53 protein-coding genes and 5 pseudogenes (1 of these 58 only partly in view) are annotated in these 55,029 nt (G+C 70.8%); 35 read left to right on the top strand and 23 right to left on the bottom strand.

Annotation, left to right across the window (positions count from 1 at the left end; translation table 11 throughout):
- The 3 genes from ACFVGS_RS08155 to ACFVGS_RS08165 all read right to left on the bottom strand — a co-directional run.
- Positions 1-257 (bottom strand): ATP-binding cassette domain-containing protein (locus ACFVGS_RS08155; protein WP_385691542.1); only part of this gene is annotated, 257 nt, incomplete at its 3' end.
- A gap of 156 nt (positions 258-413) precedes the next feature.
- Positions 414-1,259 carry a DUF4097 domain-containing protein gene (locus tag ACFVGS_RS08160; RefSeq protein ID WP_384423532.1) on the bottom strand — a complete coding sequence of 282 codons (846 nt, stop codon included), beginning with the start codon at positions 1,257-1,259 and terminating at the stop codon, positions 414-416.
- A gap of 95 nt (positions 1,260-1,354) precedes the next feature.
- The gene (locus ACFVGS_RS08165; RefSeq protein ID WP_384423534.1) at positions 1,355-1,873 is read right to left on the bottom strand and encodes a toxin-antitoxin system HicB family antitoxin; all 519 of its coding nucleotides are present in this window, start codon (positions 1,871-1,873) and stop codon (positions 1,355-1,357) included.
- Positions 1,874-2,281: 408 nt separating this feature from the next.
- On the opposite strand from ACFVGS_RS08165, the gene ACFVGS_RS08170 reads away from it, so the two are divergent.
- The 3 genes from ACFVGS_RS08170 (at position 2,282) to ACFVGS_RS08180 (ending at position 6,486) form a co-directional block, all read left to right on the top strand.
- A complete protein-coding gene (locus ACFVGS_RS08170; RefSeq protein ID WP_385691545.1) occupies positions 2,282-3,028 on the top strand; it encodes a hypothetical protein in 747 nt (248 codons plus the stop codon).
- Positions 3,025-4,119 carry a cytochrome P450 gene (locus ACFVGS_RS08175; protein WP_385691921.1) on the top strand — a complete coding sequence of 365 codons (1,095 nt, stop codon included), beginning with the start codon at positions 3,025-3,027 and terminating at the stop codon, positions 4,117-4,119. Before ACFVGS_RS08170 ends, ACFVGS_RS08175 begins: the two co-directional genes overlap by 4 nt.
- Before the next feature lie 126 nt (positions 4,120-4,245).
- Positions 4,246-6,486: an MMPL family transporter gene (locus tag ACFVGS_RS08180; RefSeq protein ID WP_385691547.1), complete on the top strand. Its 2,241-nt coding sequence runs from the start codon at positions 4,246-4,248 to the stop codon at positions 6,484-6,486.
- Between the two features lie 47 nt (positions 6,487-6,533).
- On the opposite strand, the gene ACFVGS_RS08185 is transcribed toward ACFVGS_RS08180, so the two are convergent.
- The gene (locus ACFVGS_RS08185) at positions 6,534-8,621 is read right to left on the bottom strand and encodes a SpoIIE family protein phosphatase (protein WP_384414457.1); all 2,088 of its coding nucleotides are present in this window, start codon (positions 8,619-8,621) and stop codon (positions 6,534-6,536) included.
- 211 nt (positions 8,622-8,832) lie between these two features.
- On the bottom strand, positions 8,833-9,678 hold the full coding sequence (locus tag ACFVGS_RS08190) for a class I SAM-dependent methyltransferase (RefSeq protein WP_385691550.1): 846 nt from the start codon (positions 9,676-9,678) through the stop codon (positions 8,833-8,835).
- A 139-nt stretch (positions 9,679-9,817) separates the two neighbouring features.
- On the opposite strand from ACFVGS_RS08190, the gene ACFVGS_RS08195 reads away from it, so the two are divergent.
- Complete coding sequence (locus tag ACFVGS_RS08195) at positions 9,818-10,402, top strand: TetR/AcrR family transcriptional regulator (protein ID WP_385691552.1); 585 nt, start codon at positions 9,818-9,820, stop codon at positions 10,400-10,402.
- Positions 10,403-10,478: 76 nt separating this feature from the next.
- Here the strand turns inward: ACFVGS_RS08195 and ACFVGS_RS08200 are convergent, their stop codons facing one another.
- Both ACFVGS_RS08200 and ACFVGS_RS08205 read right to left on the bottom strand, forming a co-directional pair.
- Entirely contained in the window at positions 10,479-10,958 is a 480-nt protein-coding gene (locus tag ACFVGS_RS08200) for a hypothetical protein (RefSeq protein WP_384414449.1), read from the bottom strand.
- A 205-nt stretch (positions 10,959-11,163) separates the two neighbouring features.
- Positions 11,164-11,469: a PadR family transcriptional regulator gene (locus ACFVGS_RS08205; protein WP_385691555.1), complete on the bottom strand. Its 306-nt coding sequence runs from the start codon at positions 11,467-11,469 to the stop codon at positions 11,164-11,166.
- A 106-nt stretch (positions 11,470-11,575) separates the two neighbouring features.
- Between ACFVGS_RS08205 and ACFVGS_RS08210 the strand changes: the two genes are divergently transcribed.
- A complete protein-coding gene (locus tag ACFVGS_RS08210; protein ID WP_385691558.1) occupies positions 11,576-12,241 on the top strand; it encodes a class I SAM-dependent methyltransferase in 666 nt (221 codons plus the stop codon).
- A gap of 210 nt (positions 12,242-12,451) precedes the next feature.
- Here ACFVGS_RS08210 and ACFVGS_RS08215 read toward each other — a convergent pair whose 3' ends face one another.
- Complete coding sequence (locus ACFVGS_RS08215) at positions 12,452-13,492, bottom strand: SDR family oxidoreductase (RefSeq protein WP_385691924.1); 1,041 nt, start codon at positions 13,490-13,492, stop codon at positions 12,452-12,454.
- A gap of 247 nt (positions 13,493-13,739) precedes the next feature.
- Between ACFVGS_RS08215 and ACFVGS_RS08220 the strand changes: the two genes are divergently transcribed.
- Complete coding sequence (locus tag ACFVGS_RS08220) at positions 13,740-14,381, top strand: hypothetical protein (RefSeq protein ID WP_384414431.1); 642 nt, start codon at positions 13,740-13,742, stop codon at positions 14,379-14,381.
- A gap of 14 nt (positions 14,382-14,395) precedes the next feature.
- The gene (locus ACFVGS_RS08225) at positions 14,396-14,941 is read left to right on the top strand and encodes a flavodoxin domain-containing protein (RefSeq protein ID WP_385691561.1); all 546 of its coding nucleotides are present in this window, start codon (positions 14,396-14,398) and stop codon (positions 14,939-14,941) included.
- A gap of 706 nt (positions 14,942-15,647) precedes the next feature.
- On the opposite strand, the gene ACFVGS_RS08230 is transcribed toward ACFVGS_RS08225, so the two are convergent.
- The gene (locus ACFVGS_RS08230) at positions 15,648-16,001 is read right to left on the bottom strand and encodes a universal stress protein (RefSeq protein WP_385691562.1); all 354 of its coding nucleotides are present in this window, start codon (positions 15,999-16,001) and stop codon (positions 15,648-15,650) included.
- Positions 16,002-16,180: 179 nt separating this feature from the next.
- On the opposite strand from ACFVGS_RS08230, the gene ACFVGS_RS08235 reads away from it, so the two are divergent.
- The 7 genes and pseudogenes from ACFVGS_RS08235 (at position 16,181) to ACFVGS_RS08265 (ending at position 23,237) form a co-directional block, all read left to right on the top strand.
- Complete coding sequence (locus ACFVGS_RS08235) at positions 16,181-16,804, top strand: CBS domain-containing protein (RefSeq protein ID WP_385691565.1); 624 nt, start codon at positions 16,181-16,183, stop codon at positions 16,802-16,804.
- A 21-nt stretch (positions 16,805-16,825) separates the two neighbouring features.
- Positions 16,826-17,815 (top strand): Acg family FMN-binding oxidoreductase, encoded by a 990-nt coding sequence (locus ACFVGS_RS08240; RefSeq protein WP_385691567.1) that lies wholly within the window; start codon positions 16,826-16,828, stop codon positions 17,813-17,815.
- A gap of 225 nt (positions 17,816-18,040) precedes the next feature.
- Positions 18,041-18,247, top strand: a complete 207-nt coding sequence (locus tag ACFVGS_RS08245) for a hypothetical protein (RefSeq protein WP_385691927.1) — start codon at positions 18,041-18,043, stop codon at positions 18,245-18,247.
- Positions 18,248-18,276: 29 nt separating this feature from the next.
- A complete protein-coding gene (locus ACFVGS_RS08250; protein WP_385691570.1) occupies positions 18,277-18,681 on the top strand; it encodes a cyclic nucleotide-binding domain-containing protein in 405 nt (134 codons plus the stop codon).
- Between the two features lie 10 nt (positions 18,682-18,691).
- Positions 18,692-19,334, top strand: a pseudogene (locus tag ACFVGS_RS08255) (CBS domain-containing protein).
- Positions 19,335-20,418: 1,084 nt separating this feature from the next.
- Positions 20,419-21,045: a transposase gene (locus ACFVGS_RS08260; protein WP_385691573.1), complete on the top strand. Its 627-nt coding sequence runs from the start codon at positions 20,419-20,421 to the stop codon at positions 21,043-21,045.
- Between the two features lie 65 nt (positions 21,046-21,110).
- Complete coding sequence (locus ACFVGS_RS08265) at positions 21,111-23,237, top strand: hypothetical protein (RefSeq protein ID WP_384414418.1); 2,127 nt, start codon at positions 21,111-21,113, stop codon at positions 23,235-23,237.
- 188 nt (positions 23,238-23,425) lie between these two features.
- Here ACFVGS_RS08265 and ACFVGS_RS08270 read toward each other — a convergent pair whose 3' ends face one another.
- The gene (locus tag ACFVGS_RS08270; RefSeq protein WP_385691576.1) at positions 23,426-23,725 is read right to left on the bottom strand and encodes a hypothetical protein; all 300 of its coding nucleotides are present in this window, start codon (positions 23,723-23,725) and stop codon (positions 23,426-23,428) included.
- 768 nt (positions 23,726-24,493) lie between these two features.
- Here ACFVGS_RS08270 and ACFVGS_RS08275 point away from each other — a divergent pair.
- The 8 genes from ACFVGS_RS08275 (at position 24,494) to ACFVGS_RS08310 (ending at position 31,051) form a co-directional block, all read left to right on the top strand.
- A complete protein-coding gene (locus ACFVGS_RS08275) occupies positions 24,494-24,712 on the top strand; it encodes a heavy-metal-associated domain-containing protein (protein ID WP_385691579.1) in 219 nt (72 codons plus the stop codon).
- A gap of 354 nt (positions 24,713-25,066) precedes the next feature.
- Complete coding sequence (locus tag ACFVGS_RS08280; protein WP_385691582.1) at positions 25,067-25,978, top strand: F510_1955 family glycosylhydrolase; 912 nt, start codon at positions 25,067-25,069, stop codon at positions 25,976-25,978.
- Between the two features lie 248 nt (positions 25,979-26,226).
- Positions 26,227-27,018 carry an SGNH/GDSL hydrolase family protein gene (locus ACFVGS_RS08285; RefSeq protein WP_385691585.1) on the top strand — a complete coding sequence of 264 codons (792 nt, stop codon included), beginning with the start codon at positions 26,227-26,229 and terminating at the stop codon, positions 27,016-27,018.
- Between the two features lie 795 nt (positions 27,019-27,813).
- The gene (locus tag ACFVGS_RS08290; RefSeq protein WP_384414475.1) at positions 27,814-28,236 is read left to right on the top strand and encodes a phage holin family protein; all 423 of its coding nucleotides are present in this window, start codon (positions 27,814-27,816) and stop codon (positions 28,234-28,236) included.
- On the top strand, positions 28,233-28,709 hold the full coding sequence (locus ACFVGS_RS08295; RefSeq protein ID WP_385691588.1) for a DUF3618 domain-containing protein: 477 nt from the start codon (positions 28,233-28,235) through the stop codon (positions 28,707-28,709). Before ACFVGS_RS08290 ends, ACFVGS_RS08295 begins: the two co-directional genes overlap by 4 nt.
- A 6-nt stretch (positions 28,710-28,715) precedes the next feature.
- Positions 28,716-28,982 (top strand): DUF4235 domain-containing protein, encoded by a 267-nt coding sequence (locus ACFVGS_RS08300; protein WP_384414402.1) that lies wholly within the window; start codon positions 28,716-28,718, stop codon positions 28,980-28,982.
- A gap of 550 nt (positions 28,983-29,532) precedes the next feature.
- Positions 29,533-30,165, top strand: coding sequence for a hypothetical protein (locus ACFVGS_RS08305; RefSeq protein ID WP_385691591.1), 633 nt, complete (start codon positions 29,533-29,535; stop codon positions 30,163-30,165).
- A gap of 478 nt (positions 30,166-30,643) precedes the next feature.
- Entirely contained in the window at positions 30,644-31,051 is a 408-nt protein-coding gene (locus tag ACFVGS_RS08310) for an ATP-binding protein (RefSeq protein WP_385691594.1), read from the top strand.
- 681 nt (positions 31,052-31,732) lie between these two features.
- Here the strand turns inward: ACFVGS_RS08310 and ACFVGS_RS08315 are convergent.
- The 3 genes from ACFVGS_RS08315 to ACFVGS_RS08325 form a co-directional block, all read right to left on the bottom strand.
- A complete protein-coding gene (locus tag ACFVGS_RS08315; RefSeq protein WP_385691597.1) occupies positions 31,733-32,137 on the bottom strand; it encodes a DUF305 domain-containing protein in 405 nt (134 codons plus the stop codon).
- Between the two features lie 729 nt (positions 32,138-32,866).
- Positions 32,867-34,015: a cation:proton antiporter gene (locus ACFVGS_RS08320; RefSeq protein ID WP_385691600.1), complete on the bottom strand. Its 1,149-nt coding sequence runs from the start codon at positions 34,013-34,015 to the stop codon at positions 32,867-32,869.
- A gap of 272 nt (positions 34,016-34,287) precedes the next feature.
- Positions 34,288-34,578, bottom strand: coding sequence for a Na+/H+ antiporter NhaA (locus tag ACFVGS_RS08325; RefSeq protein WP_385691603.1), 291 nt, complete (start codon positions 34,576-34,578; stop codon positions 34,288-34,290).
- Positions 34,579-34,720: 142 nt separating this feature from the next.
- Here ACFVGS_RS08325 and ACFVGS_RS08330 point away from each other — a divergent pair, with 142 nt between their 5' ends.
- From ACFVGS_RS08330 to ACFVGS_RS08345, 4 genes are all read left to right on the top strand, one after another.
- Positions 34,721-35,782 (top strand): PucR family transcriptional regulator, encoded by a 1,062-nt coding sequence (locus tag ACFVGS_RS08330; RefSeq protein WP_385691606.1) that lies wholly within the window; start codon positions 34,721-34,723, stop codon positions 35,780-35,782.
- A gap of 360 nt (positions 35,783-36,142) precedes the next feature.
- Positions 36,143-36,649: a hypothetical protein gene (locus ACFVGS_RS08335; RefSeq protein WP_385691609.1), complete on the top strand. Its 507-nt coding sequence runs from the start codon at positions 36,143-36,145 to the stop codon at positions 36,647-36,649.
- A 62-nt stretch (positions 36,650-36,711) separates the two neighbouring features.
- The gene (locus ACFVGS_RS08340; protein WP_384414385.1) at positions 36,712-38,244 is read left to right on the top strand and encodes an SPFH domain-containing protein; all 1,533 of its coding nucleotides are present in this window, start codon (positions 36,712-36,714) and stop codon (positions 38,242-38,244) included.
- A gap of 232 nt (positions 38,245-38,476) precedes the next feature.
- On the top strand, positions 38,477-40,321 hold the full coding sequence (locus ACFVGS_RS08345; protein ID WP_385691930.1) for an NAD-binding protein: 1,845 nt from the start codon (positions 38,477-38,479) through the stop codon (positions 40,319-40,321).
- Between the two features lie 473 nt (positions 40,322-40,794).
- On the opposite strand, the gene ACFVGS_RS08350 is transcribed toward ACFVGS_RS08345, so the two are convergent.
- Entirely contained in the window at positions 40,795-41,517 is a 723-nt protein-coding gene (locus ACFVGS_RS08350) for a helix-turn-helix domain-containing protein (protein WP_385691612.1), read from the bottom strand.
- Positions 41,517-41,831, bottom strand: a complete 315-nt coding sequence (locus tag ACFVGS_RS08355; protein ID WP_385691615.1) for a universal stress protein — start codon at positions 41,829-41,831, stop codon at positions 41,517-41,519. The genes ACFVGS_RS08350 and ACFVGS_RS08355 overlap by 1 nt, the downstream gene beginning before the upstream one ends.
- A 1,071-nt stretch (positions 41,832-42,902) precedes the next feature.
- Here ACFVGS_RS08355 and ACFVGS_RS08360 point away from each other — a divergent pair.
- The 3 genes from ACFVGS_RS08360 (at position 42,903) to ACFVGS_RS08370 (ending at position 44,565) form a co-directional block, all read left to right on the top strand.
- Positions 42,903-43,163 (top strand): hypothetical protein, encoded by a 261-nt coding sequence (locus ACFVGS_RS08360; protein ID WP_385691618.1) that lies wholly within the window; start codon positions 42,903-42,905, stop codon positions 43,161-43,163.
- Positions 43,164-43,187: 24 nt separating this feature from the next.
- Positions 43,188-43,814 carry a CBS domain-containing protein gene (locus ACFVGS_RS08365; protein WP_385691620.1) on the top strand — a complete coding sequence of 209 codons (627 nt, stop codon included), beginning with the start codon at positions 43,188-43,190 and terminating at the stop codon, positions 43,812-43,814.
- Between the two features lie 64 nt (positions 43,815-43,878).
- Positions 43,879-44,565, top strand: coding sequence for a response regulator (locus ACFVGS_RS08370; RefSeq protein WP_385691623.1), 687 nt, complete (start codon positions 43,879-43,881; stop codon positions 44,563-44,565).
- 1 nt (position 44,566) lies between these two features.
- Here the strand turns inward: ACFVGS_RS08370 and ACFVGS_RS08375 are convergent, their stop codons facing one another.
- Positions 44,567-46,303 (bottom strand): GAF domain-containing sensor histidine kinase, encoded by a 1,737-nt coding sequence (locus ACFVGS_RS08375; protein ID WP_384414466.1) that lies wholly within the window; start codon positions 46,301-46,303, stop codon positions 44,567-44,569.
- Positions 46,304-46,616: 313 nt separating this feature from the next.
- On the opposite strand from ACFVGS_RS08375, the gene ACFVGS_RS08380 reads away from it, so the two are divergent.
- From ACFVGS_RS08380 to ACFVGS_RS08395, 4 genes and pseudogenes are all read left to right on the top strand, one after another.
- Positions 46,617-48,044, top strand: a complete 1,428-nt coding sequence (locus tag ACFVGS_RS08380; protein WP_385691625.1) for an MBL fold metallo-hydrolase RNA specificity domain-containing protein — start codon at positions 46,617-46,619, stop codon at positions 48,042-48,044.
- Positions 48,045-48,256: 212 nt separating this feature from the next.
- Positions 48,257-48,913, top strand: a complete 657-nt coding sequence (locus ACFVGS_RS08385) for a CBS domain-containing protein (protein ID WP_385691629.1) — start codon at positions 48,257-48,259, stop codon at positions 48,911-48,913.
- Positions 48,910-49,524, top strand: a complete 615-nt coding sequence (locus ACFVGS_RS08390) for a CBS domain-containing protein (RefSeq protein ID WP_385691631.1) — start codon at positions 48,910-48,912, stop codon at positions 49,522-49,524. Before ACFVGS_RS08385 ends, ACFVGS_RS08390 begins: the two co-directional genes overlap by 4 nt.
- A pseudogene (locus ACFVGS_RS08395) lies at positions 49,440-49,880 on the top strand (DUF4389 domain-containing protein); the annotation flags it as partial. The gene ACFVGS_RS08390 and the pseudogene ACFVGS_RS08395, both read left to right, overlap by 85 nt.
- On the opposite strand, the pseudogene ACFVGS_RS08400 reads toward ACFVGS_RS08395, so the two are convergent.
- A pseudogene (locus ACFVGS_RS08400) lies at positions 49,879-49,976 on the bottom strand (IS5/IS1182 family transposase); the annotation flags it as partial. The pseudogenes ACFVGS_RS08395 and ACFVGS_RS08400 overlap by 2 nt on opposite strands.
- Before the next feature lie 193 nt (positions 49,977-50,169).
- On the opposite strand from ACFVGS_RS08400, the gene ACFVGS_RS08405 reads away from it, so the two are divergent.
- Both ACFVGS_RS08405 and ACFVGS_RS08410 read left to right on the top strand, forming a co-directional pair.
- Positions 50,170-51,480: an MFS transporter gene (locus tag ACFVGS_RS08405; protein WP_385691933.1), complete on the top strand. Its 1,311-nt coding sequence runs from the start codon at positions 50,170-50,172 to the stop codon at positions 51,478-51,480.
- Between the two features lie 196 nt (positions 51,481-51,676).
- Positions 51,677-52,071: pseudogene (locus ACFVGS_RS08410) on the top strand (transposase); the annotation flags it as partial.
- A gap of 96 nt (positions 52,072-52,167) precedes the next feature.
- On the opposite strand, the pseudogene ACFVGS_RS08415 reads toward ACFVGS_RS08410, so the two are convergent.
- The 6 genes and pseudogenes from ACFVGS_RS08415 to ACFVGS_RS08440 all read right to left on the bottom strand — a co-directional run.
- Positions 52,168-52,425, bottom strand: a pseudogene (locus ACFVGS_RS08415) (cation-transporting P-type ATPase); the annotation flags it as partial.
- Positions 52,403-52,954 carry a hypothetical protein gene (locus ACFVGS_RS08420; RefSeq protein ID WP_385691634.1) on the bottom strand — a complete coding sequence of 184 codons (552 nt, stop codon included), beginning with the start codon at positions 52,952-52,954 and terminating at the stop codon, positions 52,403-52,405. The gene ACFVGS_RS08420 and the pseudogene ACFVGS_RS08415, both read right to left, overlap by 23 nt.
- A 225-nt stretch (positions 52,955-53,179) precedes the next feature.
- On the bottom strand, positions 53,180-53,635 hold the full coding sequence (locus ACFVGS_RS08425; RefSeq protein WP_384414360.1) for an Hsp20/alpha crystallin family protein: 456 nt from the start codon (positions 53,633-53,635) through the stop codon (positions 53,180-53,182).
- Positions 53,636-53,850: 215 nt separating this feature from the next.
- Positions 53,851-54,264 carry a CBS domain-containing protein gene (locus ACFVGS_RS08430; protein ID WP_384414357.1) on the bottom strand — a complete coding sequence of 138 codons (414 nt, stop codon included), beginning with the start codon at positions 54,262-54,264 and terminating at the stop codon, positions 53,851-53,853.
- Positions 54,265-54,319: 55 nt separating this feature from the next.
- Entirely contained in the window at positions 54,320-54,502 is a 183-nt protein-coding gene (locus tag ACFVGS_RS08435; protein ID WP_384414353.1) for a hypothetical protein, read from the bottom strand.
- A gap of 331 nt (positions 54,503-54,833) precedes the next feature.
- Positions 54,834-55,029, bottom strand: the end of a protein-coding gene (locus ACFVGS_RS08440) for a universal stress protein (protein WP_385691637.1). Its footprint extends 815 nt past the window's final position; 196 of the gene's 1,011 nt are visible here — the last part of the coding sequence; its start codon lies off the right edge, out of view; it ends in the stop codon at positions 54,834-54,836.

Raw genomic sequence — 55,029 nt, forward strand, 5'->3', positions numbered from 1 at the left:
AGTTCGTGACCGCCGACGGCGATCCGGCCGCTGCCGGGCCCGGGTGCGACGAGGGTGGAGAGGATCTTGACGGCGGTGGTCTTGCCGGCGCCGTTCGGGCCGAGCAGGGAGAAGATCGTGCCTTCCGGGACGGCGAGGTCGATGCCGTCGAGCACGAGCTTGTCGCCGTAGGACTTGCGCAGCCCGACGGTGGAGATCGCGACGGACGACGGTGAACCAGTCCCCCGCCTGGGCGTGGGCATGACAGATGTGGGCATGGGCCCTCCCGTTCGGGGGCTCAAGTTGCTGAGCTCTTACTGAAGTTGCCGAGGTCTTACTGAAGTGGCTGAGGTCTTACTGAAGTCGCCGGAGTCGCCGGAGTCGCGTCACCGAGGCATGGCCCGAGTCGAGGAGTTCGGGCCCCTCGACGCCAGTCAGGCCCTGGCGCGGAGGACGTCGACGTTGCCGTACTTGGTGCGCGCACGGATCTTGACGGTCTCCTCGGCCCCTTCCGGTGCCTCGGAGGCGGTGAGGGTGTTGCGTACCTGACCGGAGCCGGAACTGACGTCGAGCCAGGCGGCGGTGCCCTCGCGGACGCCGACCTCGATGGCGCCGTAGGAGGTCTCCAGCTGGACGGTGCCGCGGGCCACCTCGGCCACCCGCAGGGTGCCGTGGGCGGTGGTGGCGGTGACCGAGTCCTCGGCGCGCCGGATGTCGATGTCGCCGTTGGCGCCGCTCACCCGCAGCTCGCCGGTCGCGGCGCCGACGGTCGTGCTGCCGTGCGAGTTCTTCAGGACGGCCGGGCCGTCGACGAGGCCGACGCGCACGCTGCCGGAGCTGGTGGTGATCTCGGCCGCGCCTTCGACGCGGTCCACGGTGATCGAGCCGTGGGAGGCCCTCAGGTGCAGCGGGCCGGTGGTGTCGAGGCGCGCGTCGCCGGACGAGGTCTTCACGCGGACCTCGCCGAGCCGGCCCTCACCGAGGACCTGGGCCCAGGCACCGGTCATGTCGACGTCCGAGCCCGCGGGCAGTTCGACCGTCACGTCGACGGTGCCGGGACGGCGCAGCGAGTTGCGCAGCTTCGGCGTCCTGACGGTCAGCGCGCCGTTCGCGTACTGGACCTCCGTCTGCTCGACGGTCCGCACGTCCCGGTCCTTCTTCGGGTCGCGGGGCCGTACCTCGACGACGGTGTCGACGCGGTCGCTCGCGGTGAAACGGATGGAACCGGCCTCGACGTGGGCGGTGACCGAGATCGGTGCGGGAGTGTCGAAAGAAGGCATGGCTGTCCCGTCCTCTTGGGTCTTCAGGGCGTCCCCGCTGGTGGGACGTGGTGTGGGTGAAGGATGAAGGGTGACGTGGGGCGGGCGGAGTGCGGCTAGCGCACCCAGCCGGTGATGCTCTGTCCGATGGTCTGGGTGGTCTCGGCGGGTCGCGGCCTCGCGCCGCCGTGGACGGCGGCCGACACGGCCCGCACGAGCCACGCGTTGACCGAGAGGCCCTCTGCCGCGGCGGCCTCTTCGGCGCGGGTCTTCAGGTGCGCCGGCAGACGCAGGTTGACGCGGGCGGTGCCGCCCTCGTCGCCTTCGGCCGGGGCCGGGGCCCTGAACGGCTCGACGGGTGCGGCGTGTTCCACGGGGGCGCCGCGGTCGACGGGCGGCAGCGTCACCACGAAATCGGGGTCGAGCCCGCGCAGCCGCACGTCGACGGAGCCGGGCGCGATCTCGCGAGTGATCTCGTCCATGGCGGCGGAGAGCACGTTGAGCATGGTCAGCCGGGTCGCCGACTCCAGAGGAGCGGTGAGCCTCTCGGCCAGCTCGCGGGCGTCTTCCCCGCCGGCTTCGGCGGCCACCGCGAGTTCACGGCGGAGAGTGTCGACATACGGCGTGAGGTCCATGACGCAATAGTGGCACCACTATGGCGCCACTCGCAAGCCCACGTGGCGCCTTGGCTGGCACGGCCAGGGGTGCAACCCCTCCGGCCTGCAAGGATCCACGGCAATCGAGCCGAGTCGGCATGGGCGTCACGAGCAGCCCGGGCCCAAGGCGGGCATCACCTGGCACTTCCTGGGGCCACACGCCCGCCGACAGCGCCGATACAGCACTGATTCAGGGCTGATACAGCGCCGGGGCAACGACGGAAAACGCCACCACGACGCCACGGGTGCTGACACCATGACGCCAACCCGCTCCCCGGTGGCGCCATTAATGTGCCATGATGGCGCCACGGACGACGCGCCCCTCGGTCTTCCGCGTCGTGGGGTGCGCGCCGAGCTGGTTGGCCATGGGATCAAGGGGGTCGGATCATGGAGACGGCACGGAGCCGGCGGCGGGCCGCACCCGGCGCCCTCGCTTCCTTCGCCCGCTTCACGCTCTGCGGCGGCGGCATCGGAGTCGCCTCCAGCTTCGCCGTGGCAGCGCTCGGCTCCTGGATCCCCTGGGTTCTGGCGAACGCCCTGGTCACCGTGGTCTCGACGCTCCTCGCGACGGAGCTGCACGCCCGCTTCAGCTTCGGCGCCGGCGGGCGGGCGACCTGGCGGCAGCATGCGCAGTCGGCCGGGTCCGCGGCAGCCGCGTACGCGGTGACCTGCGCGGCGATGGTCGCCCTGCGGCAGCTGGTGGAGGCGCCCGATGCGGCGCTCGAACAGGGGGTCTACCTGTCGGCCTCCGCACTCGCCGGTGTCGCGCGGTTCGCCGTGCTGCGCCTGGTCGTCTTCGCCCGGAACCGCTCGGAGGCCAGGGCGCCCGACGCCCCTGCCGCGTCCGCCGATCCGTTCCGCCGCGAGCTCCCCGCCGCCGCGCGCACCTGCGCGCACCACACGAAGCCGGTCTCGTCCGCCCCCAGCCACCTCACCCAGCGGTATGTCCGGCTCCCCCTCGCGAGCCCACCGCACATCGCTCTCCACCGGAGGACACCATGCAGCACGAACCGACGCCCCGACCCGACACGACCGAGCCCGTCACCCTCCCGACAGAGCGCGCCGCCGGCTGCCCCTTCGACCCGCCCGCCGGCCTGGCGGAGCTGCGCGACGCGAGTCCGCTGGTCCGGATGACGTACCCGGACGGGCACGTCGGATGGCTCGCCACCGGTCACTCCACCGTCCGCTCCGTCATGGGCGACCGCCGCTTCAGCTCCCGGTACGAGCTGATGCACCACCCCTTCCCCGGCGGCCCGGAAGGCCCGCTGCCGCCCGCACCCGTCGGCGACATGACCGGGATGGACGCCCCCGGCCACACCCGCTTCCGACGGCTCCTCGCGGGCAAGTTCACCGTACGCCGCATGCGTCAACTCACCGAGCGGGTACGGGAGATCACCGCCGAGCACCTGGACGCCCTGGAGCGGCGCGGACCCGGCGCCGACCTGGTCGAGACGTTCGCCCGGCCCATCCCCGCGTTGATGATCTGCGAACTGCTCGGCGTGCCCTACGCCGACCGCGACCGCTTCCAGGACCACGCCCACACGCTGATGTCACAGGACGTGGAGCCCGAGGAGCGGTACGCCGCGATGGTCGGGCTCCAGGAGTACATGGCAGGACTGGTCGCGGCCAAGCGCGCCGTGCCCTCCGACGACCTGCTCGGCGACCTCGCCCAGGAATCCGACCTCACGGAGGAGGAGCTGGTGGGCCTCGGGGGCTTCCTGCTCGCCGCGGGGCTGGACACCACCGCCAACATGATCGCCCACGGAACGTTCGCCCTGCTCGTCCATCCCGGCCAGGCCGAGGCCCTGCGCGCGGACCCGGCGCTCGCGCCGCAGGCCGTCGAGGAGCTGATGCGCTATCTGACGATCGCGCACACCACCGTGAAGACCGCGCTGGAGGACGTCGAACTGGACGGGCGGACGATCAGGGCCGGCGAGACCGTCACCCTGTCCCTCGAGGCCGCCAACCGCGACCCGGAGCGCTTCCCCGGACCCGACGTCCTCGACCTGCACCGCAGGGCCACCGGACACCTCGGCTTCGGTCACGGCATCCACCAGTGCCTCGGCCAGCAGCTGGCCCGCGTCGAACTGACCGTGGCTCTCCCGGCGTTGCTCGACCGGTTCCCGACCTTGCGCCTCGCGGTTCCGGCCGAAGAGGTGCCGCTGCGGACGGACATGAACATCTACGGGGTCCACCGCCTGCCGGTCGCCTGGGACGAGGACTGACCCCACCACACCCGCCGCGCACCGTCCGTCGCCGACGCGACGCCTCCGCGTGCCGTCGGCGGCGCGACCGCTGCTGCCCGCAACCCGCCCCACCACGACACTCACACCCGACAGGAGACCACCACCGTGGCCACCTTGCTCTCCCGACTCGGCCGCTTCGCCTTCCGACGGCGGGGCCTCGTCCTCCTCCTCTGGCTCCTTGCCCTCGTCGGCGCGGGTTTCGCGGCCTCCACGGCCGCCGCCCCGCCCGCCGACACCTTCTCGATGCCCGGAACGGAGTCGCAGCGGGCGTTCGACCTCCTCCAGCGGAAGTTCCCGGATGCTCGCGCCGACGGCGCCGCCGCCCGTGTCGTCATCCGCGCTCCCGGCGGCGAGCAGGTCACCTCCGCCGCCCGTAAGGCGCAGGTGGAGCGGCTCGTCGCCGACCTCGCCAAGGCACCTCAAGTGGTCGCCGTGGCCGACCCGTTCGCGGCGAACGCCGTGAGCGGCGACCGTACGACGGCGTACGCCTACGTCACGTACGAAGCCAAGGCCACCGCGCTGACCGACGCCGCGCACGACGGTCTGACGGACGCGATGCGGCAGGCCCGGAAGGCGGGCCTGGTCGTCGAGGCCGGCGGAGACGCCGTCAGGATCGAGACGGCGATGAGCGGCACGGGCGAGAAGCTCGGCATCCTCGTCTCGGCCGTCGTCCTCCTGCTGACCTTCGGTTCCCTTGTCGCCGCCGGAATGCCGCTGCTGACGGCCCTGATCGGCGTCGGCATCGGGATCAGCGGCATCACCGCGCTCGGCAGCACGCTCGGCCTGTCGTCCACCACGACGACGCTCGCGATGATGATCGGCCTCGCCGTCGGCATCGACTACGCCCTGTTCATCGTGTCCCGCTACCGTTCCGAGATCGCCGACGGGCGTGAGCGCGCGGAGGCCGCCGCGCGGGCCGTGGGCACGGCGGGTTCGGCCGTCGTCTTCGCCGGACTCACCGTGATCATCGCCCTGGCGGGGCTCGCCGTGGTGAACGTCCCGATGCTCACGAAGATGGGCCTCACCGCGGCCGGCACGGTCGCCGTCGCCGTCCTCGTGGCCGTCACGTTCGTGCCTGCGCTCCTCGGCTTCGCACCCGTCAGGGTGCTGGCCCGCCGCGATCGCCGGCAGTACCTCGGCAAGCCGCTGTCGAGGCGTCAGCAGCGCAGGGCCGACAAGCGCGCCGCCCGCCGCAGGCCCAACCTCGGCGCCCGCTGGGCCGCGCTCGTGCTGCGCCACCCCGTCGCCGTCCTGCTGCTCGGCGTGGTGGGCCTGGGCGCGGTCGCCGTGCCCGCCGCGAGCCTGGAACTGGGCCTGCCCGGCGAGGGCTCCATGGCCACGCACACCACCCAGCGCAAGGCGTACGACCTGCTGGCGGAGTCCTTCGGCCCCGGCTTCAACGGGCCTCTGACGATCACCGTCCGGGCCGAGGACGCGCGGGGCGCGGCCACCGCGGTCGGCGAGGAGCTCGCCACGCGCCCGGGCGTCGCCGCAGTCTCCCCCGCCACCCCCAACAAGGCGGGCGACACCGCGATCCTCACCGTGATACCCAGGACCGGTCCGACCGACGAGCGCACCGAGGAACTGGTCCGCTCGCTGCGCGCCCTCGCGCCCCGCCTGGAGTCCGGCACGGGTGCGACGGAGATCCTGGTCGCCGGGCAGACCGCGATGTTCATCGACTTCTCGCAGACCCTCGACGACGCCCTCGTGCCCTATCTGGCGCTGGTGGTCGGCCTCGCGTTCCTGCTGCTCATGGTCGTCTTCCGGTCGCTGCTCGTCCCGCTGAAGGCGGCCCTCGGCTTCCTGCTGTCGGTGACCGCCGCGCTGGGCGCCGTCGTCGCCGTCTTCCAGTGGGGCTGGCTCGCCGACGTGCTCGGCATCGAGCAGCCCGGCCCGGTGATGAGCACGATGCCGATCTTCATGATCGGCGTGGTCTTCGGTCTGGCGATGGACTACGAGGTCTTCCTGGTGTCCCGGATGCGCGAGGCGTACGTCCACGGCGCCCGGCCCGCCGAGGCGGTCGTCACCGGCTTCCGGTACGGCGGGCGGGTCGTGACCGCCGCGGCGATCATCATGACCAGCGTCTTCGGCGGCTTCGTCATGGAGTCCGACGACTTCGTCAAGATGATCGGCTTCGGCCTCGCCACGGCCGTCCTCTTCGACGCCTTCGTCGTCCGCATGGCCGTCGTCCCCGCCCTCTTCGCCCTCCTCGGCAGGTCCGCCTGGTGGCTGCCGAAGTGGCTCGACCGGCTCCTGCCGGACATCGACGTCGAGGGCGAGAAGCTCGCGCGTCCGGACGGCGAGTCCGACCGGCAGCGGGTGCGGCAGGGCCACCTCGTGGGCTGACCGCCCGGGACCCGCGGGACGCGACGGCCACGTCGCGTCCCGCGGGATCAGTCCGCCTGCTCCGCCTGCACGCGGGCGATGAGCAGGGCCACGTCGTCGCGATCGCCGGGCTGCCGCAGTTCGCGCAGCAGGAGGTCGCAGGTGTCCTCCAGATCGCAGTTGGGGCCGGCGAGCAGGGAGAGGAGGAGGGCGAAGCGCTCGTCGAGGGGCTGGTCGCGGGTCTCCACCAGGCCGTCCGTGTAGAGGACCAGCTGGTCCCCCGGGCTCAGGTCGAGACGGGTGGTGTGGAAGGGGACGCCGCCCACCCCGAGGGGGGCGCCGGTCGGCAGGTCGAGGAGTTCCGGCGCCCGCCCCGGTCGCATGAGGACCGGTGGCAGGTGTCCCGCCACCGAGATGCGGCACTGCCGGCCGTGCGGGTCGTAGACGGCGTAGACGCAGGTGGTGAAGGTGTGGTCCATGCCGGCGGTCGCCTGGTCGAGGTGGTGCAGGACCTGGGACGGATCCAGGTCCAGCTGGGCCAGGGTGCGGGTGGCGGTGCGGAGCTGGCCCATGGTCGCCGCCGCCTCGATGCCGCTGCCCATGACGTCGCCGATGATCAGGGCGGTCTTGTCGGCCGGGAGGGCGATGACGTCGAACCAGTCGCCGCCGATCTCACTCGTCGCGCCCGCCGGCTCGTAGCGGTGGGCGATGCCGAGCCCGGGCCGCCGTGAGGGCCGGTTCGGCAGCAGGTTGCGCTGGAGCGTGAGGGCGGCGTGGCGCTGGCTCTGGTACCAGCGGGCGTTGTCGATGCACACGGCGGCGCGGGCGGCGAGCTCCCCGGCCAGGGTGACGTCGTCCTCGTCGAACGGCGACGGGTTCCGGGCCCGCATCAGGCCGAGGGCGCCGATCACCTCGCCGCGGGCGATCAGCGGCAGCGCGAGGTACGAGTGGATGCCGGCAGCGGCGAGAACGGCGGCGGATTCGTCGTCCCGGGCGATGCGGCGCAGGTCCTCGTCGGTCACCGTCGCCCTCAGGACGGGGCGGCCGGTGTTCACGCAGCGGGTGACCAGCCGGTCCGCGGCGTACTCGGCGAGGTCACCGACGCGGTCCGGGGCCTCGACGGCCTCGCTCGGGTACGCCGAGACCACCGCGAGCGCCCGGAAGCGCGCCGGGCCGGCCGGCACCCCCGAGGTGCGCAGGCCCTGGAGGACGCTGTCCAGGACGTCCACCGTGACCAGGTCGGCCGTCTCCGGCACGCACACGTCGGCCAGTTCCCGCGCCGTCTGCTTCAGGTCGAGGGTGGTGCCGATCCGTACGGACGCGTCGGCGACCAGTGCCAGCCGGCGCCGTGACCGGGCGGCGTCGGCGGCCGCCCGGTGCTGTCCGGTGACGTCCACCACCGAGGTGGCCAGGCCCAGGACCCGTCCGGACGGATCCTCCAGCCGGTAGAAGGAGACGGACCAGGCGTGCTCCTGGCCCGGATCGACGGGGGTTTCCCCGACCACGAACCGGTCGAGGGCGGGGACTCCCGTGGCCAGGACCTCGCGCATCACCGTCGTGACGGCCTGGCCGCCCAGGAACGGTGGCGTCTTACCCTCCGCCGAGCCGGCGGGGTCCTGCCCGGGGCGGCGGTTCATGCCTTCCAGCGCCGGGTTGACCAGCACGAACCGCAGGGCGGTGTCCATGACGCCCAGGCCGATCGGCGACTGGGAGATCAGCCGCAGGGACAGCGCCAGGTCGCGCTCCACGCGCCGCAGCGTGACCTGGTCGGTGGCGATCCCCAGCGCGTAGCGGCCGCCCCTGCCGTCGTCCAGCCGCATGTTGCGGAACTCCACCATCCGCGTGGTGCCGTCCTTGTGCCTGACGGGGAAGCCGCCCGCCCAGCGCCGCCCGCTCTCCATCACACGGGTGAACAGCTCGATGACGAGATCGAGGTGCTGTTCGTCGACCAGCAGACGGCCCGCGAACCGTCCCAGCGCCTCGTCGGCGGAGTAGCCGAACAGCTCCTGGGCCTGCGGGCTCCACAGCGCGATCCGTCCGCTGTCGTCCAGCACCACCGCGGCCAGGCTGAGCACGTCCAGCAGCCCGCCAGGGGTCGCCGGCGGCTCACCACCCGTCCCGCCGACCTCGTCCCGGAACGCATCGGACGTACTCACCCGGGCACCCCTTCCGCCCACCGCTTCGAGCGCAGCCCCTCACTGGCGGACCGCAGGCTCGGAACTCCGCTCGCCTCCCGCCTCCCCCATCGTCTCTCCGAACCCGCCGTCGGTCGCCCCGCCGGGCGTCCGGCGGCGCGCCGGCGGAGGGGAGCGGGCCAGGGCCTGTCCGGCGGATCAGGCGCACACGGCCCTCCTCCGCCGGACAGCCCTACGGGCGTTCCGCCGTGACCAGCCAGGACGCGCTGCGCAGCAGGACCGTGCCGTCCGCCGCCTCGTGGTCGCGCAGGTGGTCCGTGAGCGCGCGGCGGGCACGCTCCTGTGCGGCCGTGTCGACCTGGTCCATCGCATGGCGGCCGGGACCGGTGCCCAGCAGGAACTCCGCCGCGTCATCGGCTCCGGCGCCCCACGCGCCGTACGCCTCGACGGGGTCGACGGCCAGGCCGGTGAACCCGGCGGACGCGAGGACGGCACGGATCCGGTCGGGGAACGACAGGGAGAACATGCCGGGCAGCCCGGGCGTCCCGAAGTCGCCGACCGGCAGGATGCCGCGCAGTGCCGTCATGGCGACGACCCAGCCGTTGTGCGCGGGCTCGGCGGGGCAGACGAACGCCAGACGTCCGCCGGGGCGCAGCGCCCGGCCGATGTTGCCGAAGGCCGCTTCGGGGTCGGAGAAGAACATCACCCCGTAGCGGCTGATCGCCGCGTCGAACCCGGCCGCCTCGAAGGGGTACGCCTGCGCGTCCCCCTGCTCGAACGTCACGTTGGCGACGCCCTCGGCCGCCGCCCGGTCCCGTGCCTCGCCCAGCATGGGCCCGGACAGGTCCAGTCCCAGGGCGCTTCCTCGCGGTGCGCGGCGGGCGGCGAGGCGGGTGGTCTGCCCGGCACCGCAGCCGATGTCGAGCGTCCGGTGGCCGTCGGTGATGCCGGCGGCGTCGAGCAGCGGCTCGTTGAAGCCCTCGTTCACGGCGTTCCACCGGTCCTGGGTGCGGGCCCAGTGAGCGCCTTCACGGCCGTTCCAGGCGCGTGCCTGCTCGGCGTTGACGATGTCCGGCATGAATGCCTCCAGAGGTACGTGACAACTGAGAATGGGCGTGCGCCCAAACTGTATGGGCGTGCGCCCAAACTGGCAATGCGCTTACGATCCGAGGGTCCGCGCCGATGACGGCGCCCCGCGCCGGGAGGAAGAAGGGCCGATGTCACCCCGTGGAGTGGCGACTCCGGACGTGCGCGAGCGGCTGTTCGCCGCCGCCGAACGGATCGTGGAGAGGGACGGACCGGGCGCGCTCACGAGCCGGTCGATCACCACGGAGGCGGGCTGCGCCAAGGGCTTGCTGCACGCCCACTTCGCGGGACTCGACGAGTTCGTCGCCGAACTCTGCATCGACCGTTTCGCGCTGACGGCCGCGAAGGCACGGTCACTGGTGGGGCTGGCCGGGCAGGGCACGGTGGCGGGGAACCTCGACGCCGTCGTCCTCGCGCTCTTCGACCGCGGCGGTCCGGCCCTCTCGGGTCTCGCCATGGCACGCCCCACCGCGGCGGTGCGCGTACGCGACGCCATGGAGACCGGCGCCGCCGGCTTCGCCGCGATCGAGGAGGCCGTCGCCGACTACCTCAAGGCCGAGCGCGAGCTCGGCCGGGTGGCGGACGGCGTCGACCCGGACACCGTGGCCCTCGCCGTCGTCGGCACCGCCCACCACCTGCTGATGACCTCCTGGCCGGGCAGTCCCGACCCGCGGCCCGCGATGAACCGCCTGGTGACGGCGCTGGTGGGAGCCTGAGGGCTGCCTTCGTGAAGCCGGGTGCCGCGACCTGCGCCGCGGGGCGACCCCGCCCCGTCACCGGCACCGAACGGGCTCAGGCGTAGCTGGCCGCCGTGGTCGACCGGCGATGGCGGTGGTGCGGCGCGGAGGTCTCGTAGGGCGGCCGGTGGACGATCCGGAAGCCGTGGCTCTCCCGCGCGAGCTCCCGGCCCTCGCCGTCCGCGAACCGCCCGGTCACCTCGTACGTTCCGCAGTGCGCCCGCCCGACGGGCATCCGCACGGCCGGCAGCTGGAGCTCGTACGGCCCGCCCGCGCGGAACCCGCCGAGCACGTGCCGGGTGGCGGCGACGACGTCGCCGCCCCGTCGCCGCTCTTCGTCGAAGGTCAGCCCGCGGAGCTCCTCGCCCACGCGGAAGGAGAGGGAGAGGCTGACGACCGCACCCTCCGGGACGTCGACCGGTCCCCGGTCCGGATCCGGGTCGAGCGGCAGCGCGAGCCGGTCGAACTCGTCGGAGACGAGGGTCACGTCCAACAACTCGAAGATCACCATGTCGGACTCACGACCTCTCGCCACCCGCCGGTTCCTCCACCGTACGCCCCGGCACGGCCCGTGCCGCACTTCGCTCCGAGAAGGTGCGTATGTCAGATCTGCGTGACCTTCGCCGCCGCAAGGCCGATACTGCCGAAGGGATCTCCCGCCGGCTCCCCCGCACAGGCCTGTCCGCGAGCTTCACGAGGAGACACCCTCGAGGATGTTGATCAAAGTCTCCAGCGGCTGATCAGGGCGCGCCGTCGCCCAGGACCTCGCGGGCCAGCTCCGCCAGGGCCCTGCGGTCCTCCGCCAGGGCCTGCTTCCCAGCCTCGGTCGCCTTGTAGACGCGCCGGGTGCGGCCGTCGACGACCTGCTGCTCCGAGGTCAGCAGCCCGTCGGCCTCCAACCGGTGCAGCGTCGGATACAGCGTTCCGGGACTGATCTGGTAGCCGTGGGAGGCCAGCTCCTCGGTCATCCACGCCCCGTGGATCTCCTCCTCGGCCGCGTGATGCAGGATGTGCAGCCGCACCGCGCCCCGCTGGAACTTCCGCACCCTGGCCCACCTCCGGCAGTGGCGAAACCGATATCGGCTCCCGATCCTGGCCGTCTAAGCTGACCCGGTAGCCCGCGTCGGCCGGTGAAGGAGCAAGCGGAGAACCATGGCGGACAGCGAGCAGGACCTGGCCGAGGTGCAGCGGGCGCACTGGCAGGGCACCTACAGGGCCCACCCCGGCATGTACGGCGAGCAGCCCTCCGAACCCGCCACCTACGCGGCCGATGTGTTCCGTACGGCGGGGGCCCGCGATGTGCTGGAGCTCGGCGCCGGGCACGGCCGCGATGCCCTGTACCTCGCCCGCGAGGGGTTCAGCGTGCAGGCCACCGACTTCTCCGCCACCGGCCTGGAGCAGCTACGGAAAGCCGCCCGCGCCCAGGGCGTTGATGACCAGGTGGCCACCGCGGTGCACGACGTACGCGACCGGCTGCCCCTGGCGGACGACTCGGTGGACGCGGTCTTCGCGCACATGCTGCTGTGCATGGCCCTGTCCACGAAGGAGATCCACGCCCTGGTCGGCGAGATCCGCCGCGTTCTGCGGCCCGGCGGCGTCTTCGTCTACACCGTGCGGCACACCGGCGACGCTCACTACGGCGCCGGCACCGCCCACGGCGACGACATCTACGAGCACGGCGGCTTTGCCGTCCACTTCTTCGACCGCCATCTGGTCGACGCCCTCGCCTCCGACTGGGCCCTGGACGAGGTGCACGCCTTCGAGGAGGGCGACCTGCCCCGCCGGCTGTGGCGCGTCACTCAGACCTTGCCCCGATGAGCACCGCACCGATACCGCACCTCGCCGTCGACGGGACGGACCTGCTCTGCGTCACCCTCCTGCTGAGCCTGCGCAAGGAAGAACCTTCCTGCCACCCACCCAGCCATCGCCGCCCTCGTCTCCGACCGCAACATCACCCCCTGAAGACGCACTGAACAGGGAGGGAGACATGTCCCACCCGCTATCACCGCACCAACTCGTAACCAGGAGTCACACCGACCGATCTACAGTCCCGGTGTCGTCGGTGCCGGGAACGTACTGCAGGCCGCCGTTGCTGTGCAGCAACTGCCCGTTGATCCAGCCGCCCTCGGAAGAGCAGAGGAAAGCCACGAGATGGGCGCACTCGCGTGGTGTGCCCAGTCGGCCCAGTGGGGTGGCCCGCGCAAGTGTCTGCCGGGCCTGGTCCGTCATCCAACCGGTGTCGACGGGGCCGGGGTTGACGGCGTTGGCTGTGACGCCGAGCACCTCCAGTTCCCGGGCGGCGGCCAGGGTGATCCGGTCCAGGGCACCCTTGCTCGCTCCGTACGGCAGGTTCCCGACGGTGTGGTCGCTGGTGAGGGCGATGATGCGGCCACTGCCGTACGGTCCGGGAAAGTGCTTGGCGTAGGCCCGGATGAGGAGCCAGCTCGCCCGGACGTTGACGGCGAAGTGCCGGTCGAAGCTTTCGAGGCTGGTGTCCAGAAGGCCGGAGGCAACCGACTCGGCGTGGGCCAGGACCAGGGCGGTCACGGGCCGGCCGAGCGCGGCCCCGGCTCCGTTGAGCACGGCGGCAGCGGCGTCGGGGTCCGTGAGGTCGGCCTCGAGTGCTGCGGCCCGGGCGCCGACCTCAGCGAGTCGGGCGGACAGTTCCTCCGGGGTGCCGTGGTCCGGTCCCCAGGGCATCCTCGCGTCGTACGGGGTCCAGTAGGTGAAAGCGATGTCCCGACTCGGCGCCCCCTTTTTCCTGGCTCCGGCGGCGTGCTGGTAGGCCCGGCAGACGGTGGAGTCCACCGAGACCGTCCAACCGATGTCGGCATCAGCGTCGACCGCTGCCAGAACTGCGGCAAGGATGCGTTCCCAGGTTCCATCCACGGCCCACCTGATCAACCGTTTGTGAGCAGTCTGGAACGAGCCGAGCTCGTCCGGCAGGTCCCGCCAGGGCGAGCAGGTGCGGTACTTCCACGCGATGGCCTCCAAGGTTCGGCGGTGGTCGGCCCATCGCCGGCCGCGGACCGGATCGGCCGGCATCAGCGGCTCGATCCGGTCCCACATCGCATCAGTGATCACTAATCAAACGAACACATCCGATCAACTGACCAACCGATCAAAGAGACACGCTCTAGTCCACCGCCACTTCCTACCCACCTGTCGAAAGACAGCCCGAGGCTCCGGAGTCCCAGCTCAGACGCCAGCCGCAAAGAGCGGGCGGAGACGTCGGCGATGAACTGGGGACCGTTCGACCCCAGCGAGATCGCTGTCCTGTGGACCAGACTGGTGGGGTCGGATGCGGGAGGTCTCCATGAATGCCCAGCCAAGCGTCACCGCGACAGCCGAGCCGCTCCTGCTCGACGCGGCTCTGCCCGAGTTCCGGTTCTCCCGCCTGGAGTGCGCCGTGATCGTCGCCGAGCCGGACGTCGTGTACCGCGCAGCCCGTGAACTGGACATGCTGTCCATACATTCGCCACTGTTCGACGCGGTCATGTGGGCGCGTGGCATGCCGGACCGAGTGCGCCGTCGCCCCGTGCCCACACCCCCTTCGATGCGCGTGTCCGACCTGTTCGACATCGCAGCAGCTGGCGATCGGGAGGACCTGGCTCAACCCTGGGTGGCCCTGGGAGAGCGCGCGGGGCGCGAGATCGTCTTCGGGGCGGTCGGCAAAGTGTGGAAGCCCACCATCGAGTGGCGCCGTGTCGACCCCGGTGACTACCCGGGCTTCGCGGAACCCGGCTGGGCGAAGATGGCCGCCGCCTTCGTCATCCACCCTTACGGCGCACGGCGGTCCCTCCTGACCTACGAAGCGCGTACCGCTTGCACCGACCCGGTGTCCACCACCCGTTTCGGCCGCTACTGGACGCTCGTCTCCCCGGGCGTCGGCATCGTGCTGCGCGGAGCGCTGCGGGCGATCGGAGCGGCTGCGGAAGCCGGAGAACGAAGCACATGAGGAGATGAGGCGTGATGCGTGCCGTGATCGTGTACGAGAGCCTGTTCGGCAACACGCGCGAGATCGCTGACGCGATCGGAGAGGGCGTGAAGGAAGCACACCCGGACGCCGATGTCGAGTGCATGGCAGTGGCCGACGCACTGCCGGAGCGCATCGGCCCCACCGACCTGCTGGTCGTCGGCGGGCCGACCCATATGCGGGGCATGACGACGGGGATGAGCCGGAAGATGGGGCTGAAGGCCGAGAAGCAAGAGGCCGAGAAGGAGGAGCGTACCTACACCCCTGAGGAGGGCGCCGAGGGCCCTGGCGTCCGCGACTGGTTCCACGACACGCTGCCGAAGGCCCACACCGGCACCCATGCCGCCGCGGCCTTCGACACCCGGGCAGACATGCGACTGGCGGGCGCCGCCGCCGGCGGCATCGCACGTCGGCTGCGCAGCCACGGCTACGAACTCGTCGCGGAACCGGAGGGATTCATCATCGAGGACACCGAAGGACCGCTGCGCGCAGGCGAACGGGATCGCGCGAGGGCATGGGGCGCGGCCCTTCAGGTCGCGTGACCCCCGGCGGTCGTGTTCACGAGGACGACCATCCGATGACGATCGCGTCAGGGTGGTCGCCGATCGCGAGGGTCAGTACGACGGCCCCGCGTCGCACCATGATCAGCGGGTCCGTCAGCCGGGCCAGGACCCGCTCGTGCGGCCGTACGGGCTTACTCGTCGTGCGGGCTTACTCGCGGTGCCCCCTCGTTGGGCCCTGTGTCGGCGGACCGGTGGCCGGCCTCCTCCTGGGTGAATCCCGTCGTCTCCCGCACCCGCACGGGCGCCCGCTCCGCTGCCGACCTCGGCATGGTCTGCCTGCGGGAACAGTGATCACCCGGCAGCCCTGCAGTGGGCACGGTGCGGCAGCCCGTGGACACGGAACCGATCCCCATCCCGGTGTACCCACCCCGGCTCCGACGCCCGACGGCCCACGACGACGGGCCGCGATGTCGCGTCGGGCCGCGGTGCGTGTCATGACGTGCTCCCGTGTCCGCGCCCTTGCCGGGGGATGAGCTCCACGGGGCAGTGGGCGTGCTGCAGCAGGCCGAGCGTGGTCCGTCCGATGGTAGGCCCGAGATAGCGGGGCGACCGTCGGGCTCCGACAACGAGCGGGTCGGCGTGGCGCGACGCCGCGACGAGAGCTCCGGGCACACTGTGGCTTTTCTGGCTGTCGGCGTGCACGGTCAGGTCCGGGAACTCCTCCCGGACCTGACCGAGATCTCCGTCAGGACGTGCACGTGATCGCGGGCGACCTCCTCGCCGCCGTTGCGCAGCACAGCCGTGGCACGCCGGACAACCCCGTACCCCAGATATGCATGAGTCGTGGAGGCGCCTTGCGCAGCAGGGCCTCGCGGGCCGCCGCACGGGGGCAGCCCCCGTCAGTCTCGTCCCGGACCGCTGCCAGGACGACGCCTACCTCGGCGGGGTCGGCGGCCCCGCCCACCACGACCACGGGCGTGGTCGCAACGGCCGCGACCTCGAAGCCGACCGAGCCGAGCAGCAGGGAGGAGAGTCCGCCGAGGCCGCGGTGTCCGACGACGACCCTGCCGAGGCCGGGACCGGCCGTGGTTCCGTCCATGGTTCCTCCTCACACGGTCCGAGGGACTTGATTCCACCGTGGCATCCGGTACGGAGGGGCAGTGACGTGCCCGTTCGGTCCTGTCCTGGGACCGTTCGGCCCTCGCCGACCTCAGGCGCGTGTTGGAGGCTGGTCACACGGGACAGCACACCCTCCGGACCCCAGCAGGAGGCGCGGCGATGAAGCACATGAAGATCGGCGGTCTCATGACCGGCGAGGTGGTCTCCGCCGTCCCCGCGACATCGTTCCGGGAGATCGCGAAACTGCTCGCCGAGCACGACATCAGCGGGATCCCCGTGGTGGACGACGACGACCGTGTCGTCGGTGTCGTCTCCGAGAGCGACCTCCTGGCCCGTCACGAGCTGACCGCAGGGGACCTGATGACCTCGCCGGCCGTCACGGTTCACGCCGAGGAGACGGTGGCCGACGCGGCGCGGCTGATGGTGCGTCGCGGAGTGGAGCGCCTTCCCGTGGTCGACGTGGAGGAGCGACTGGTGGGCATCGTGACCCGCCGTGACCTGCTCGGCGTCTACCTCCGCCCGGATGCGGAGGTAAGGCGCCGCTTCCGCGAGGACGTCCTCGCGGAAGCCATGGACCTGCCAGGAGACGCAGTGGACGTGCACGTCCTCGACGGCGTGGTGACGCTAGCCGGTCGGGTCCGGCGGCACAGCCAGGCCCAGATGCTCGTCGAACTCGCCGAGCGGGTCGACGGCGTGGTCGCGGTCGTGGACCGGCTGTCCTTCTACGAGGACGACACACGCCTCACGTCCTCTCTCCGGACACCGCACGACATCGCTTGGTGACCCACCCAGACAGGACGAACCGTGTCTACCACCCATCTGACCCGACCACTCGTGACGTCGCTGATCGAAGACGCCGTCACGGCTCCCTCGATGCACAACGCGCAGCCGTGGAAGTTCGTCGCCCGGACGGACACCGGCGTCATCGAGCTGCACGGCGATCCGTCGCGCGGCATGCCGCGCGAGGACCCGAACCACCGCGCCCTCCACCTCGGCTGCGGCGCCGCCCTGTTCGGGCTGCGGGTCGCCGCCGCCCACCGAGCCCTCCACCCGGTGGTGCAGCTGCTGCCCTCCCTCGCCGACCCCTGGCACCTCGCCGACGTACGGTTCGACGGTCCCGACGACGCCGACAGCGAACTGGACACGCTCCATCCAGCCCTTGCCCGGCGGCACACCAGCCGCTTCCCTTTCACCGAGGAGGAGATCCCCTCCGAGGTGATCGACGAGCTACGTGCCGCAGCTCTGCTGGAGGGCTGCCGGTTGGTCGTCCCCGGGGCCTGGCACACCGACACCGTCATGGATCTCGTCCACGCCTCCGAACTGTTCGAAGCGGCGGACGAGGCCGTCCGAGCGGAGATCGCCGCCTGGACCCGCACAGGCGCGGCAGGGGAAGGCCCTGCCACGGAGGGCATCCCCTCCTACGCCTTCGGTCCACGACAATACGACGTGACCGCCCCCGTCAGGGACTTCGGCGCTCCCGGACGGGTGCCCGGCCGGGTGTCGGCGCGCTTCGAGAAGAGGCCGCAGATCGCCCTGCTCGGCACGCTCGCGGACACTCCGAAGGAATGGCTGAAGGCCGGCCAGGCGATGCAACGCGTCCTTCTGCAGGCCACTCTCGACGGCCTTGCCACCTCCCTCATGTCCCAGCCGCTGGAATGGCCCGAGCTGCGTTCCGGCGCCCGCGATCCCGGGTCGACGATCGGCTTCGTCCACATGGTGATCCGCCTGGGCTACGGCCCGCAGGGGCAGACCACGCCGCGCCGGCCCGTATCCGAGGTGCTCACCTTCGCCTGAACCGCTTCTCGCGCGCAGAACCACTTCTCACGGTTGGAACCAGCGCTCCTGTCCGGGTTCGACGGTGATCGTTGGTCGGCGTCGCCGCGGCCGACACCCCGGCTCGGGACCTGATTCACGGGCGCGGGCGCTGAAGATGTCCGACAAGTACGTGCCCGTACGGGCCGAGGCCGCCGACGTCCTCACTTCTCGGCCCATGCTGACGCCGGACAGATCATCGACTGGCTGCGCGGCTCGCCTCCCCAGCACACCACCTACCACGTCCACGGCGAGCCGGCCGCTTCCGAGGTGCTGCGCGACCGCATCGACCACGAACTGGGCTGGACCGGCCGTCGTACCCCGCTACGGGGCCGTCCTGGTCTGCAGATGGGGACCATTCGGCCCCCTGGAGCGACCCGCACGGCCCTTCCCTACTGCGCCCGCCGCACGTGAGCCTGTGGGGGAAGGGCTGGAGGCACCTCATGAGCACCATGTGGATGCTGCTGTACGAGCTCGCTCCGGAGCCGCGGGACCAGCTCCTGCAGCAGGCCCGCCCAGTCCGGTTCCCCGCAAACACGCTCATCTTCCAGGAGCAGCAACACGCCGACCGCTTCTGGATCATCGAAGCCGGTCGGGTCGTCCTGGGCAGGCACGCTCCAGGTCGCAGCATCGCTCCCGTCGACACACTCGTGCCCGGCGACCTCCTGGGCTGTTCCTGGATGATCCCTCCTCATCGCTGGCGCTTCGACGCCACGACGACCACTGAGGTACACGCCCTCGAGTTCGACGGACAGGCCGTCAGTGAGCTCTGCGCACAGGACGCCTCCGTCAGTGAGGCGGTATCCGCAACCGTCGCGGCGGCGATGGCGCGCCGACTCCTCACGTAAGGAGTGGGCCATGGCTCCTCAGCCGTTCACCGTCTCCGACGTGATGACCAAGAAGGTGGTCGCCGTCCAGCGCGGCGCGGACTTCAAGGAGATCGTCTCCGCCATGGAGCGGTGGAAGGTGACGGCCGTACCGGTCGTCGAGGGCGAAGGTCGCGTCGTCGGCGTGGTCTCCGAGGCCGATCTGCTGCTGAAGGAGGAGTTCCATGACCATCGCATCGGTTTCGTGGAGCAGATGCGGCGGCTCGACGCCACTGCCAAGGCCGGGTCCCGGCGGGCCGCGGACCTGATGACCTCGCCCGCCGTCACCGTCACCCCGGAGGCATCTCTGCCGCGGGCCGCGCGCCCATCGCGTCAAGCGGCTGCCTGTCGTCGACGCGAGCGGCGTGATCCAGGGGATTGTGAGCCGCGCCGACCTCCTCAAGGTCTTCCTCCGCCCGGACGACGACCTCGCCGCCGAGGTGCGCTGTGACGTCATCGAGCACCTGTTCTCCCTCTCCCGCCACCAGGTCGATGTCCGTGTCGATGCCGGCGTCGTGACGCTGTCCGGCGAGGTCCACGACAACACGCGCATCCCGCTCGCGGAACGCCTGGCACGGGCAGTCGAAGGCGTGGTGGGCGTACGGTGCGAGCTCACCGCCCCGGGCCGGTCGTAGCCACGGCCGGCCGCTTCGGTGAACGCGCAGTGGACCAAGCAGGTCACCTCGCACTGGGGCGGCACCCGCAACGGGACCACCGTGCACTGGCCGAACCGCATCCGGGCCAGGGGCGCGCCCACGCCGAGTTCTGCCACCTCTTCGATGTGGCGCCGACGCTTCTCGAAGCCGCAGGGCTCCCCGAGCCACCTCGGTCCAACGGCGTGCACCAGTCGCCGATGGAGCGCGTCTCCGGGCTCTACAGCTCCGCCGACGCCCCTGAGCGGCATGCTCGCGGGCTCACTGGCGGACGAGCTGCCCGGCTGGACGCCGGCCCGGATCCCGGCTGGCGGCCTACACCCAGGAGCAGCTCTGGGAGCAGATGCGGGAGGAGGACCAGCTGGGCAGCACCTGGGGAGGCACCACGACCGACCCGCCGGGCGTCAGCCGCGCCCCGACTTCTCCAGCTACGGCTGGAACGAGACAGTCGCACCGCAGCTCACCACGCCGGCGCTGGTCATCCACGGCCCCGACGACGGGGTCGCGCCTCCGGTCAACTCGACCCTCATCTACAACAGCCTCGGTTCGTCCCAGAAACTGCTCGTCCAGGTCCGGTGCGGCAGCCACCTGCTCCACCTCGCCGGCTGCTCCGGCGACCGCTGCACACCGGAGTCGGGCACACCGTACGGAGGACGCCCCAACCGCCCCTGGCGCGGCCCGCACTCCACCTACCAGACGGCGCTCAGTGAGTGGATCAAGAGCGGCACTTTCGACGAAGCTTCAAGCGGCCACTTCGTGGTGAACGAAGCGGCGTGGCGAGCCCGTCCACCTGACCCGACCCACTCACGCGCTCGGCTTACCCTGCACCGCCGTACGATCGGCGGTGCGGGAACCTGGGAGCGCGTGCTGCAGCAGATTCAGGCCGCGGCCGATGCAGCGGGTGAGATGGACTGGGATATCTCCGTGGACTCCACGATCGTTCGCGCGCACCAGCACGCCGCGGGAGCTCGCAACAACCCACCACTAAGCCCGCTCAAAGGGGGCCACAACGGCAGAACACCAGGACGAAACGCCGTGGCAGAACCTGCACGGCCGCCTGGTAGAGGTGGCGCACCGGGGCCGTCCTGGCCGCTCTCGCGGCGGCTTCACCACAAAAGTCCATCTGAGCGTGGACGGCCGCTGCCGCCCGCTGCCCCTGCTCGTCACGCCAGGGCAGCGGGCGGACTGCACTCAATTCACATCGGTGCCGGAGAAGATCCGCTTCCCACGACACGGGCGCGGCAGGCAGCTCAAGAAGCCGCAGGGCGTCGCGGCCGACAAGGCGTACAGCAACGGTCCTTGCCGCCGGCACCTGCGACATCGAGGCATCCCGCACACCATTCCGGAGAAGGCAGACAGCCAGGCCGCCCGCCTACGCAAAGGCTCGCGCGGCGCACGGCCCCCAGGTTTCGACGAAGAGCGGTACAAGAAAGGCACGGGGGTATCCGGTTGTACCGCTCACTGGCCGCTACCCACGAGGCCGGCCAGTGCGTCGGCGGACTGGGAAGTGGGTCGGTACAAGCCTTGCAGGCTGACCGAGCGCTCCAAGCGACCTGTCGGCTCAGGCCTGCAAGTCCGCCGGGAGGTCGTGGGACGGAAATCGCGTGATGAACCGTCACATAGCCCGCCCATTTTCACGTACTGGCACCCTCGCCCTCCATCCCTTGATCGCAGCCCGTCGGCTCAGGTCTAACAGGCCCTCGACATCGGTGAGCACCGTGATGAAAATGGGAGGCCACGTCACGCGATGGGGGCAGCGTGTCACTGTTTCTCCGGCACGACGGCGGCCGACTGGCACCGGGCTGGTTGAGGTACCTGACGGCCGTGGGCGTGGGCGCCGTGGCCCTGGGGTTAGCCGCCATGTGGACGTCCGGTCCCCTGGCGACGGGTATCGGCGCGGCATGTACGACCTTGTACACCTTGCTCGCGGAACGTCTGCAACCACAGCGCACTGCCTCGTCTGCGGGTCTCCTGCTGCGGACGTCGTCAGGGCGTCTGCCCAGGGTCGAGCAGCTGAGCCGTCCCGAACTCGCCGGCGTCCATCCGGCTGAGGAGCACGCCGGTCATCGCAGTGCGCCGCCCTACGTGGAACGCGACGCCGAGCCGCTGCTGCGTCAGGCCCTGCTGGGCGGTGGCTTCGTCATCGTCGTGGGCGAGTCGACCGCCGGCAAGACGCGGCTGGCCTATGAGGTTGTGCGGTCGTCGTTTCCTCGGCACGTGTTCGTCCGCCCCTTGGACAGAGGTGGGCTCGCCGCGGCAGCGGAGGCTGTGCGGCGGTGCCGCCGCGCCGTGTTGTGGCTGGATGATCTGGAGAACTATCTGGGGGCCGACGGGGTGACCGCAGCTATGTTGAACGGTCTCTTGGAGCGCAGACCGGGCCGTGTCGCCGTGCTGGCGACGATGCGGTCGCAGGAGTTACGCCGCTACGACGCCCGCGAGGAGAGCAGGCTGACCGGATCGGACCGGGATGCCTGGCGGGTGCAGCGCGATGTGCTGGCCTCGGCCGTGAAGGTCCGTTTGGAGCGCCGTTGGTCGACTGCGGAGCAGCAGCGTGCGGCGGCTCACCGAGGAGATCCGCGGATCAAGCTCGCTCTGCACAGTTGTGATCGGTTCGGGCTCGCAGAGATCATGGCCGCCGGCCCCGAGCTGCTGGCGGCGTGGCGAAACGCTTGGGCGCCGGGTGCCAACCCGCGGGGAGCGGCCATCGTCGCCGCGGCGGTGGACTGCCGCCGCTCGGGGCTGCGCAGGCCGGCGAGCCGGGAATGGCTCAGGGACCTGCACCTCCCCTACCTTGCCGAACGCGGCGGGCCCGATCTCCAGCCCGAGCCCTTCGACGAGGCGATGCTGTGGGCCTGCAAGGCCGCCTATGCCACGAGCGGGCTGCTGATGGGGAACTACAGCCAGGGCTACACCGCCTTCGACTATCTCCTGACCGCTCCTAATCTGCCTGCCGTACCGGACCATTTGTGGGACTCGCTGCTCTCCCGGGCAGAGCCGGCCGACGCCTACGACATGGGGCTTGTGGCCCATCAGGCGGGGCGGCTGCCGCGAGCGGCCGCGGCTCTCGAGCGCGCCCGCGAGGGCGGCGCAGCGGGCGCCGACTTCATGCTCGCGATTGTGGTGGGCGACCGTGGACGGCCGCTGCAGGCCTCGGAAGCTCTTCACGCCATCGTTCTGCGCAGACGGTCGGACCTCGGCCCCGCGCACCCCGAGACGCTGGCTGCCGTGCATCAGTGGGCGTTCTTCATAGGTGAGGCGGGCGAACCAGACCGTGCCGCTGCCGCCTTCACCCGCCTCGTGGCCGACACCACCGCGGCTCTGGGGACCGATCATCCCGACACTCTGGCGGCCCGGCATCAGCAGGCGTACTTCGCAGGCGAAGCCGGTGACACCACCTCAGCCGTCCGCCACCTGCAGAGCCTCCTTCAGGATCGGATACGGCACGAGGGCACCGATCACCCTCAGGTACTGGCCGTACGGCGCAGCCTCATCTGGTTCTCCAGCCTCGCGGGTGACCTGGCGGACAGCGAACGACAACTGCGTCTGCTCTTAGTGGATGCCGAACGCGTCCTGGGCCCCCAGGACGCCCACACCCTCGCCATACGCAGCACCCAGGCGGCCTTCGCCGCTCGCGCGGGACGCACCGACGAAGCGATCGCCGGGTTCACCCGGCTCGTGACCGAACGCAGCCGACTCCTGGGCCATGAGCACCCCCATGTCATACACAGTCGCATCCAGCGTGCTCAGGCGCTGCTGGCCGCCGATCATGAAGCCGAGGCGGCCGAAGAACTGTCCCGCATCCTTGACGACGCGCAGCTTGTCCTCGAGCCCACGCACCGCCATATCGCCCTCGCCCGCACCCTGCTGGCCCGGCTACAACGTTGACCTGCCCTTGGGACGGCAAAATTCGGCAAATCTCAACCCGTCGTGGGAGCCGACCTTCATCCCGTCTCGCTCGGCGATGGTCGGCCGGACGATACAGCCCGTCTCGCCTCCTGGGCTGTGGCAGTCCGGTGTGAACCGTCCGGACGAGAGCTGACCGCGGTCGCTGTCTCGGCTGTCGCACCGCCGGGTCAGGCGGACTTTCGGCGCCGGGGAGGCACAGTGGTCTTCTTCGCCGCCGTCTTCTTCGCCGCCGTCTTCTTCGCGGTCGTCTTCTTGGCGGCCACGGTCTTCTTCGTTGGCGCGGGCATCTCGTGCACGGTGGCCAGCCCGGCGCCGGTTTCACCGCGGGCCTCCTTCGCCTTCGCCACGGACGCCTGGAGTGCGGCCATGAGGTCGACTGCCGGCGCCGCCTCGGCCTCGCCGCCCGGGGCCAGCGCTGGGGCGCGGTGTTCGGCCTTCGCCTCGATCACCTCATACAGCGCCCACATGGGCCGCCCAGTCGCCTATCTGCCGGGGCTGAGGGGTGGACCAAGACCGGCCGCCGTACTGGACACGGCCGGCGCCCCCCGTCACAGTGGAGCGGGTACGGCCCCTACATCCGTCGTCTCCGAAGCCGACCTCGACACCTGGTGGGCTTCCCGTACGGCGCCGACACCGACTCGACCGCGCCGCGGAAGGAGCGAAGTCGTTCTGCGGCGGCTCCTGGACGGACGATGAGCGACTGACAGTGGCGTCATCGCGCCATCGCGTCTTTACGCAACCTATGGCGCTTGGCCGAGGGTTCGACGCTGCACCAGGATGACGCTCGCGACGCGGCCCCGGCGGCACGGGAGCCACGTCCGAACGGCAAGGGCCGGGCGTTGCCCTGGAGGCGCACGGTACGACGAGCGAAACCCCATCCCCCGCGCGCTCGTCGCAATCTGCGGCGCTCGCCCGGTCCTGCCGTCCTATCGCGAAGAGCGCACGGACGCCGCGGCACCCGCAGATCCGCTGCCTTCGACCACCGCCGAAGCGGCAGCGGGCCAACCGCGCACACCCTTCTCAGGCGGCCCGAATTTGCGGCGACGGTGACGATCCCGCTCACGCCGAGGCTGTGATGTCCACTCACACGTTGGCGCGAGCGTTCGGCTCTACGGGCCGATCGCCCGGCACTCACCTGCTAACCGAACGCGTGCACTGCGGGCTCTCCCGACGGATCAGGTCAGGGCGAGGCAACCAAATACCCCCCCGAGGGTATGCAGGTTCGGGAGGGCCCAATGTCCGCGTACACCACCACCTACAAGGTCGACGGCGTCAACAGCGCCCACTGCAAGGGTGTCGTCACCAAGGCCCTTGGCGCGATCGAAGGGGTCGAGGCCGTCGACATCACGATCGGCACTGGTCTCGTCACCGTCCCCAGCGCCACCGCGATCGACGGCACCGTCGTCGAGGAGACGGTCGAGGACGCCGGTTACGACTACCGCGGCCGCGCCTGACCCAGCACCTCACCAGCGAACCCAGAGGGGCGGACCAACCAGATCCGCCCCTCTTGCGTGCTCGTCGGGCCATGGCAGACCAACGCCCGCTGGCCCAAGCGGCGTGCGCTGCCTGTCGGCGCTCATCAGCCGTTTTAGTAGCTCGCACAGCCCACCGCCCGTCGACCCGCGTTCGTCCGCCACCCCGCCCGGCATCCCGTACACGGCGCACGGTTCACTATCGGATGGCGGTCCGCTCCCCGCCGCGTGAACACCAGGCCGCCCGGCGGTCAGCCCTCGACCAGGCGTCACGTACAGCCGCCGAACAACCCGACGACCTACCCAGACACCACCAACAGCACGAGGTGAAGCACGATGTCCCCCTCCTCGCCTCCCTCCCGCAGGCAGCGCACCCGCGCTCTCCTCGTTGCGGTCTCCGTCGCCGCCGGAACCGTCCTGCTCGCCGCATGCGGCCAGGACATCGCCGCTGACGGTGCCGCCGCCCAGGCCAAGGAGCCGCAGCCCGCACTGCACAGCCACATCCACGGGCTCGGAATCGACCCGGGAGACGGCCGTCTCTACGTGGCCACCCACGAGGGGCTCTACACCCCGGACGGCAAGGGCAGCCCGCAGCTCGTGGGAGACAGCCGGGACGACTTCATGGGCTTCACCGTGGCCGGCGCCAAGACCTTCCTGGCCAGCGGCCACCCGGCCCCAGGCAGCGACCAGCCCGGCAACCACGGGTTGATCAAGAGCACCGATGCCGGAAAGTCCTGGAAGGCCGCTTCCCTCCAGGGCGAGGCGGACTTCCACGCCCTGGAGCAGTCGAAGGGCGTCATCTACGGGTACGACAGCACCGGCGGCGTGCTGCGGGTGAGCAAGGACGGCGCGACCTGGCAGGATCGTGCCCGCCTGCAGGCCCTCGACTTCGCGGTGAACCCAACCGATCCAAGCCGGCTCGTCGCCACCACGACGGAGGGCGTCGCGCGCAGCACCGACGCAGGCGCGAGCTTCGGTCGCGGCCAGGGGCCGGGCATGGAGTTCCTCTCCTGGGCGTCGCCGCATTCCCTGTTCGGCGTCGACTTCACCGGTGCCCTGAGCGTCAGCTCGGACGGCGGAACGAACTGGACGAAGACGGCCGTGGTGCCTGGCGGTCAGCCCCAGGCTCTGACCGCCGTCGACGAGCAGCACATCCTCGCCGCCACCCAGGACGGCGTCTACGAGTCCCGGGACGCAGGGAAGACCTTCACCAAGCGCCTGTCCGTGGCGAGTGGCGATCACCACTGATGAATGCCTCTTCCTGGCGTGATCACGCCATCGCGTGTTAGCGCAATCGAATGCGCTTGTCGAGCGCAACCCACCCGCGTCAGGATGCTTCTCGCGGCTCGGGATCCGGTGCCCCGGCCGGGTGACGCCTCGTGTTCGCACGTACGCCTGCGGCATATCCCCCGCCCGGCGTACCTCACGGTGCTCGCCCGGTCCTTCGGCTTGTCGAGTCGCGACAGGATCGGGTGTCCCCGGGAGGGCGAGGCAGAATGCCGGAGAGGCGGAGCACGGTTGGCGGTGACGGCGTTCCCATCAGCTCGTTCGTAGCCCTGGGGGACAGCTTCACCGAGGGGCTCGGCGACGAGACGCCCGACGGCGCTCTCCTGGGGTGGGCCGACCGCCTCGCCGATCTACTGGCCCGCCGCTCGCCGGCGCCCCTCCACTACGCCAATCTCGCCGTTCGGGGCCGGGTCATCGACGAGATCGTCAACGAGCAGGTGCCGCAGGTGGCCGGAGTGACCCCGGATCTGGTGAGTTTCTGCGCCGGCGGCAACGACATTTTACGGCTGGGCAGTTCCGTGGACCGCATCGCGGAGCGGTTCGAGGAGGCGATCGTCGAGCTCGGCGGCAGCGCGAAGACAGTGCTCGTGTTCACCGGGTTCGATCCCCGGAACACACCCGTACTGCGCCGGCTGCGCGGAAAGATCGCCACCTACACGGCACACATCCACGCCATCGCGGACCGGCAAGGCTGCCTGGTCGTCGACCTCTGGTCGATGAAGGCCCTCCAGCATCCCCGCGCGTGGAGCGATGACCGACTGCACCTGTCACCCGAAGGGCATCGGCAGGTCGCACTACGAGCCGCCGAGGTTCTGGGGCTGGGCCCGGTACGGAGCGCGCCCGCTCCCGACACACCGCAGGCGCGCGTACGGCAGCCCCAGAGACTCGAAGACCTTCGCTGGGCGAAGGAGCACTTCCTTCCCTGGCTCGGCCAGCACTTGCTCGGCAGAGCCTCCCACGAGCCCCTGGAGCCGAAGCGGCCGGAACTGCTGCCTTTGTAGCTCCGCAGTGCCCTGGTGTACTCGCGGTCAGCCCTCTTCCCAGTACGGCAAGGCCGAGAGCTCCACCATCCGCAAGTTCCAGCGGCCGTTCCGCCCGGTGAGGTGCACTGCCGCCAGAGGCGGCACATTGATCCGCCAGAACAGCGCTCGCGGCATGCCTAGCGCAACCGTCGCGCGCACCATCGACTGGTCAGCGACGGCAAGCACCGCCCGGCATCAGCAGGCAAGCCGTCGAGCCAGACGGCGACCCGGTCGCAGACCTGCGACACGGACTCGCCGCCATGCGGTACCGCTTCCCGCGGCGGGGGCCAGTGGTCAGCAGGACCAGCGACGGCCACGACGACATGGCCATCCTCGCCCTCCGTACCCCCCACGAGTGAACGAGCGGATGGCCGGATGCCAGCCTGGTCTCTTTCTCTCTCGGGAGTGAAGTTCTGATTTGGTCGGCCGCCATGGTCGCCGTCGAACGTGTGCAAAGCGGTGCCCACTACACCACCGACGTCGGCCGCCGGCGCGGGCATCGGCCTGCCCAGCGCCTGGCTGACCCACCGCGCCCCGCGCCTGATCCTGCGTTCACTGGCTCTAGCCGCTCGACACCGAGCGCGTCAGCGGAGGTGGCGCGGCTCCTTGCCGACCGCCCTTCTTGCACGCGCTTGACGCCGCCGCGAACCGGCGGGCCGAGCGGTGTGCTGATCCGGTCCGTTCGGGGTACACGCGTGCCCAGTGGTGGGGTCACTGCGCGGCCTCGTGTTCATACGGATCAGGAACCCTACGGAGGTGATCGTCGTGTCGACCATGCAGCCGCCCCCTGCTGGCGGCCGTACCCCGCACCGCGCCGATGAGCCGGTGAGCGAGCTGGTGCAGCGTGCCTCGCAGCAGCTGACGGAGCTGGTGCGCGGTGAGCTGCGGCTGGCGCAGGCGGAGATGAAGGAGAAGGGCAAGCGCTACGGCAAGGGCGGCGGCCTGTTCGGCGGCGCCGGCATCGTGGGCTTCCTGATGCTGCAGGCGCTGGTGGCCACCGCCATTGCCGCCCTCGCGGTGGTGCTGCCGGTGTGGGCCGCGGCGCTGATCGTCACCGCGGTGCTGGGTGTGATCGCCGCGGTGATGGCCATGAGTGGAAAGAAGCAGGTCGACCAGGCTGCGCCGCCTACGCCCGAGGAGACGGTCGAGAGCGTGAAGGCCGACGTGGCAGAGATCAAGGAGAGTGCTCAGCGATGACCCAGCCACCCCACGACGAGCCCACCGCCTCCGGCACGGAGGAGCTGCGTGAGCAGGTCGAGCACACCCGCGAGGAGCTCGGGCAGACGGTCGAGGCACTGGCGGCCAAGACCGACGTCAAGGCCCGCGCCCAGGAGAAGGCCGCCGAAGTCAAGGACCAGGCCGCGGCCAAGGCCGGGGAGCTGAAGGAGCAGGCCGCTCTGAAGACGGAGGAGCTGAAGGCGAAGGCTGCCGGCCTGGCCCACCAGGCGCAGGACCGGCTGCCCGACCCGGTCAAGAGCAAGGCCGCCCAGGCTGCCGAGCAAGCCCGGGCGAAGGCGGCTCAGGCCGGTCAGCTGTGGCAGGAGAAGGCGCCTGAGCCGGTGCGACACACGACGTCCAAGGGAGTGCGCCTAGCGCGGGACAACCGCGGCATGCTGCTGGCCGCGGCGGGAGCGCTCGCGGTGTGGCTGGTCTGCCGCCGGAAGGGGTGAGCAACCGTGAAGGCATCGAAGATCGCCTACAAGCCCGTCGGTCTGGCGCTCGGGGCCGTCAGCGGTATGGCCGCGGGCGCGTTGTTCAAGCAGGCGTGGAAGATGCTCGGCCACGACGAGAACGCCCCCGACGCCACCGACGAAGACCGCTCCTGGCGCGAGGTGCTCCTCGCCGCCACCCTGCAAGGTGCGATCTTCGCCGCGGTCAAAGCAGCCGTCGACCGCGCCGGCGCCACCGCGACCCGCTCCCTGACCGGAACCTGGCCCGGCTGACAGGCGAAAGGGCGAGACGGGAGGGCCATGACGACGCGGATACTGGCCCTCCCGCCGATGGGCGACCCGCAACCGAAGGACGCCGACAGCCATGACCGGTCAGCGCGCAGCGGCCGCGCTACCGCCGCGGCAGTCGTCACCACGGTCCTGATCGCCCGGGCCGCCGTCATCCACCAGGGCAGCCGAGCACACCGCCCCGAGCCGTTCACCCGCCGCGCCGCCGCAGCGACCGGACCACACCGTCTTCACACCCGCGTGCCGACGACGCCTTTCGCCCCGTGCGGGAGGCGGAGCGGCATGTCCACCGCTGCTGGCAGCACCTGCGGTCGCGGGTGGACCCGCCGGAGTGACTCGCCCGGGACAGGCGAGATCGGACGTGTGCCGACTGATGGTCGCGCCGGTCAGCCACCCGCTCGCTGCCTGTGCTCGCAGACGCGGAGCTGTGCCGACGCACTCCGTCGACGGCAGCTGAGCCGACGACCAGGACGAGGGCTACGGCGTCCTGACACTCCTGGCGAGTTGCCTACGTCGTTCGTAGAGGGCTTCCGGAGTGGCATTGCGCACGAGCCCGATCCAGCTGACGCTCAAGACGGGCGTCGTCTCCGGCGCGCACCGCGTCGACGACGCCCGCGATTCGGCGGCCAACGCAGCGATGAGGCGCAGCGGGCGTCGCCACGTGGCCGGGACCATGGATGCGGCCCAGACGCGTCGCGGGCCTCTCATGTCCTACCTGCGAGAACACGCTGCGGCGTCCACACAACAGACTCCCGCGACTCCTGGGACGATGGATCTCATGGAGCCGCTTCCGATTCCTTGCCCAGCGGGCCGCATCCCCGACGCGAGCGGCTCGGGCGGGTTCCAGGCCGCGTACCGGGCGGCTCAGGAGCAGCGGGCGGTGTTCGTCGTGCTGGAGCGCGAGGGGCCCCGGTGGAGGATCAAGGCCGACACGCTCACCGCCCCCGAGCTCACCGTCGACCCGAGCGTGTACGAGGCGCTACGTGACGCAATCGTCCGGCTGATCGACGATCGAGAGATCCGCCCTGACTCTTACGCGGGCCCGGTCTACTTCGTGCTGCACGACGTCGGCAGCGAGTCGCGGGCGCGTGAGCTTGCCGCTGCGCTGCACGCAGCCCTCTACGGCGACCTCGAACCCCTGGCCCTTGCCGTCCCTTCCAGGTCGTGAGGCCGCGTGACCGCCGGATTCGGCCGGACATCGGCGCGGTACAGCTTGCCCACGAGGGTGCTCCCGCCTCACCCAGGTTCCTCGCGCAGCACTGTCCAAAGGTGTCTCCCGCGTCTGAAGGTCACGGTGCCGTCGGCTGCGGCTGGAACCGGTCAGGTGGGCCGCCCGCACGTGGACCACAACCTGGCCCGGCGAACTCGCCACCGACGACATCGGCCTCCCGCTGCAGGACTCCGTCGACGCGCTCGCCGACCAACACCCCAGCGACGGCCCTGACGACTTGGCCATCCTCGCCCTCCGCACCCCCGACGAGTGAACGAGCGATCGCCCTGCGTCTGCGAGTCCTGTTCCTCCGCCGGGATTGATGTCCGGCTTTGGGGGCATCCGAGGGTGTCAGCGCAGAGGGACATGCGGGATGGGGCGAGGTCGAGTGGCAGACGTGGACCGGACGACTCCCGACCACGGTCAGAGGAGGCCGGTGTTCGCCGTGGTGGAGAGCGGCGAGCACATAGCCCGGGCCCGTGCGCTGGCCCGCTCGTTCCTGACCGAGCTCCAGGCGAGGTGCGGGCTGCGGGAGCAGGTGCGGGGCTCGGTCGAGGTGAGCGAGCTGGTCACCAACGCCCGCAGGCACGCGCCGGGCCCCTGCCTGCTCACCCTCGCGCGCAGGCACGGCGGTATCGCCGTGGCAGTCTGGGATGGCGGTTCCTCGCTAACCACCATCGGCCCTCGGGACCCCTCGCGGATCGGCCGGCACGGACTGGAAGTGGTCACAGCCCTCAGCCGCAGCTTCGAAATCCACCGCGAAACCACCGGCAAGCGGATCACCGCCGTCGTTCCCCTCACCGATCACTCTGACGGCATCTCCGCCGCACACCGCACGACCTGACACAGCGCCACGCCGTTCGCCCATGTCCGGCCCCACGCCGCCTCCCGGCCCGTTACCGTGCCCCACACGAGCTCGCCCCGCGCCCACACACGCCCCGGGCGCGGGGCGCCGGGGGTCCCTGCCGCGTCGGTGCGGCAGGGACCCCGCCCCGACCATCCCATCGCCCACGGCCTGGCCTCCACGCCATGGCCAGCCAAGACACCGTGATCAAGATGGCGCCGGCCCGGACGTGCCGCCCCACGGGCTCAGTCGTGCATTGTCGTCTGTGTCCCATCCGGTGTCGCGGTCGTCGTCGCGAGGTCGTTCGCCTCATCCTCGGTCAGCTCGCACGCGTCATCCCTGACGCGCGGACGCCGAGTGGCGGGAGTCGAGCTCGATGACGAGGCCTGCAGAAGCGGCGTGCACGTCACCATGTCCGCGCGCCCATACCTGCCCTTGCCGTCGGGGACTACCGGCGGCCGCATCCCGATAGGCCCGGCATTCAGCACCGGAACGGTCCGGGCGAAGTCCAGGACCGCCGCCGTCAACGCCTTGGTGACCTGCGGACTCGGACCCTGATCCGGCCGCCGTCGGACCGCCGCAGAATCAGAGCTCTTGATCTTCTGGGCATGAGCGGGCTGATGCCGCGCCGACCAGTTGTCAGGGCATCTGCCGCGTAGCACTGTCGCCTCCGCGGCGGGGTCAGTTGGTGCCGAGCATCTCCCGCATCTGCGTGATCTCCGCCTTCTGGGCGGTGATGATGTCGTCGGCGAGTTCCTTGGCAGGGCCGTAGGTGCCTTCCTTCTTCTCGGTCTCGGCCATGGTGATGGCGCCTTCGTGGTGCTTGATCATCTGGGTCAGGAACATGGTGTCGAAGGCTTTGCCGGAGGCGCCTCGCATGTCGTTCATCTGCTGGTCGTTCATCATGCCGGGCATGGACGAGGCGTCGCCGTGGTCCATCCCGTCCATGCCGTCCATGCCCTGGGGGACCTCTTCGCCCCAGGCCGTCAGCCAGGCGGACATCGTGGCGATTTCCGGCTCCTGGGCCTTCTTGATCTCCTCGGCGAGGGTCTTGACGTCGCTGGAGGAGGCCCGGGTCTCGGCCATGTCGGCCATCATGACGGCTTGGCGGTGGTGCGGGATCATGCCCTGCGCGAAGTCGACGTCCGCCTGGTTGTGCTCGCCCGCTGGGACCGAGACGGACGTCGTGGGGCTTGGAGAGGTGGCGGCAGAGCCGTTGCCGTCGTCACCGCAGCGGCCAGGAAGAACGCGGAGGCGGCAAGGGCTGCGGCGGCCAGGGCGGTACGGCGGTGCAGGGAGCGGGTGGTCGTCATGCGGTGACTCCTCGGATCGCAGGGGATCAGGACCTACGTGTACGCGCTGGACAGCACCAGCTGGCGGGTGCCACGCCGCCGAGGGATGCGCTCGTCATGACGGCCGTCTGGTGCGGGCCGGGGTGATGGCGCGGCGGAAGTGCGGTGGTGGCGAGGGTGAGTCCGGCCAGCCAGGCCAGGGCGCTGAGCAGGAGGCGGGTTCCATGTCTGCCCTTGCCTCGTCCCAGGTGTTCGCGGCCCCGCACCGCCGCCGTGAACGAAAAAGAACATCGCCTGCCTCGACGCGCAGAACGCCCAGAAGGACTCCGAGGCCAAGGTCACCGCCGCCGAGGGAGCCCTCGATCGAGCCCGAGCCGACCGCGCCAAGGTCGGCCCCACGCGGCGGTGGGGCGGTCATGTCTGAGCAGTACGCCCTTTGGGATACGGCCCAGAAGCACGACCCGGCGGCGACTGCGGACGCTGCGGTGAAGTTTGCCGACGCCGTCGCCAAGGCAGTCACCGACTACAAGGTCGACGGCACACTCGCCGTCCTTACGCGGCCCGAGCCCTGCCGGGGCGCGGGCCCGGCACTTTCGTGCTTCCATCCGGCCGCATGCCGAACGGTTACCTCGGCGCCTTCGGGCCCGTCGTGATCATGACGGAGTTCGCGCGAGGAGGCCGCGACCAGCTTCTGCTTCCGGTCGATCCGCGTTCCCCACAGGGACAGCAGCAGCGACCCCGGCCGTACCAGCACGATCGCGAGGAGCACCGCCACGTAGCCACCGACGGAGAGGTCGCCGAAGAGCTGCGGGGTCAGGAGCGCACCGAAGACGAGGAGTGCCGCGAACTTGGCGATCTCGGCAAGCGACTCCCCGAGCGGCTCGAACGCCTTCCGGGACTCCGGCGACACGGCTGCCAGGACCGCGCCCGCGGAGAACGCCGCCAGGTACGGGTTGGCGTGCGTGAGGTGGCAGGCGGCGTAGAGGATGACGCCGGTCGTGAGCGGCAGCAGTGGCTGGAGCTTGGGCTCGGCGCCCAGAAGCCGGAACCGTACGAGTCCGTTGACGAGCAGCGGGAGCAGCACGCCGAAGGCCAGGCCGAGACCGAGCTCAAGGGCGATCTTCCCGAAGGACGCCTCGGCGTGGGCGGAGGTCGGCCCTGCGGCGGCGATGAGGATCAGTACGACGGGCAGGGCGAGGCCGTCGTTGATCCCGCTCTCGACGTTCAGCAGCTCGCGCAGCCGGGCCGGGACCTCCTTGCGGCCCACGATGGCGGAGGCGAAGACCGGGTCTGTCGGTGCCAGGACCGCGCCCACGAGGAACGAGGTCGTCCAGTCCAGCCCCACAAGGTAGTGGGTGATCAGCGCCATGCCGACGCAGGCGAGCGGCATGCCCAGGCCCAACGCTCGTGCCGGGTTACGCCAGTTGGCGCGCAGCTTCGCGAAGGAGACGTGCATGCCGTCGGTGAACAGCACGGCGAAGAGGGCCAGGTCCGCTGTGACCGACACGATCTCGCTGTCGGGCGAGGTGTGGATGAGCCCAAGGAACCCATCGCTGACCAGCGCCCCACCGAGCAGAAAGAGCAGCGACGTGGACAGTACGGTCCGGGCCGCGAGTCCGGACAGCAGGACGGCGACGAGCAGTGCGGCCCCGAAGACGGCAACGAGCACCATGGCAGGTATCCCCCGATCGGCACAGAGACGTGTCCTCTGTTCGCCGACCAGGCTTCCCGGCACTCCGCAACGGAACTTACAGGTTGCATATACGGCATTGACAGGTCCTTGACGCGCAACCGGTGACCGGGAACTCTGCCGAACGTCGGCAGTTTCGCCGGGCCGCCCATGCCCCACTGCCGGGCGGGCACCGCTAGGAGTCGGGCACGAGCGAGATCATCAGGACGACCGCCCACAGCACGATCCACACGATGTGGAACACGGCGGTGGCGTCACGGACGCCCTCTGTGATCACCGATTGCTGCCCGCGACGCTGGCCTGGCAGATGTCGGGGTGCCGTCGGCGTTGTCGTCGCGTTCCTCCGCCTCGTACAGGCGCTTGTAGGCGCCGTGGCGGCGGCGCAGGAGGAGAGCGGCGAGCGTGGCGGCGGTGACGGAACCGAGGAGGACGGCGGCCTTGACGTGCTCGGTCTCGGTGGGGTCGGCGAAGGAGAGTTGACCGAGCAGCAGGGCGACGGTGAAGCCGATGCTGCGAGGACGGCCAGGCCGAAGACGTCCGCCCAAGCGTCCGGCGCGGAGGAGTCTCACCAGACGGCTCTGAACTGCAGCAACACGCCTGTCACCCTGGCCCCTCGCGCCGTGGCACCCTTGATCGCCGCGCCAGGAACCCGTCAAGGCGCGACTGGACGTCCGGGGAGGGGCCGCCATGGAGCGCGAGACAGCCGAGGGATACCTGGAGGGGTACGCCGAGCTCCTGGCCGACCTCTGCGCCACCGGCAGACGGCCGACCCGCGAGGAACTGGAGAGGCTGCGCTCCCGGGGCGAGCGGGCCGCCGAGGCTGGGCACGGGCTCCGCCACCTCGTTCGCTCCCACCTCGCCGCCGCGCGCTGGGCCCAGGCCGGCCTCTCACGCGACGCCGATGCGGACCGTCTCCTGGCTGCCGTCGAGCTGTCGATAGACGCGTTCGCCGAGGGCCACGAACGAGCCCAGCGCATGGCCGTCCGCCAGGAGGAAGCGGCACGCCGGGAGTTCATCGACGACCTGCTGTACGGACGCAGCGACCTGGGTCGCCTGGCGGAGCGCGCCGAGCGCTTCGGGCTGCTGCTCTCCCGGGCGCACGCCGTGGCCGTGGCCCAGGGACCGGAACCGTACTCCGACGGCTACCCCGTCTCCCGCGGCATCGAGTCCTCGCTGCTGGCCCGCTTCGGTGCCCGCCGCATCCTGCTCACCACCAAGGACGGCCGGCTGATCTGTATCGCACCCGCCGACGAGCCGGACGTGCTCACGCACTTCGCCAAGCAGGCGTACGCCGCCACGGATGGCGGCCGGGTCGCGATCGGTCGTCCGCACCCCGGCGCCGGCGGAGTCGTCCACTCGTACGAGGAGGCCCTCAACGCCCTCGACCTCGCCGCCCGTATGGGTCTGGAAGGTCCGGTGCTGCACGCCTCGGATCTCCTGGTCTACCCGGTCCTCACCCGTGACCGGCAGGCCATGGCCGACCTCGTACACACGGTGCTCGGCCCCCTCCGCACAGCCCGGGGTGGTGCCCAGCCGCTCCTCGACACCCTTGCCGCGTACTTCGACGCCGGCTGCGTCACCACCGAGGCGGCCCGTCGCCTCTCCCTGAGCGTGCGCGCCGTCAGCTACCGGCTCGACCGCATCCACCGGATGACCGGCGCGGACCCGGCCGACCCGACCCAGCGCTACACGCTCCAGACCGCCGTCGTCGGAGCCCGCCTCCTCGGCTGGCCGGACCAGGAACTCTGAGCGGCGTCCAACCGGCCCAGACGGTCGTGCCGACAGGGGCAGTCCGAGGAGCCGCCATACCCGGATGCACAGAAGGATGTTGAACACGAGGAAGGCGAGCGCTGAACAGCGCCAAGAGCAGCAGCGTGACGGGCACGGCGGGACCTCGAGGGCGGGTGAATGGCCGTGCCGACCAGACTTCCCGGCTCACCGGCGCATGATCCTACGTGCGACGCCTCCACCGTGTCCGGCTCACGGCGTCACGACGACGGCATCAAGAGCGCGTAAAGGTTGCCGGGTACCGGCAGTGAATCGAAGCGGCAACCGATGGAACCATTCCTCCGACGGCAGACAGCGCATGGCGGCCGAAGGGACTGGGGCATGACGTGGTTTCTCGGTCTCGGCATCATCGGGCTTGCGCTGCTCGTCCTGTGCCTGGTTTTCGACGGGCTCCTTGACGGGGTACTGGACGGACTCGGCGGGGGGCTGGACGGGTTTCTGTCGTTGCCGGTGATCGCCGGGTTCGTGTCGGCCCTCGGGTTCACGGGGGCGATCACGATGGGGGTCACCGGTACGGGGGCGGGGGTCGCCACCGGTGCGGGCGCGGTCGCGGGGGTCGTCGTGGCCTGGCTGACAGGAAAGTTCAGCCAGGCACTGATGCGCGACGGTGCCGCGCCCGCGCCGAAGGGCGAGGACCTGAGCGGGAGCTCGGGGTCGGTCGTCACCGCCATTCCGGCGGACGGTTACGGCGAGGTGCTGCTGTACCTGGCCGGCCAGCCGGTCAAGTACGCGGCGAAGGCGGACCGCCCGGTTCCGCGCGGTGCCGAGGTGTGGGTCGAGTCGGTGCTCTCGCCGACGTCGGTCGCCGTCCGGCCGGTCGAGCGCTGACCGCGCCGTCCCGTCTCGTCCTGCTCTTTCTCTGTTCCGTTCTGATCGAAGGGGGTTCCGGCATGAGCCCTGTGCTCTTCTCCGTCCTCGGCATCGTCGTCCTCGTCGTGCTGCTCGGCCTCGTCGTCATCACCCGGTACAAGGTCGCCGGGCCCAGCGAGGCGTTCATCGTCACCGGCCGGCGTGGCAAGAAGTCCACCGACCCGGCCACGGGGCGGGTGTTCACCGACAACAGTGGCCAGAAGGTCGTGGTAGGCGGCGGTGTCTTCGTCGTGCCGTTCGTTCAGCAGAAGTTCAGCCTCGACCTGTCCAGCCGGCACATCCCGGTCGCCGTTCGCGGCGCGGTCACGCTGCGCGGGGTCAAGGCGAATCTGGAGGGCGTCGCGATCGTCAAGGTCGGCGGCACCGAGGACTCCATCCGGGCCGCCGCCCAGCGTTTCCTGATGCAGCAGGACGGAATCGTCGGCTTCACGCAGGAAGTGCTGTCCGGCGCGCTGCGCTCCATCGTGGGGCGGATGTCGGTCGAGGACATCATCCGCGACCGGGCCGCGTTCGCGGGCCAGGTCGCGGAGGAGGCCGAGGCCAGCCTGTCGGGGCAGGGACTGGTCCTCGACGCCTTCCAGATCCAGGACATCTCCACCGAGGGCTCCTACCTCGAGGACCTCGGCCGTCCGGAGGCCGCCCGCGCCAAGCAGGAGGCGGACATCGCCGAGGCCGTCGCCCGGCGGGCCGCCGAGCAGGCTCGGCTCAAGGCGGAGGAGGAGATCGCCGTCGCGCAGCGGACCCTCTACCTGAAGCAGGCCGAGATCAAGGCCCAGACCGACGAGGCCGCCGCCCAGGCCAACGCCGCCGGCCCGCTCGCCGAGGCCGACCGTCAGCAGCAGATCCTCGCCGAGCAGGAGAAGGTCGCCGAGCGCCAGGCCGCACTGACCGACCGCCAGCTCGACACCCAGGTCCGCAAGCCCGCCGACGCCGCCCGCTACCAGGCCGAGCAGGAGGCCGAGGCCCGCCGTATCGCCCGCGTCAAGCAGGCCGAAGCCGAGCGCCTGGCCGCGATCGCCGCCGCCGAGGCGGAGGCCGAGCGGGCCCGCCTGACCGGTGAGGGCGAGAAGCAGCGCCGCCAGGCACTCGCGGAGGCCGAGGCCATCGAGGGCGCAAAGCGCGGTGAGGCCGAGCGCGCCCGGCGGGCCGCCATCGCCGAGGCCGTCCGGCTGGAGGGCGACGCCGAGGCCGGCGCGATCGCCGCGAAGGGTGCCGCCGAGGCCGAGGCCATGCAGAAGCGGGCCGACGCCTTCGAGCGGTACGGCGACGCTGCCGTTCTGCAGATGCTCGTCGAGGTCCTGCCGCAGGTCGTCGGCAAGGCCGCCGAACCGCTCGCCGCCATCGACAAGATGACCGTCATCTCCACCGACGGCGCCGGCCGCCTGCCCCGTACGGTCGTCGACAACGTCACCCAGGGCATGGAACTGCTCAGCTCCACCACAGGAGTCGACTTGGCCGCCCTCCTCCAGGGCATCACCGCGAAGAAGGGCACAGGAGCCGAGCCGGCCGTGGCGCCGTCGGCGCAGGGTGCCCGGGTCGAGATCACCGACTGAATCACGAGACCGACAGGGAATCACTGACCAAGGGCTGCCCCGTGTGACCGGTCCTTGGTGCTCCCACCCGTCGGGCGGGAGCACGAGCCGGTTCGCGGACTCGTACGCCGGACTGCCCACGGCGTCGCCCCTGGGCAGTCCGGGACCAGGAACGTACCCTCGCCGCGTCACAAGGGGGGAGACGGTGAGAATGCCACACCAGCAGAACGCGGAGGCACGTACCGGCGGGCACATGGTCGTCTGCGGCGACGACGGGCTCGCGCACCGGCTCGCAGACGAGCTGCGGGATGTCTACCGTCAGCGGGTCGTCCTGATCGTCACGGAGGAGCGGGCCGAGGAACGACCCGCTGGGCAGGTCACGGCGTCGGCGGACACGACGAGTGGCGGCATGGTCGTGCCCGTACAGGTGATGACGGCACCAGCTCCCACGCGGGAGGCACTGCTGCGGGCCTGCGTCGACCGGGCGACCGCGCTCGCCCTGCTGTACGAGGACGATGAGACGAACCTGCGAGCCGCGCTCGCCGCCCGCCGGCTCAGCCCAGGTCTGCGGCTCGTGGTCCGCATGTACAACCGCAAGCTCGGCCAGCACCTTGAGGAGCTGCTCGACGAGGCGGCACTCGTGCGGTCCCCTGGCATGGACCGGGCCGTCCTCGACGCCTCCACGACCGTCCTGTCCGACGCGGACACCGCGGCACCGGCCCTCGCTGCCACCGTCATCGCCGACACGAGCAAGGTAGTCCAGGCCGACGGCGTGCTCCTGCGCGCCGCCGAACGCACCCCGCCTGGACGCGGCGAGGTACCCGACCCCGGCCTGTGCACCTTGGCGCTGCTCTCGTCCACCGAAGTCGACCCGGCGGGCACCGAAGGATCGGAGGCGAGTGGCCCGCAGGGCCCCGTCCTCCTGCCCGACGACCGGACCGTGGCGGGCAGCGCGGGACGTGGCAGCGTGGTTCTGGAGACCGTCCGGTACGCAGGTCCCGCCCTGCCCGCGCGGCACCTGACCCGACGTGGGGCACCGCTGCGCGAACTCTTCTCCGGCCGCCTGCGCTGGGCACTCGCCGGGATCGCCGCCTCCGTACTCGCCCTGACGCTCACCACGACCCTGCTCACCGACGCGGATCCGGTGCACGCCGCGTACATCACGCTGCTCGACCTGTTCTCCATCAACGACCCCGCGATCGACGCACCAGTCACCAACCAGGTCCTCCAGCTCCTCTCGGGCCTGGTCGGCCTCGCCCTGCTGCCTCTGCTCGTCGCCGGGGCCCTGGAGGCCCTGGGCACGTTCCGCACCGCGGGCAGCCTGCGGCGCCCGCCCCGGGGACTGTCCGGACATGTCGTGCTGCTCGGCCTCGGCAAGGTCGGCACCCGTGTCCTCGCCCGGCTGCGGGAACTCGACATCCCGGTCGTCTGCGTCGAGGAAGACCGCGAGGCCCGCGGCATCCCCCTCGCCCGGAGCCTTCACGTGCCGGTCGTCCTCGGGGACGTCACCGAAGAAGGCGTCCTGGAAGCCGCCGAGATCCACCGCGCGCACGCCCTGCTGGCCCTCACCAGCTCCGACACCACCAACCTGGAGGCAACGCTCCACGCCCGCACGGTCAAGCCGGATCTGCGCGTGTCCCTGCGCCTGTACGACGACGACTTCGCCACCGCCGTGTATCGCACCCTGCGCACGGCACACCCCGAGGCCCACACCCGCAGCCGCAGCGTCACCCACCTCGCCGCGCCCGCGTTCGCCGGCGCGATGATGGGCCGCCAGGTCCTCGGCGCGATGCCCGTCGAGCGCAAGGTCCTGCTGTTCGCCGCACTCCTCGTCGCCGGCCACCCGCAGTTCGAGGGTCGCACCGTCGCCGAATCCTTCCGTCCCGGCGCGTGGCGCGTCCTCGCGCTCGACACGGCTTCCCCCGGCGCCCGCCGCCCCGACCTCGCCACCGCCCGTCACGACGGCGAGCAGCCCCAACTACTGTGGGATCTCCATCCGGGCCACGTCCTGAGGCCCGAGGACCGTGTCGTCATCGCCGCCACGCGCCGCGGACTCGCCGAACTGCTGGGTCGACGACCGGCGGAGACGGGCCGCTGATCGACGTACGCGGCTGGTCTTCGTTCCCGAACACGCCGTCACTCGGCTGAACAGGTCGCCAAGCCAGCACAGTTCGCGGCCGTGAGGATCACGGCTCATGGCCGCTCGACTCTCCGCGAACAGCTCCGACCACGCCTCTCGTGCCCGGCCGAGGCACGAGCGAGGTTTCAGAGCGGGCGCCTGGTGTGGACCCGGTTCGGTGGCTCATGCATGGGGCGAGGGGTTGCGATTTCCCTGTCCAAGTCGCTTCCTACGTCAGTCATTGCGGCGTTGGGACGGTTGCGGGCGGGCAGGGTGCCGGTGATCCGCTTCGGCCGATCGGTTCGCCCGCCGTGCACGTCAGCGCCCTTTGACCGGCGGCCCCGGGTGCCGCCGAACGCGTGCGGTTGAAGAAGACGGCCTACGGCCACAAGCGCTCGCGTACGTCTGCAAGGCCCGGCGCAGCGGATTCGAGCCCGCCCGGCACTCAGAGATCACTGACGGGACGGCCCTTGATCGGCGGACCCGGGCGCCGTGCCGGGCGCACCCGGCACACGGATACGGCGGCCGGTCACCCGGCGCGGCGAGAGCGTCACCACGGTGTCCCGTCCATCCCCGGCCCACGGCTCCGAGTGGACGGCGCCCTTGATCCTCCGTACCGCGGCCTCGTCCGACACCGTTCGGGCCGGACCGACGAGGAGCACGCTCCACCCCTGACTGAAGGCTTCGTCCAGGCGATCCTCCTCGAAGGCGACTTCCGCACCGGACGCCGCGGTGCGCGCGAGGGACGAGTCCGCGGCGGTCAGGAAGACGATCTGCCCATTGAGGACCTGGTAGTTCACGGGGATCACCATGAGCCCGTCCCGTCCTTCGACGGCGATCCTGCCGACGCCGTGGTCGTCGAGCAGCTCCCAACACTCGGCCTCGTCGATCTCCTCCATCCGTGGCCGATACCCGGCGCGGCCTCCTCCCGGCGCGCGGTCCACCGTGGACCCTGTGAGATCCTGGACGGTGGTCTCCAGGGCGTTCGCGAGCCGAACCAGGAACTCGATTCCCGGAGTGGGAACCCGTTCCTCCACGTAGGCGATGAAGCTGGGCGTGGAGCCGGCCCGGTCGGCCACGTCCTCCCGGGACAGACCGAGTTGGGCGCGCCTTGCCGCGACGCGGCGGCCGAGGTCGCTCGTGGCGTGCTGGGCATGCCGGTCGGCTGTGTTCATCACGGCTCTCCTTCCGTGCTCTCGAGTCGCCGCCGGGGGTACGACGACGACGGGACACGTGGCGTGGTGACGGGAAGGTCAGGTGCGCGCCGCCGAGCGCGTTCGGCTGCGATGCCGACGATGTTCTCGGCGAGGATCTGGTCCGACGGACGGTCCGTGGCCGAGGCCGGCACGACTCCCTCGTACCGCTCCCACAGCGAGGCATGGACGATCCGCAGGGGAAACCCGTGCCGTACGGCTTCGTCGACTGCCCAGTCCGGTGCCGTGAGGCTGGGGGCGGACCCGTCGGCTCCTACCACCAGGGACTTCTCCATCGCGCCCACCGCCTTTCCAGGTCCTGAGGTGGCCTGCTGCCACGCTCGCACCGGGCTGGAGGAGCCGGGTAGGGCCGGTCGGCCCCAGTCTCGGTCCGCCCAGACCACTTTCCGCCCAGACCACTGGGGAGGCGGCGCGATGCCACGACATGAGGAGGGGCCCGTCCGCTTCTCGCGGGTCCTGATCGCGCGGTGCACGGCTGGAAGCCGCTTCCCCGCGTCCCTGGGGCGAGCCCCTCCTCCCGCGACGACCGTGGCCGTCACGGCCGCCCCGGCAGCCGGTGAGCCCGTGAACGGGTCGATCAGGTGGTGGCGATCGCTCACGCGTGTTGCCGAAAAGACGCTCGTACACGATCACAGCACGCACCACGACTCATCTCCTCAGGTACTTCCTTCTCAGGTCTCCGCTGCCGCTTCGATCGCCCGCAGCGCACCGCGCAGCCCTGAGGAGGGTGCCGAGGGCCCTGGCGTCCGCGACTGGTTCCACGACACGTTCCCGAAGGCCCACACCGGCACCCATGCCGCCGCGGCCTTCGACACCCGGGCAGACATGCGACGGGCGGGCGGCGCCGCCGGCGGCATCGCATGTCGGCTGCGCAGCCGCGGGTACGAGCTTGTCTCGGAGCCGTAGGGATTCATCATGGAGGACGCCGAAGGACCGCTGCGCGCCGGCGAACGTAAGCGCGCAAAGCGTGGGGCGCGGCTCTCCAGGTCGCGTGACTGATCCACGGAGGAATGCGGAACCAAAGGTCCTGCGTGCCGCCACAGCGGAACGCCAGAGGCATTGACGCGCCGCGCACGGGCCGACCAGGCCCCCGCGGGGGCCATCCGGCCCTCCTCGCGCCTCACCCAACGAGGCCAGACTGGGAGTGGACACCGCCCAGGAGGCCCCGATGAGCACACCTCCCCACCCACGACTCACAGCGGCCCTCCCCGCCTGTTCACGTGCGCCAGCCCGGTGGACTTCCCTGAAGAGACCCGGCTGTTCGAGGAAGGCGGGTACGCCGATCGGTTCTGGATCATCCGGACCGGGACGGTCTGGACGTCCATGTGCCCCGCGAGCCGCCCGCCGTGGTCGACAGTGTCAACGCCGGCGAGCTGCTCGGCTGGTCGTGGCGGTTCGAGCCGTACCGCTGGCATTTCGGCGCCGAGGCCATGACACGGGTCCGCGCGGCCGAGTTCGCCGCGGCAACCGCGCGCAGGTTGACGGACGCCGATCCGAGCTTCGGCTTCGCTCTGGACCATTCGTGGGACAGACGCTCGCCCACCGTCTCTATCTTCGCTCGTGCGCGGTTGTTGGATCTCTACGCCCCGCACGGGACCGGCCTGTAGATCCTCACCCTCTGGGAGAACGTGATGCCCGCCTCGCGCTACACCGTCAGCGACGTCATGACCCACACCGCCATCGCCATCGGGCGTGACGCGCCGTACAAGGAGATCGTCGCGCTCATGGACCAGTGGAAGGTGAGCGCCCTGCCCGTTCTGGAGGGGGAGGGACGGGTGATCGGGGTCGTGTCGGAGGCCGATCTGCTGCCGAAGGAGGAGTTCCGGCAGGTGGAGCCCCGCCCGGACGAGTTCGCCGCGGCGTCCAAGGCAGGAGCCGTACGGGCCGGGGAGCTCATGTCCAGCCCGGCCGTCACCGTCCATCCCGACGCGACGCTCGCCGAAGCGGCACGGATCATGGCGACGCGGAGGGTGAAGCGCCTGCCCGTCGTCAACGGCGTCGGCATGTTGGAGGGTGTGGTCAGCCGGAGCGATCTGCTGAAGGTGTTCCTTCGTACGGACGCCGAGATCGAAGAGGACATCCGCCAGTCCGTCCTCGGCGAGCCGGCCGCCACCGCGGAGCTGGACGTGACGGTCACGGACGGGGTGGCCACGATCCGTGGGGCGCTCTCCGACCGGTCGGTGGTGCCGCTGGTCGCCCGCGCCGTGCGGGCCGTGGAGGGCGTCGTCGACGTCCGGATGGATCTCGGCGCCCCTTGAGACGCTCTGTTGACGGACAATCCTTGTGGGGGCGGGTACGGACCCACCGACCGCAGGGAACGCCATGACCGGTCTGCCGACAGCCGCCACAGCCACGCGGGTGTTCCTCGTCGACGATCACGAGGTCGTCCGCCGCGGCATCCGTGACCTGATCAACGACGAGCCCGACCTGGAGGTGGTCGGCGAGGCCTCGACCGCGGAGCAGGCACTGGCCAGGGGTCCCGCCCTGCGGCCGGACGTGGCGGTTCTCGACGTACGGCTGCCGGACGGCGACGGCATCTCGGTGTGCCGGGAGCTCCGCTCCCGGATGCCCGAGCTGGCATGCCTGATGCTGACCTCGTTCGACGACGAGGACGCCCTCCTCGACGCCATCATGGCCGGCGCGGCCGGCTACGTCCTCAAGCAGATCAAGGGCTCCGACCTCGTCTCGGCGGTACGGACCGTGGCCACCGGGCAGTCGATGCTGGACCCGGCGACGACCGCCCGGCTGATGCACTCGCTCCGCGACCCCGAGGCCGCGAAGCCACCGGAGGACGAACGGCTCACCGGACTGTCCGAGCGGGAGCGGTCCGTACTCGACCTGATCGGCGAAGGCCTCACCAACCGGCAGATCGCCAAGCGCCTCTACCTGTCGGAGAAGACCGTCAAGAACCACATCTCCCGGCTGCTCGGCAAGCTCGGCGTCGAACGCCGCGTACAGGCCGCCGTCATCGCCGCGCAGGTCCACGAGCACGACGTTGAGGAGACGTAGCTCATTCCTGTTCGGTCGGCAGCGGGATCCGCCACTCGAGCACCGTGCCACTGTCGCGCTCCGCCCGCGCGCGGACCGACAGGGTGCCGCCCAGCCGCTCGGCCCGTTCGGCCAGGTTCCGCAGGCCACTGCGCCTGCCGCCCTGCGGAATGCCCACCCCGTCGTCGCTCACCGTCACCGCGAGCACGCCCTCGTCGGCGACGACCGACACCTCGGCCCGGCGGGCCCGAGCGTGCCGGGCCACGTTGGTGAGGGCTTCGCCGATGACCACGATGACCTGCTCGGCCGCCTCCGAGGGAACGTCCGTGTCGAGGAGGCCCTCCATGCGCAGGGCCGGGGCGAATCCGAGCGTGGTCGCCGCCTCGTCCACCGCCTTGACCACCCGGTTCCTCAGCTTCGGGGCGGTGCCAGGGGTGTCGTGTTCCCGGAGCCCGAAGATGGTCGACCGGATGATCTTGATCGTGGCGTCCAGATCGTCGATCGCCCGTCCCAGCCGCTCCACGGCCTCCGGGTGCTCGACGAACCGGCGGGCGCTCTGCAGCGTCATCCCGGTGGCGAACAGGCGCTGGATCGCCAGGTCGTGCAGGTCACGGGCGATCCTGTCACGGTCCTCCAGAAGGCTCACCTGCTCGGCGTCCCGGCGGCGGTCGGCCAGCTCGAGGGCCAGGGCCGCCTGTCCCGCGAAGCCGGGGAGAGCAGTGGTCTCCGCCCCTGTGAACGGAGACCGCCCATGGCGCCGCGCGAGGATCAGCACCCCGCTCAGCCGCTCCTTGGTGCCGACCGTGACGGCTACCGCCGGTCCGAACCCCTTCCACCGTTCGGGCTGGACAGTGATGCGCGGCTCGTTTTCGACGTCCGCCACCGTGACCAGGCCGTCCTTCTGTGTGAGGGCGGCGGCGGCCAGGGTGCCCTCGCTGCTCGGCAGGACGACACCTGCGTGCACGCGGGCTCCCTCGCCGCGGGCGAGCGAGCCCCGCAGCTCGCCGTCGTCCCCCACGAGGTAGAAGACCCCCATGTCGGCGGCCGCGATGTCGACGGCCTGCTCCAGCATCTCGTCGAGGACCTCGGTCTCCTCCACACCGGAAAGGAGGTCGCTGATGAGGTCGGAGCTGGCGGCCAGCCACCGCTGCCTGAGGCGTCCCTCCTCGTACAGACGGGCGTTCTCGATGGCGATGCCGGCCGCGACGGCCAGCGTCGTCACGACGGCCTCGTCCTCGGCGTCGAAGTCGACCCCGCCGCGCTTCTCGGTGAGGTAGAGGTTGCCGAAGACCTCGTCGCGGACCCGGATGGGCACGCCGAGGAAGGTATGCATCGGCGGGTGGTGGGGCGGGAAGCCGTACGAGGCGGGATGCTCGGACAACTCGGGAAGCCGCAGCGGTTCGGGGTTGCGGATCAGTTCACCGAGCAGGCCGTGCCCGGAGGGCAGGTTGCCGATCCGCGCCCGCAGGTCGTCTCCGATGCCGACGGGGAGGAACTCCGAGAGCTTCTTGTCGTCGCCGATGACGCCCAGGGCGCCGTACTCGGCGTCCACCAGGGTGACGGCCGCCTCCACGATGCCCCTGAGAACCTGGGGCAGGTCGAGTTCCCGGCCGACGGACATGACGGCTTCCAGGAGCCCGTTGAGCCGGTCTCTGGTGCCCCGCACCTCGTCGATGCGCGCCTGGAGCTCGTCGAGCAACTCGTCCAGTCGCAGCCGCGGAAGTTTGCTGTCCGCCGGCACCGGCCGCTCGTGCTCCATCACCACCTCCGGCCACGCCGAGCGCACGGTCTTCGCCTGACGGGCACCTCTTCACGGTAGTTCCCGTGTCCCCGACCCTCCAGCCGGGTGCGTCCTGCGAGACGATCCGACCCGGCCCCTGGAAGCCGAGTGCCTTCATGGCGCCCACCTGCTTCCTGTCGCGCGGCGCTGCGGTCCTCGTCTACCGGGCTCCGCAGAGCCCTGCGCCGGCACATGAGCCGGTCGGCCCCCGAAAGGGGCCCGCTCGGACCTCCGGAAGGGGCGGGTCCGGATGCGAAGGTGGAGACCGGTCCACTCCGAAGGAGGGCTGACCATGTCCGAGGCAGCCCCGAACGCCGCTCCCACCGCTCCGCGGCCCGCACTGCTCAGTTTCCTGGGCGGTGTGGGGACGGTCACCGGAAGCAAGTTCCTGGTCGAGAGCGACCATGCCCGGATCCTCCTCGACTGCGGTCTCTTCCAGGGTTTCGCGACCTTGCGACGCCGCAACTGGGAACGGTTCGCCCGCGACGCCACAGACGTCGACGCCGTGGTCGTCACCCATGCCCACCTGGACCACTGCGGCTATCTGCCACGCCTGGTCCGCCAGGGCTTCCGGGGACCGATCCTCACCAGTGCCCACACCGCCCGTCTCGCCGGCATCGTGCTACGCGACAGCGCCCGCCTCCAGATGGAGGCAGCGCAGCACGCCGACGAGCACGGCTGGTCCAAGCACCGCCCGGCCAAGCCTCTCTACGACGACTCCGACGTGGAGAAAACCCTGGCGTTCCTCGACCCGGTCCCGGTCGGTGAGGACGTGGAGATCATGGCCGGCACACGGCTGACGCTGCACCACGGCGGGCACATCCTGGGGTCGGCGTGGGCCCACCTGACGCTGGAGGACGGCCACACCCTGGCCGTGTCCGGGGACCTGGGGCGGCCCGGGCACCCTCTTCTGCTTCCGCCCGAGCCGTTCTCCGGTGCCGACGTGCTGCTGATGGAGTCCACGTACGGCGACCGTCGCCACGACCAGGCATCAGCCCGGTCGGGGTTCGCCGCCGTGATCGGCCGGACCCTCGCCCGGAGCGGCACCGTCGTCATCCCCGCCTTCGCGATCGACCGCACGGAGGTCGTCCTGCACGAACTGACCCTGCTGCGCGAGATCGGCGTCCTGCCCCGCTCGGTCCCCGTGTACGTGGACAGCCCCATGGCCCTGGCCGCCCTCGACGTGTACCGGGATGCGGTGCGCGAGCGGTCCACCGAGCTGCGGCCGGAGATCCTCGCCGAGGGAGAGGCCGCACTGAGCCCTGCGCCGTTCCTCGCCGCGCGTACAGTCCAGGAGTCCATCGAGATCAACGAGATCAGGGGACCCGCCGTCATCGTCTCCTCGGCCGGCATGGCGACCGGCGGTCGTGTCCTGCACCACCTGCACCGGCTGCTCCCCGACCCGCGCAACGCGGTCGTCGTGGTCGGCTTCGCCGCGGCCGGCACCCGGGCGCGGGACCTCGTGGACGGTGCCCGGACGCTCAAGATGTTCGGCGAGTACGTGCCCGTACGGGCCGAGGTCGCCGACGTCCCCCACTTCTCGGCCCATGCCGACGCCGGACAGATCATCGACTGGCTGCGCGCCGCCCCTCCCCCGCACACCACCTACCTCGTCCACGGCGAGCCGGCCGCGTCCGAGGCGCTGCGCGACCGCATCGACCACGAACTGGGCTGGACGGCCGTCGTCCCCCGCTCGGGTGAGGCCGTCCTGGTCCGCTGATGGGGGCCTTTCGGCCCCGGTGGGACCTGCGCGGCCCTCCCGGACGGCACCCGACCCGAGCGAGCCTGTGGGAAAGAGCTGGAGGACTCATGACCACCACGAGGACGCTCCTGAACGAACTCGCTCCCGAGGCGCGTGACCGCCTGCTGGACGACCTCATGCCGCGTATCGGCGCGGAACCCCTGGCCTACGCCCGATGAGGAGACGGAGTCATGGCCACCCAGCCGTTCACCGTCGCCGACGTGATGACCAAGAAGGTGGTCGCCGTCCAGCCCGGCGCGGAGTTCAAGGAGATCGTCGCCGCCATGGAGCGATGGAAGGTGACCGCCGTACCGGTTGTCGAGGGCGAGGGCCGCGTCGTCGGCGTGGTCTCCGAGGCCGACCTGCTCCTCAAAGAGGAGCTCCACGACCACCGCCTGGGTCTCGTGGAACAGATGCGCCGTCTCGACGCCACGGCCAAGGCTGGCTCTCACCGGGCCGAGGACCTGATGACCTCGCCCGCTGTCACCGTCGCTCTCGGTGCGTCCCTGCCCCAGGCCGCCCGCCTCATGGCCGCCCACCGCGTGAAACGGCTACCAGTCGTCGACGCGAGCGGCGTCATCCAGGGGATCGTGAGCCGGTCCGACCTCCTCAAGGTCTTCCTCCGCCCGGACGAGGATCTCGCCGCCGAAGTGCGTCGCGACGTCGTCGAGCACCTGTTCCCCCTCTCTCGTCGTCGGGTCGAGGTCCATGTCGATGCCGGAGTCGTGACACTGTCGGGCGAGGTCCGCGACAGCGCGCTCATCCCGCTCGCAGCTCGTCTTGCTCGCGCTGTCGAAGGCGTCGTGGACGTACGGTGCGAACTCACAGCCGAGGGTGACAGGCGATGAGGCACCGCCGCGTCGCGGATCTGATGACGCCCACGGCGGTCAGCGTCGTACCAGGCACGACGTTCAAGGAGATCGCTCGGCTCCTGGACGAGTTCGACATCACCGCGGTGTGCGTGGTGGACGAGTCGAACCGGCCTCTCGGCGTTGTCTCGGAGGCGGACCTGGTACGCCGCCGGGCCGCCGGGGCCCGGCTCGACACCGCGGGCGCGCTCATGTCGAGCCCCGCCATCGTCGCCCGACCCGAGTGGAGCGTGGTGCGGGCCGCCCGCGTGATGGACCGGGCGGGGGTGAAGCGCCTGCCCGTGGTCGACGACGAAGGGCAGCTCGTGGGCATCCTCAGCCGCAGCGACCTCGTCCAGCTGTTCCTGCGCAGGGACCGTGCGATCCAGGAGGAGATCGTCGAGGACGTGGTCACCCACACCTTGGGGCTGAGCCCGTCCGCCCTGTCGGTCGAGGTGGTGGACGGCCGGGTGACGCTCAGCGACACGGTACGGCGTCGGAGCCTCGTGCCGGTGTTTCTCAGGCTCTGCAACAGCGTCGACGGTGTCGTGGGGGTCGTCGACCGGCTCACGTACGAGGACGACGACCTGCCGAAGGAGGGAGGAGCATGAACACCCCGAGCACCCCGCATGCTCCCGTGGTGGTGACGGCCGAACTCGACGGCCGACTGTCCCGCTGGCTGTGGCTGGTCAAATGGATCCTGGTGATCCCCCACTGGATCGTGCTGTTCTTCCTCTGGATCGCCTTCATCGTCGTGACGGTGATCGCGTTCTTCGCCATCCTCTTCACCGAGCGCTTCCCGCGGGGCCTGTTCGACTTCAACCTCGGCGTGCTCCGCTGGTCATGGCGCGTGTCGTACTACTCGTACGGCGCCCTCGGCACCGACCGCTACCCACCGTTCAGTCTGGGGCCCGAGCCCGACTACCCGGCCCGGCTGGACATCGCCTACCCGGAGCGGCTCTCCCGCTCTGACCGCGCTCGCGGCGGTGCGGGATGACCAGTCCGTTGCCCGGGTATCCGCCGTCGGCGATGTGATGGACTTGCCGACGGCGGCCTTGGCGCCGACCCCTCCACATCGAGATCATCTCGCCCATACGACCGCTTCTGCTCAAGCCCGTGGTCGACAATCCTGCCATGATCGAAAGTGACCGCCACAAGGCATCCACATGTTCATTCCCTGCATGCGCAGCCGAAGCGCTTCGCCTGTTGGGCCTTGGCGCCGCAGCCGACATGTCCAAAGTCGGACGGGCGTGATCATGGCAACTGAGGGCACCACGTCGGTAGCGAAGCCGACGCCGATCGCGGCGCCCAAGCGCCATTGGCGCGGGCTGTTAATGAACCGCGACTTCATGATTGTCTGGGGCGGGTTCACCGTCTCGTCGGTAGGCACGGCGCTGTCCAACCTGGCCGTGCCGATCCTCGCGCTCGGCCTCTCCGGTTCCCCCACCATGGCCGGACTCGTGGGAGCCGCCCGGCTCGCCCCCTACCTGCTGCTGAACCTTCTGGCCGGCGTGTTCATCGACCGGTGGGACCGCCGCCGCGTCATGATCGTCGCTGACCTCGGCCGTTTCGCCGCGCTGGCGACGATCCCGGTTGCCTACGCCTTTGACAGCCTGACAATCGCGCACCTGGCAGCGGTCGCCTTCCTGGAGGGCGTCGGGCACGTCTTCTCGGCCGTCTCCCACCTGTCCGCCCTTTCGAAGCTGGTCCCCGAGGAGCAGCTGGCCTCCGCCAACGCCCTCAACGAGGTGGCCGACTCGGCAGCCGGCGTCGGCGGATCCGCCCTCTCCGGCGCCCTGATCGGCCTTGCCAAGAACTCCACGCTCGGCGCCGTCTACAGCTACGCCGTCGACGCCGTCACCTACCTGCTCTCGGGGGCCTCGCTGCTGTTCGTACGCAAGTCGTTCCAGGAGCAGCGGCCGGCCGACGAACAGCGCTCCGTGATGGCCGACCTCAAGGAAGGGATGTCGTTCCTCTGGCGGCAGCGCCTGCTGCGCCTGCTCATGGTGATGGTCACCCTGATCAACTTTCTTCAGGCGCCGCTCAACCTGGCCACCATCGTCCTGGCCACCGAGGACCTCGACATCAACGCCGGACTGATCGGCCTCATCCTCGCCGCGGTTGGTCTCGGCACGGTGGCCAGCGCGTTCACCGCGTCATGGCTGCGTGAGCGCATCAGCCTGCGCGCCCTAGCGCTCGGCTCCGTCGCCCTGTGGGCCGTCGCGGCGTCCATGATGGCCGCCGCACAGTCGATCGTCCTTCTTGCCGCCGGCGTCCTGGTAACGAACCTACTGTGGCCGATCTTCGCGGTGTCCCTGGTGACCTACCGCCTGTCGGTCACACCTGACCAGCTTCAGGGCCGCGTCAACAGCGCCTTCCGGACCCTGTCGTTCGGCGTGGAACCTCTGGGACTGGCCATCGGCGGTGCCCTGATCGCTTCCCAGGGCCCACGTTTCCTGTTCTGGGGCGCCGCAATGGGCCAGCTCGTGATCTTCCTGGGCAGCGTCGCGACGTGGCGGCGGGAGCTGGCACCAAGAACGGATACCGCCTCACTTGAGGACGCCTGAGAGACCGAGAAGTTTGTTCATAGGTGACGGTCATGCACCGTGCCAACCGAGTGGAGGGGTGTACACCGCTGGTCTGCGTCGCCGTCTCGGCAAGCCCTTGGCATTACGGGACAGCCCTTAGCCATCCGCGCCACCCCCGCCAGAAACACCCGAAAATCGCCCGGGGCGACAGGACCGAGGGCGGCGAGCGGGAAAGGCAGGCCAGGCCGGTTACGCACCCGCTTTCGAGACGGTGATGGCCCGTATCAGGGTGCCCGGCAGCGGCCCGGCAGGCCCCGAACCCGGCGCATTGCAGTGCTGGCCGACCGTGCCTACTCGTCCCGCGCGATCCGCAGTCACCTAAGGCGCCGGGGAATCCGCGCGGTCATCCCGCAGCCGTCCGACCAGATCGGCCACCGCCTGCGGGGGGACGTCGAGGGAGCTACCCGCCAGGCTCCGACCGAGAGTCCTACAAACAGCGGAACACAGTGGAGCGGTGCATCAACCGGCTCAAGCAGTGGCGCGACCTGGCCACACGTACGGACAAACTTCGCCATCGCCTACCAGGCCGCACTCTACGTCGCCGGCATCCTCATCTGGACCCGACGCTGACCAAAGAGACAGAACGTAGTGCTCGTCCGCCGGACGGACCGCCAGGATCGCCCAGCCGAGCACCCAGAGATCCGCGACGAAGGCCAGCGCGGCTGCGGCCCACAGCAGAAGGGCCAGCGGCTGCACCAGCTGCCCGACGAGCTCCCGCGCGAAAGGGAAGCGGGCCTTGCGCCGGACCTCATTCGGTCCGTGAACGGCGAGCCGGCGGACAGCCCGGCCGGAACGGTGGCCCAGTTCCCAGCGCAGCCTGGGCAGGGGCTCGCTGGGGTCGAAGGGCAGCGCCGGAGCCGGGGTGGTGCTCGGATCCGCTGCGGTTCGACCGGCAGCGTGGTCAGTCATCGTCGCCCCCGGCATCACTTTCCCGGTGCAGGCGGCCGGACCACACGGGTTCCACCTGCTCCCACTCCCGTTCCCAAGCCGCGAGTCGGTGGCATTCGCTCCGCCGCCGGACGAGGAAGACCACGCCGGCTCCCGTCACCCCGACGGCACCCGCTGCCGCGGTACCGCCCGTGAGGGAGGTGAGTGCGCGGTCCGCGGCGCTGCCCGGGGGCCGGGCGGGAGACCCTGCGTCGTCCACCCAGATCGTCACGATGCCGCCGGGGGGCGTTCTCGGTGGGACATGGATCGTCCCGGAGCGGCGGACGTGCTCCGGCTGTTCCCACACCGCCGGTGCGAGGGCCTGCGGCTGCGTGCCGTAACTGGCGACGAGGGGTGTTTCCTTGGCCGGCCCGGTGGTGGTCGCCCGCACCTGATGACGGTGGGCGGCGCGTTCGCGATCGGTCCTCGCTCCGGCGTTCCACAGCATTCCGCTGGCCACGGCGCCGCAGAACATGGCGATGATCAGGACGAGGACCAAGACGGCACGCCCGCGGGGTCCTTTCACAGGCGGAGTGGACCCGCTGCTCGAAGGCTCCTGCTGAGACATGCCGCACCTGCCGTTGGGATGATGTGGTGGGCCCATGCCCGGATTCGTTCCGGATCGCGGAAGTCGCCGCCCGGCAGGACGACGGCGTCGAAACCGTCGTCCCGGAGCGCGTTGCCGATCTCCTGGGCGATCCCGGCGGTCGCGCCGGCCTTGTGCCATAGGCTTCCAGGAGTCGCTCCGAGTTCACGACGTGGCTTCCTCGGGCGGGCTGCCGCCTCGCTTCACCGGGATGGTGCGTGCGGTGCCGGTCTCCTGCTCGGGCATCGGGACGCGGATGGTGAGGATGCCGTCCTCGTACGACGCCTCGACGTCGTCGGCCGGGATCGTGACCGGGAGACGCACGGTCCGGCGGAACGATCCGTAGCGGAACTCCGAATGCTCTTTGTCCTCCTCGCTCTCGCTGTGCTCCGCACTCACCGTGATGCGGTCGTCCTCGACGGTGATGGTGAAGTCGTCGGGGTCCATTCCGGGCAGTTCGGCCCGCAGTACGTACTCACCGGCGCCGCTGGACACCTCTACCGGAATGGAGTGCGCGGCCGTCGCGGGCCGCCAGCCGGGCAGCCCCGGAAACTCCCGGCTGAACCAGGTGTCGAAGTCGGGGAACAGGCTGTGCCTGCGTTCCATCTTGCCTCCGGCCATTGTTCTGCTCCTCGCTCCCGGGGCCCAGGGCGGTCGCCGTGGACCCGAGTCGGTACGGACGGGCCGTGGACCGGGTTACGGGGCCGGTCCGACTCCGTAAACCCATCGTCCGCCCGCGATGTCAGGTGGCGCAGCATCCAAGGGGGGCTGTAGGACGGGGCCGAGCGGGCCGTACCGGGACCGATCGGCCCATAGCGCCACGGTTTCCGGTGCTGTCAGCGGCAGATCTCCTCGACGAAGTGGCCCACCCGTTCCTCCGGGAGGTGCCGGGCCAGGTCCGCCTCGCTGATCATGCCGACCAGTCGGTGATCGTCGATCACGGGCACGCGGCGGATGCGGTGGTCCTGCATCGTGCGGAGCACCTCTTCGCTGTCGGCGTCCGCGTCCACGGTGATCGGCTTGCCCTGGGCCAGATGCCCGGCCGTCATGTGGTGGGGGTCCTTGCCCTTCGCGAGGCACTTCACCACGATGTCCCGGTCGGTGATGATGCCGTGCAGCCGGTCGTCCGGCCCGCAGATGGGCAGCGCGCCGACATCCAGTTCCCTCATGCGCCGCGCGGCGTCCATCAGAGTTTCGTTCTCCTGCACGCAGCTCGCCCCGGTGTGCATGATTTCCCTTGCGGTTGTCATGGCCGCGGCCTCCTTTCAGGCCCCCTACTCGCGATTCGGCCGATTCACCGATCATTCAGAGGAAGAGCGCCGACACCCTGATGGTGTGCACCGGGCGCAGCGGACGCCCGTTCACTCCCACGGCGGGTGGCTGGTGTTTCTCGGGGCGGCCGCCGCGCATGTCTGTGGCCGCCGGTCGACCGAGCTGGGCCGTCGGCCCGGCGTCCTGGGCCAGTCTGTGCCGTGTCTTCCTGGGCATGGTCACTCCTCCCTTCGTCCCGAGCCCTTCTCGAGCGTCGCCTCCGCGAGGGCGAAGCCCGGCAGTACGCGTATGCCCGCGGCGGCGAGCCGGTTGGTCATCTCTCCCAGCGACTCTCCCCGCGACGCGCTCTTGCCTCCCACCCGACCGACGTCCGACCGGCCCGGCTCCGTGAGCCGTACAACGCGTGCCACCGGTCCCATGACATCCTCCGTGGCTCTCGGGAGTCCTCAGTACGGGAGCGACCGGCCGGACGGGGTGCGCAGATCAAGGGGACTGGGCCTGCGGGGCTGTCGGGGCCGGGGGCTGATCCGGATGCGCTGCATGGTGCTCACCTCTCCGGGGAACCGGCGGACGGACCGGGGCCGTCCTCTCGCCCCACCGTCCCGCGCGGGGGCCGCCGCACCCCAGTGCCGAGTGGGTCAGCGGGCCGGGACCAGTCGGTCGTACGGGAACGGGACCGGTCAGCCCATGCCGGGTCGTCGGCCCGCCCCTCGCGCAGCGGGAGAGGGACGGTGATCACGGGA

The sequence above is a fragment of the Streptomyces sp. NPDC127114 genome, assembly GCF_042677525.1.
In the GTDB taxonomy this organism is placed as follows: Bacteria; Actinomycetota; Actinomycetes; order Streptomycetales; family Streptomycetaceae; genus Streptomyces.

What these genes read in the sequence shown, in the direction of transcription:
- ACFVGS_RS08160 (WP_384423532.1), bottom strand. Translation starts at nt 1,259, where the DNA reads ATGCCTTCTTTCGACACTCCCGCACCGATCTCGGTCACCGCCCACGTC.
- ACFVGS_RS08165 (WP_384423534.1), bottom strand. Translation starts at nt 1,873, where the DNA reads ATGGACCTCACGCCGTATGTCGACACTCTCCGCCGTGAACTCGCGGTG.
- ACFVGS_RS08170 (WP_385691545.1), top strand. Translation starts at nt 2,282, where the DNA reads ATGGAGACGGCACGGAGCCGGCGGCGGGCCGCACCCGGCGCCCTCGCT.
- ACFVGS_RS08175 (WP_385691921.1), top strand. Translation starts at nt 3,025, where the DNA reads ATGACGTACCCGGACGGGCACGTCGGATGGCTCGCCACCGGTCACTCC.
- ACFVGS_RS08190 (WP_385691550.1), bottom strand. Translation starts at nt 9,678, where the DNA reads ATGCCGGACATCGTCAACGCCGAGCAGGCACGCGCCTGGAACGGCCGT.
- ACFVGS_RS08195 (WP_385691552.1), top strand. Translation starts at nt 9,818, where the DNA reads ATGTCACCCCGTGGAGTGGCGACTCCGGACGTGCGCGAGCGGCTGTTC.
- ACFVGS_RS08210 (WP_385691558.1), top strand. Translation starts at nt 11,576, where the DNA reads ATGGCGGACAGCGAGCAGGACCTGGCCGAGGTGCAGCGGGCGCACTGG.
- ACFVGS_RS08215 (WP_385691924.1), bottom strand. Translation starts at nt 13,492, where the DNA reads ATGTGGGACCGGATCGAGCCGCTGATGCCGGCCGATCCGGTCCGCGGC.
- ACFVGS_RS08220 (WP_384414431.1), top strand. Translation starts at nt 13,740, where the DNA reads ATGAATGCCCAGCCAAGCGTCACCGCGACAGCCGAGCCGCTCCTGCTC.
- ACFVGS_RS08225 (WP_385691561.1), top strand. Translation starts at nt 14,396, where the DNA reads ATGCGTGCCGTGATCGTGTACGAGAGCCTGTTCGGCAACACGCGCGAG.
- ACFVGS_RS08230 (WP_385691562.1), bottom strand. Translation starts at nt 16,001, where the DNA reads ATGGACGGAACCACGGCCGGTCCCGGCCTCGGCAGGGTCGTCGTCGGA.
- ACFVGS_RS08235 (WP_385691565.1), top strand. Translation starts at nt 16,181, where the DNA reads ATGAAGCACATGAAGATCGGCGGTCTCATGACCGGCGAGGTGGTCTCC.
- ACFVGS_RS08250 (WP_385691570.1), top strand. Translation starts at nt 18,277, where the DNA reads ATGAGCACCATGTGGATGCTGCTGTACGAGCTCGCTCCGGAGCCGCGG.
- ACFVGS_RS08270 (WP_385691576.1), bottom strand. Translation starts at nt 23,725, where the DNA reads ATGTGGGCGCTGTATGAGGTGATCGAGGCGAAGGCCGAACACCGCGCC.
- ACFVGS_RS08275 (WP_385691579.1), top strand. Translation starts at nt 24,494, where the DNA reads ATGTCCGCGTACACCACCACCTACAAGGTCGACGGCGTCAACAGCGCC.
- ACFVGS_RS08280 (WP_385691582.1), top strand. Translation starts at nt 25,067, where the DNA reads ATGTCCCCCTCCTCGCCTCCCTCCCGCAGGCAGCGCACCCGCGCTCTC.
- ACFVGS_RS08285 (WP_385691585.1), top strand. Translation starts at nt 26,227, where the DNA reads ATGCCGGAGAGGCGGAGCACGGTTGGCGGTGACGGCGTTCCCATCAGC.
- ACFVGS_RS08290 (WP_384414475.1), top strand. Translation starts at nt 27,814, where the DNA reads ATGCAGCCGCCCCCTGCTGGCGGCCGTACCCCGCACCGCGCCGATGAG.
- ACFVGS_RS08295 (WP_385691588.1), top strand. Translation starts at nt 28,233, where the DNA reads ATGACCCAGCCACCCCACGACGAGCCCACCGCCTCCGGCACGGAGGAG.
- ACFVGS_RS08315 (WP_385691597.1), bottom strand. Translation starts at nt 32,137, where the DNA reads ATGGCCGAGACCCGGGCCTCCTCCAGCGACGTCAAGACCCTCGCCGAG.
- ACFVGS_RS08320 (WP_385691600.1), bottom strand. Translation starts at nt 34,015, where the DNA reads ATGGTGCTCGTTGCCGTCTTCGGGGCCGCACTGCTCGTCGCCGTCCTG.
- ACFVGS_RS08330 (WP_385691606.1), top strand. Translation starts at nt 34,721, where the DNA reads ATGGAGCGCGAGACAGCCGAGGGATACCTGGAGGGGTACGCCGAGCTC.
- ACFVGS_RS08335 (WP_385691609.1), top strand. Translation starts at nt 36,143, where the DNA reads ATGACGTGGTTTCTCGGTCTCGGCATCATCGGGCTTGCGCTGCTCGTC.
- ACFVGS_RS08340 (WP_384414385.1), top strand. Translation starts at nt 36,712, where the DNA reads ATGAGCCCTGTGCTCTTCTCCGTCCTCGGCATCGTCGTCCTCGTCGTG.
- ACFVGS_RS08345 (WP_385691930.1), top strand. Translation starts at nt 38,477, where the DNA reads ATGGTCGTCTGCGGCGACGACGGGCTCGCGCACCGGCTCGCAGACGAG.
- ACFVGS_RS08350 (WP_385691612.1), bottom strand. Translation starts at nt 41,517, where the DNA reads ATGAACACAGCCGACCGGCATGCCCAGCACGCCACGAGCGACCTCGGC.
- ACFVGS_RS08355 (WP_385691615.1), bottom strand. Translation starts at nt 41,831, where the DNA reads ATGGAGAAGTCCCTGGTGGTAGGAGCCGACGGGTCCGCCCCCAGCCTC.
- ACFVGS_RS08365 (WP_385691620.1), top strand. Translation starts at nt 43,188, where the DNA reads ATGCCCGCCTCGCGCTACACCGTCAGCGACGTCATGACCCACACCGCC.
- ACFVGS_RS08370 (WP_385691623.1), top strand. Translation starts at nt 43,879, where the DNA reads ATGACCGGTCTGCCGACAGCCGCCACAGCCACGCGGGTGTTCCTCGTC.
- ACFVGS_RS08375 (WP_384414466.1), bottom strand. Translation starts at nt 46,303, where the DNA reads ATGGAGCACGAGCGGCCGGTGCCGGCGGACAGCAAACTTCCGCGGCTG.
- ACFVGS_RS08380 (WP_385691625.1), top strand. Translation starts at nt 46,617, where the DNA reads ATGTCCGAGGCAGCCCCGAACGCCGCTCCCACCGCTCCGCGGCCCGCA.
- ACFVGS_RS08385 (WP_385691629.1), top strand. Translation starts at nt 48,257, where the DNA reads ATGGCCACCCAGCCGTTCACCGTCGCCGACGTGATGACCAAGAAGGTG.
- ACFVGS_RS08390 (WP_385691631.1), top strand. Translation starts at nt 48,910, where the DNA reads ATGAGGCACCGCCGCGTCGCGGATCTGATGACGCCCACGGCGGTCAGC.
- ACFVGS_RS08405 (WP_385691933.1), top strand. Translation starts at nt 50,170, where the DNA reads ATGGCAACTGAGGGCACCACGTCGGTAGCGAAGCCGACGCCGATCGCG.
- ACFVGS_RS08425 (WP_384414360.1), bottom strand. Translation starts at nt 53,635, where the DNA reads ATGGCCGGAGGCAAGATGGAACGCAGGCACAGCCTGTTCCCCGACTTC.
- ACFVGS_RS08430 (WP_384414357.1), bottom strand. Translation starts at nt 54,264, where the DNA reads ATGACAACCGCAAGGGAAATCATGCACACCGGGGCGAGCTGCGTGCAG.
- ACFVGS_RS08435 (WP_384414353.1), bottom strand. Translation starts at nt 54,502, where the DNA reads ATGCCCAGGAAGACACGGCACAGACTGGCCCAGGACGCCGGGCCGACG.